The organism is Pseudorhodobacter sp. W20_MBD10_FR17, assembly GCF_052119765.1.
GTDB lineage: Bacteria > Pseudomonadota > Alphaproteobacteria > Rhodobacterales > Rhodobacteraceae > Pseudorhodobacter.
The window spans coordinates 113,542-162,413 of the sequence record NZ_JBGQOQ010000009.1; the positions used below are offsets into that span (position 1 = coordinate 113,542).

The 48,872-nt window shown below is 55.3% G+C and carries 53 protein-coding genes (1 of these 53 running past the window's edge); 36 read left to right on the plus strand and 17 right to left on the minus strand.

Annotated features, from left to right (window positions below; translation table 11 throughout):
• From ACEN2J_RS08350 to ACEN2J_RS08360, 3 genes are all read right to left on the minus strand, one after another.
• Positions 1 to 499, minus strand: partial view of an ABC transporter permease gene (locus tag ACEN2J_RS08350; protein WP_442104889.1) — the 5' portion only. The gene continues 263 nt to the left of window position 1, outside the view; 499 of the gene's 762 nt are visible here — the first part of the coding sequence; its start codon is at positions 497 to 499; its stop codon lies beyond the left edge, outside the window.
• A gap of 108 nt (positions 500 to 607) precedes the next feature.
• Positions 608 to 1,567 carry an ABC transporter substrate-binding protein gene (locus tag ACEN2J_RS08355; RefSeq protein ID WP_442104891.1) on the minus strand — a complete coding sequence of 320 codons (960 nt, stop codon included), beginning with the start codon at positions 1,565 to 1,567 and terminating at the stop codon, positions 608 to 610.
• A gap of 82 nt (positions 1,568 to 1,649) precedes the next feature.
• A complete protein-coding gene (locus tag ACEN2J_RS08360) occupies positions 1,650 to 2,336 on the minus strand; it encodes a FadR/GntR family transcriptional regulator (RefSeq protein WP_442104893.1) in 687 nt (228 codons plus the stop codon).
• A 192-nt stretch (positions 2,337 to 2,528) separates the two neighbouring features.
• Between ACEN2J_RS08360 and ACEN2J_RS08365 the strand changes: the two genes are divergently transcribed.
• From ACEN2J_RS08365 to ACEN2J_RS08385, 5 genes are all read left to right on the plus strand, one after another.
• Positions 2,529 to 3,212 (plus strand): fumarylacetoacetate hydrolase family protein, encoded by a 684-nt coding sequence (locus ACEN2J_RS08365; RefSeq protein ID WP_442104895.1) that lies wholly within the window; start codon positions 2,529 to 2,531, stop codon positions 3,210 to 3,212.
• 65 nt (positions 3,213 to 3,277) lie between these two features.
• Entirely contained in the window at positions 3,278 to 4,039 is a 762-nt protein-coding gene (locus tag ACEN2J_RS08370) for a fumarylacetoacetate hydrolase family protein (RefSeq protein WP_442104897.1), read from the plus strand.
• A 365-nt stretch (positions 4,040 to 4,404) separates the two neighbouring features.
• The gene (locus tag ACEN2J_RS08375; protein ID WP_442104899.1) at positions 4,405 to 5,322 is read left to right on the plus strand and encodes a 3-hydroxyacyl-CoA dehydrogenase family protein; all 918 of its coding nucleotides are present in this window, start codon (positions 4,405 to 4,407) and stop codon (positions 5,320 to 5,322) included.
• Complete coding sequence (locus ACEN2J_RS08380) at positions 5,319 to 6,122, plus strand: MBL fold metallo-hydrolase (RefSeq protein ID WP_442104901.1); 804 nt, start codon at positions 5,319 to 5,321, stop codon at positions 6,120 to 6,122. Before ACEN2J_RS08375 ends, ACEN2J_RS08380 begins: the two co-directional genes overlap by 4 nt.
• Before the next feature lie 51 nt (positions 6,123 to 6,173).
• A complete protein-coding gene (locus ACEN2J_RS08385) occupies positions 6,174 to 7,046 on the plus strand; it encodes an alpha/beta hydrolase (protein WP_442104903.1) in 873 nt (290 codons plus the stop codon).
• Between the two features lie 46 nt (positions 7,047 to 7,092).
• Here ACEN2J_RS08385 and ACEN2J_RS08390 read toward each other — a convergent pair whose 3' ends face one another.
• Positions 7,093 to 7,998 carry a LysR family transcriptional regulator gene (locus ACEN2J_RS08390; RefSeq protein ID WP_442104905.1) on the minus strand — a complete coding sequence of 302 codons (906 nt, stop codon included), beginning with the start codon at positions 7,996 to 7,998 and terminating at the stop codon, positions 7,093 to 7,095.
• A gap of 118 nt (positions 7,999 to 8,116) precedes the next feature.
• On the opposite strand from ACEN2J_RS08390, the gene ACEN2J_RS08395 reads away from it, so the two are divergent.
• The 19 genes from ACEN2J_RS08395 to ACEN2J_RS08485 all read left to right on the plus strand — a co-directional run bounded on the left by ACEN2J_RS08395 (position 8,117) and on the right by ACEN2J_RS08485 (position 23,646).
• Complete coding sequence (locus tag ACEN2J_RS08395) at positions 8,117 to 8,935, plus strand: cyclase family protein (RefSeq protein WP_442104907.1); 819 nt, start codon at positions 8,117 to 8,119, stop codon at positions 8,933 to 8,935.
• A 1-nt stretch (position 8,936) separates the two neighbouring features.
• Positions 8,937 to 9,719, plus strand: coding sequence for a cyclase family protein (locus tag ACEN2J_RS08400; protein ID WP_442104909.1), 783 nt, complete (start codon positions 8,937 to 8,939; stop codon positions 9,717 to 9,719).
• Complete coding sequence (locus tag ACEN2J_RS08405; RefSeq protein ID WP_442104911.1) at positions 9,719 to 10,531, plus strand: SDR family NAD(P)-dependent oxidoreductase; 813 nt, start codon at positions 9,719 to 9,721, stop codon at positions 10,529 to 10,531. Before ACEN2J_RS08400 ends, ACEN2J_RS08405 begins: the two co-directional genes overlap by 1 nt.
• Positions 10,532 to 10,537: 6 nt before the next feature.
• The gene (locus tag ACEN2J_RS08410; RefSeq protein WP_442104913.1) at positions 10,538 to 11,473 is read left to right on the plus strand and encodes a 3-hydroxyacyl-CoA dehydrogenase family protein; all 936 of its coding nucleotides are present in this window, start codon (positions 10,538 to 10,540) and stop codon (positions 11,471 to 11,473) included.
• Positions 11,470 to 11,805 (plus strand): cupin domain-containing protein, encoded by a 336-nt coding sequence (locus ACEN2J_RS08415; RefSeq protein WP_442104915.1) that lies wholly within the window; start codon positions 11,470 to 11,472, stop codon positions 11,803 to 11,805. The genes ACEN2J_RS08410 and ACEN2J_RS08415 overlap by 4 nt, the downstream gene beginning before the upstream one ends.
• Positions 11,806 to 11,830: 25 nt before the next feature.
• The gene (locus ACEN2J_RS08420; protein ID WP_442104917.1) at positions 11,831 to 12,838 is read left to right on the plus strand and encodes a TRAP transporter substrate-binding protein; all 1,008 of its coding nucleotides are present in this window, start codon (positions 11,831 to 11,833) and stop codon (positions 12,836 to 12,838) included.
• 20 nt (positions 12,839 to 12,858) lie between these two features.
• Positions 12,859 to 13,398 (plus strand): TRAP transporter small permease, encoded by a 540-nt coding sequence (locus tag ACEN2J_RS08425; protein WP_442104918.1) that lies wholly within the window; start codon positions 12,859 to 12,861, stop codon positions 13,396 to 13,398.
• Positions 13,391 to 14,704 (plus strand): TRAP transporter large permease, encoded by a 1,314-nt coding sequence (locus ACEN2J_RS08430; protein ID WP_442104920.1) that lies wholly within the window; start codon positions 13,391 to 13,393, stop codon positions 14,702 to 14,704. Before ACEN2J_RS08425 ends, ACEN2J_RS08430 begins: the two co-directional genes overlap by 8 nt.
• A 268-nt stretch (positions 14,705 to 14,972) precedes the next feature.
• Positions 14,973 to 15,143 (plus strand): hypothetical protein, encoded by a 171-nt coding sequence (locus ACEN2J_RS08435; RefSeq protein ID WP_442104922.1) that lies wholly within the window; start codon positions 14,973 to 14,975, stop codon positions 15,141 to 15,143.
• Positions 15,127 to 16,248 (plus strand): LVIVD repeat-containing protein, encoded by a 1,122-nt coding sequence (locus ACEN2J_RS08440; RefSeq protein ID WP_442104924.1) that lies wholly within the window; start codon positions 15,127 to 15,129, stop codon positions 16,246 to 16,248. The genes ACEN2J_RS08435 and ACEN2J_RS08440 overlap by 17 nt, the downstream gene beginning before the upstream one ends.
• 81 nt (positions 16,249 to 16,329) lie before the next feature.
• Entirely contained in the window at positions 16,330 to 17,307 is a 978-nt protein-coding gene (locus ACEN2J_RS08445; RefSeq protein WP_442104926.1) for an ABC transporter substrate-binding protein, read from the plus strand.
• 87 nt (positions 17,308 to 17,394) lie between these two features.
• Positions 17,395 to 18,225, plus strand: coding sequence for an ABC transporter ATP-binding protein (locus ACEN2J_RS08450; protein ID WP_442104928.1), 831 nt, complete (start codon positions 17,395 to 17,397; stop codon positions 18,223 to 18,225).
• A gap of 4 nt (positions 18,226 to 18,229) precedes the next feature.
• Positions 18,230 to 18,982 (plus strand): ABC transporter permease, encoded by a 753-nt coding sequence (locus ACEN2J_RS08455; RefSeq protein ID WP_442104930.1) that lies wholly within the window; start codon positions 18,230 to 18,232, stop codon positions 18,980 to 18,982.
• Positions 18,979 to 19,764, plus strand: a complete 786-nt coding sequence (locus ACEN2J_RS08460) for an ABC transporter permease (RefSeq protein ID WP_442104932.1) — start codon at positions 18,979 to 18,981, stop codon at positions 19,762 to 19,764. Before ACEN2J_RS08455 ends, ACEN2J_RS08460 begins: the two co-directional genes overlap by 4 nt.
• A 331-nt stretch (positions 19,765 to 20,095) precedes the next feature.
• Entirely contained in the window at positions 20,096 to 21,166 is a 1,071-nt protein-coding gene (locus tag ACEN2J_RS08465; RefSeq protein ID WP_442104933.1) for a DUF6152 family protein, read from the plus strand.
• Positions 21,167 to 21,334: 168 nt separating this feature from the next.
• The gene (locus ACEN2J_RS08470) at positions 21,335 to 21,796 is read left to right on the plus strand and encodes a hypothetical protein (RefSeq protein ID WP_442104935.1); all 462 of its coding nucleotides are present in this window, start codon (positions 21,335 to 21,337) and stop codon (positions 21,794 to 21,796) included.
• Between the two features lie 12 nt (positions 21,797 to 21,808).
• A complete protein-coding gene (locus ACEN2J_RS08475) occupies positions 21,809 to 22,300 on the plus strand; it encodes a hypothetical protein (RefSeq protein WP_442104937.1) in 492 nt (163 codons plus the stop codon).
• Positions 22,301 to 22,303: 3 nt separating this feature from the next.
• Positions 22,304 to 22,972, plus strand: a complete 669-nt coding sequence (locus tag ACEN2J_RS08480; protein ID WP_442104939.1) for a HupE/UreJ family protein — start codon at positions 22,304 to 22,306, stop codon at positions 22,970 to 22,972.
• A gap of 2 nt (positions 22,973 to 22,974) precedes the next feature.
• The gene (locus ACEN2J_RS08485) at positions 22,975 to 23,646 is read left to right on the plus strand and encodes a hypothetical protein (RefSeq protein ID WP_442104941.1); all 672 of its coding nucleotides are present in this window, start codon (positions 22,975 to 22,977) and stop codon (positions 23,644 to 23,646) included.
• A 28-nt stretch (positions 23,647 to 23,674) separates the two neighbouring features.
• Here the strand turns inward: ACEN2J_RS08485 and ACEN2J_RS08490 are convergent, their stop codons facing one another.
• The gene (locus tag ACEN2J_RS08490; protein WP_442104943.1) at positions 23,675 to 24,733 is read right to left on the minus strand and encodes a PepSY-associated TM helix domain-containing protein; all 1,059 of its coding nucleotides are present in this window, start codon (positions 24,731 to 24,733) and stop codon (positions 23,675 to 23,677) included.
• A gap of 95 nt (positions 24,734 to 24,828) precedes the next feature.
• Positions 24,829 to 25,596, minus strand: coding sequence for an IclR family transcriptional regulator (locus ACEN2J_RS08495; RefSeq protein ID WP_442104944.1), 768 nt, complete (start codon positions 25,594 to 25,596; stop codon positions 24,829 to 24,831).
• 212 nt (positions 25,597 to 25,808) lie between these two features.
• Here ACEN2J_RS08495 and ACEN2J_RS08500 point away from each other — a divergent pair, with 212 nt between their 5' ends.
• The 10 genes from ACEN2J_RS08500 (at position 25,809) to ACEN2J_RS08545 (ending at position 34,439) form a co-directional block, all read left to right on the plus strand.
• Positions 25,809 to 26,645, plus strand: coding sequence for a cyclase family protein (locus ACEN2J_RS08500; protein ID WP_442104945.1), 837 nt, complete (start codon positions 25,809 to 25,811; stop codon positions 26,643 to 26,645).
• Between the two features lie 73 nt (positions 26,646 to 26,718).
• On the plus strand, positions 26,719 to 27,069 hold the full coding sequence (locus ACEN2J_RS08505; protein WP_442104947.1) for a cupin domain-containing protein: 351 nt from the start codon (positions 26,719 to 26,721) through the stop codon (positions 27,067 to 27,069).
• A complete protein-coding gene (locus tag ACEN2J_RS08510) occupies positions 27,066 to 27,875 on the plus strand; it encodes an SDR family NAD(P)-dependent oxidoreductase (protein ID WP_442104949.1) in 810 nt (269 codons plus the stop codon). Before ACEN2J_RS08505 ends, ACEN2J_RS08510 begins: the two co-directional genes overlap by 4 nt.
• 5 nt (positions 27,876 to 27,880) lie before the next feature.
• A complete protein-coding gene (locus ACEN2J_RS08515; protein ID WP_442104951.1) occupies positions 27,881 to 28,810 on the plus strand; it encodes a 3-hydroxyacyl-CoA dehydrogenase family protein in 930 nt (309 codons plus the stop codon).
• Between the two features lie 40 nt (positions 28,811 to 28,850).
• Complete coding sequence (locus ACEN2J_RS08520; protein WP_442104953.1) at positions 28,851 to 30,128, plus strand: ABC transporter substrate-binding protein; 1,278 nt, start codon at positions 28,851 to 28,853, stop codon at positions 30,126 to 30,128.
• A gap of 58 nt (positions 30,129 to 30,186) precedes the next feature.
• Entirely contained in the window at positions 30,187 to 30,915 is a 729-nt protein-coding gene (locus ACEN2J_RS08525; protein ID WP_442104954.1) for an ABC transporter ATP-binding protein, read from the plus strand.
• The gene (locus ACEN2J_RS08530) at positions 30,908 to 31,615 is read left to right on the plus strand and encodes an ABC transporter ATP-binding protein (protein ID WP_442104956.1); all 708 of its coding nucleotides are present in this window, start codon (positions 30,908 to 30,910) and stop codon (positions 31,613 to 31,615) included. Before ACEN2J_RS08525 ends, ACEN2J_RS08530 begins: the two co-directional genes overlap by 8 nt.
• A 2-nt stretch (positions 31,616 to 31,617) precedes the next feature.
• Positions 31,618 to 32,481, plus strand: coding sequence for a branched-chain amino acid ABC transporter permease (locus ACEN2J_RS08535; protein ID WP_442104958.1), 864 nt, complete (start codon positions 31,618 to 31,620; stop codon positions 32,479 to 32,481).
• Positions 32,478 to 33,503: a branched-chain amino acid ABC transporter permease gene (locus tag ACEN2J_RS08540; protein WP_442104959.1), complete on the plus strand. Its 1,026-nt coding sequence runs from the start codon at positions 32,478 to 32,480 to the stop codon at positions 33,501 to 33,503. Before ACEN2J_RS08535 ends, ACEN2J_RS08540 begins: the two co-directional genes overlap by 4 nt.
• Before the next feature lie 3 nt (positions 33,504 to 33,506).
• Positions 33,507 to 34,439 (plus strand): 3-keto-5-aminohexanoate cleavage protein, encoded by a 933-nt coding sequence (locus ACEN2J_RS08545; protein WP_442104961.1) that lies wholly within the window; start codon positions 33,507 to 33,509, stop codon positions 34,437 to 34,439.
• A gap of 100 nt (positions 34,440 to 34,539) precedes the next feature.
• On the opposite strand, the gene ACEN2J_RS08550 is transcribed toward ACEN2J_RS08545, so the two are convergent.
• The 7 genes from ACEN2J_RS08550 to ACEN2J_RS08580 form a co-directional block, all read right to left on the minus strand.
• Positions 34,540 to 36,468: a TRAP transporter permease gene (locus ACEN2J_RS08550; protein ID WP_442104963.1), complete on the minus strand. Its 1,929-nt coding sequence runs from the start codon at positions 36,466 to 36,468 to the stop codon at positions 34,540 to 34,542.
• Positions 36,469 to 36,557: 89 nt separating this feature from the next.
• Complete coding sequence (locus ACEN2J_RS08555) at positions 36,558 to 37,520, minus strand: TAXI family TRAP transporter solute-binding subunit (RefSeq protein ID WP_442104964.1); 963 nt, start codon at positions 37,518 to 37,520, stop codon at positions 36,558 to 36,560.
• Positions 37,521 to 37,720: 200 nt separating this feature from the next.
• The gene (locus ACEN2J_RS08560) at positions 37,721 to 38,062 is read right to left on the minus strand and encodes a hypothetical protein (RefSeq protein ID WP_442104965.1); all 342 of its coding nucleotides are present in this window, start codon (positions 38,060 to 38,062) and stop codon (positions 37,721 to 37,723) included.
• 59 nt (positions 38,063 to 38,121) lie between these two features.
• Positions 38,122 to 38,925, minus strand: a complete 804-nt coding sequence (locus tag ACEN2J_RS08565; RefSeq protein ID WP_442104967.1) for a glutathione S-transferase family protein — start codon at positions 38,923 to 38,925, stop codon at positions 38,122 to 38,124.
• A 147-nt stretch (positions 38,926 to 39,072) separates the two neighbouring features.
• A complete protein-coding gene (locus ACEN2J_RS08570) occupies positions 39,073 to 39,648 on the minus strand; it encodes a YbhB/YbcL family Raf kinase inhibitor-like protein (protein WP_442104969.1) in 576 nt (191 codons plus the stop codon).
• Between the two features lie 46 nt (positions 39,649 to 39,694).
• Entirely contained in the window at positions 39,695 to 40,873 is a 1,179-nt protein-coding gene (locus tag ACEN2J_RS08575; protein ID WP_442104971.1) for a M24 family metallopeptidase, read from the minus strand.
• Between the two features lie 11 nt (positions 40,874 to 40,884).
• Complete coding sequence (locus ACEN2J_RS08580) at positions 40,885 to 41,844, minus strand: D-2-hydroxyacid dehydrogenase (protein ID WP_442104972.1); 960 nt, start codon at positions 41,842 to 41,844, stop codon at positions 40,885 to 40,887.
• A gap of 271 nt (positions 41,845 to 42,115) precedes the next feature.
• On the opposite strand from ACEN2J_RS08580, the gene ACEN2J_RS08585 reads away from it, so the two are divergent.
• A complete protein-coding gene (locus tag ACEN2J_RS08585; protein ID WP_442104974.1) occupies positions 42,116 to 43,048 on the plus strand; it encodes a LysR family transcriptional regulator in 933 nt (310 codons plus the stop codon).
• A gap of 59 nt (positions 43,049 to 43,107) precedes the next feature.
• Here ACEN2J_RS08585 and ACEN2J_RS08590 read toward each other — a convergent pair whose 3' ends face one another.
• The 4 genes from ACEN2J_RS08590 to ACEN2J_RS08605 are packed head-to-tail and all read right to left on the minus strand — an operon-like array spanning position 43,108 to position 47,560.
• Positions 43,108 to 44,712 carry an alkaline phosphatase family protein gene (locus ACEN2J_RS08590; RefSeq protein ID WP_442104976.1) on the minus strand — a complete coding sequence of 535 codons (1,605 nt, stop codon included), beginning with the start codon at positions 44,710 to 44,712 and terminating at the stop codon, positions 43,108 to 43,110.
• A gap of 3 nt (positions 44,713 to 44,715) precedes the next feature.
• Positions 44,716 to 46,011 (minus strand): TRAP transporter large permease, encoded by a 1,296-nt coding sequence (locus tag ACEN2J_RS08595; RefSeq protein WP_442104977.1) that lies wholly within the window; start codon positions 46,009 to 46,011, stop codon positions 44,716 to 44,718.
• Complete coding sequence (locus ACEN2J_RS08600; RefSeq protein ID WP_442104979.1) at positions 46,008 to 46,538, minus strand: TRAP transporter small permease; 531 nt, start codon at positions 46,536 to 46,538, stop codon at positions 46,008 to 46,010. The genes ACEN2J_RS08595 and ACEN2J_RS08600 overlap by 4 nt, the downstream gene beginning before the upstream one ends.
• A complete protein-coding gene (locus tag ACEN2J_RS08605; protein ID WP_442104981.1) occupies positions 46,535 to 47,560 on the minus strand; it encodes a hypothetical protein in 1,026 nt (341 codons plus the stop codon). Before ACEN2J_RS08605 ends, ACEN2J_RS08600 begins: the two co-directional genes overlap by 4 nt.
• 91 nt (positions 47,561 to 47,651) lie before the next feature.
• Between ACEN2J_RS08605 and ACEN2J_RS08610 the strand changes: the two genes are divergently transcribed.
• Positions 47,652 to 48,569, plus strand: a complete 918-nt coding sequence (locus ACEN2J_RS08610; RefSeq protein ID WP_442104982.1) for a LysR family transcriptional regulator — start codon at positions 47,652 to 47,654, stop codon at positions 48,567 to 48,569.
• Positions 48,570 to 48,872 lie beyond the last annotated feature (303 nt).

Consider the following 48,872-nt stretch of genomic DNA (forward strand, 5'->3'; position numbering starts at 1 on the left):
GGATGATCCGCCACAAAATCTCATGGTCTTTGGCAAGGAAAGAGCTCGCCATTTCCTTAAGCGAGGTTGGCGTGTTTCGCACCGCCGCTGCTGTGTTCAACACGATGACGGGCATCGCCATAATACACACAACAAAGACTTTTGACGACAGGCCGATGCCGTAAACCATCACAAGTATGGGGATAAGGGCCGCAAGCGGCGCTGCCTGCATCACCACAAATATCGGGGCAAACAGCCATTCAAAGCGGGTTGAAAGCCCGATCCACAGGCCCGTTCCGATGCCGATAAAGGTCGAAATGGCAATGCCAATGACCAGCGGGCTAAGCGTTTCGGCGTAGGCGACAAAGATCGAACCGTCGAACGTCATCCGTACCAAGGCGGACATAGAGTCGAGAAAGGTGGGAAACGCATAGGAGAGTGGTACGCGACCGGCGATTTCCCATGCGCCAAACACGATCGCGGCCGAAAGCAATTTAAGAAGAAGTGAGCGGTCAATCATTGGATAACCTCTGTAGCGATGAAGCTAGAAACGGCAGGGCAGACTTGCCCCCGAATGGGGGCAAGTGCGAAGGCGGCCAAGGGCGCAAGGCCGCCTTTGGTATCGGGTTTATTTCTTGGCCGCATCAAGCGGGGCGAAATACCAATAGTCCTCTAGGTTCATTGTTGCAGGGTCGCCTTCCATCTGGCCGGCACCTACATACCACTCAAGGTCGGCGCGTGCGGCATCGCGGCCACCGCCATGGGGGTCATAAAGACCACCTGCAACCGCAGCAGTGTAAAAGGCATCCAAATCGCCCAAAACGGCGGGCGGAAGGCTGCCAATCGGGCCAGCTGGGTCGGTTTCACGGGCAACCATCGTTGGGTCAGCCGTCATTTCGCCCCAAACGCCGTGCAGCGCGTTCACAAGGATACCGACGTCTTTTTCATGTGCCTGCATCCAGTCAAGATTGCCAAACAGGGCTTCGTCGCTGGCTTTCACCTCAAACATCGGCAGCGAGTTGAAGCGGTCGCCTTGTTCTTCGATGATCTTGTTGCGGTTTGAAAGGTCAAGGATTGTCGCCTTGGCTTGGTCTGCCAGCATCGCAACCACACGGTTGCTTGACCCCGGAACGTAAGAACGTTGGCCAAATTTGATGCCTTCACGCTCTTCGATCACATTGGCGATGGAATCCGTGCCGCCGCCGCGCGAATGCAGCATGATCGGCACTCCGTCCAGTTCTTTCAGCGTGGTGAATTCTTTGGTGGTCACAGGAAAGAACACCAGTTTGGACAGCTGAAAGATAATCCGGATCGGCGCCTTGGACCGTTGCATAACGGCATAAGGTGTACCAAAGGCAATATCCATATCACCGCTTAGCACAGCTTGAATCGCCAGCTCTTCTTCGGCAAAGGCGGTCCATTCATAATCAAGGCCATTTGCTTTGGCCCGATCAAGGGCAACAAAGAAGGCGGCAAGTTCATCCGACGGCGGCTCTGCCAAAGCGATACGGATGGTTTCTGCATTGGCCGTCGAGGCCAGTAGGCCGGCTGCAAGGGCAAACCCTGCAAGTGTCTTGGAAAAATTCATCGTGGTTCTCCTCCCTGAGAATTCCAGTCATTTCCGTCTGGGCCTTGCTGCAAAGGATCGGTTACGGTCCAATGCTGTATCGTTACTCCTCTGCGAAAAGACGCCGCGCTACCGACCCAAGGTGGCGCCGCATCGCGTCATGTGCTTCTGCCGGATCGCGCCGCGCAATAGCTGCGTGAATGGCATCGTGTTCGGCAAAACTGGAATGGTCTGCCGAAGGGCGGGGCGTTTCGCGCAGGACACTTCCCCAAGCGACGGCGCGGCGCACCTCGTTGAGCTGGTCAAACAGCGCGAGCAGCAAAAGGTTGTCGCTGGCCTCGGCAACAGCGTGATGAAACAGGTCATCCTGAATTTCGTATTCATGCCAAGTTGTTGCGGCCTTGGCGCGCTCAATCGTCCGCCGCATTCCGGCAAGCGCCTCGGCCGAGGCATTTACCGCAGCCTCGCGGGCAATTGCAGGTTCAATGGTCAGGCGGGCGCGCATCATCCGAAACGGGGTGATCTGACGGCCCAGCTCGAACGTCGCAATTGAGGGTGTCTTTGGCGCCTCGGAATCGGCGATAAAGGTGCCCTTGCCAACGTGGCGCCAAATCTGGCCTTCGCGCTCCAGCACGTCCAGCGCCTTGCGCAGCGTGGCCCGCGTTAGGCCCAACTGTTCTGTAAGCTGGCGTTCGGCGGGCAATTTGCAGCCAACGCCCAACTCATGATCCCGTATAAAGCAGCGAAGCCGCTCGGCCGGGTCTGTTGCTGGATCGTCGTATTCTAGCATCAACCATTTCCTGTAATTGGTTGACCAATTTGGCCATAGAATCAACCTTAAGCACATAATTTACAGCAATCAATCAAAATTGGTTTACGAAATGTGAATTTATTTGTGATTGGTTGGATTGATTTTAAAACTTGGCTCGGCTATCGGTTTAAGGATTACCAAGTCACTGCCACGCAAAATATGAGGGAAGAGATGTCCAAACTTGTGATTCCTGCACCCGAGGTGCATACGATCCCGACCGCAGACGGTGGGGCATTTCCTGTCCGCCGCGTGTATTGCATAGGCCGCAACTTTGCCGCCCATGCTGTTGAGATGGGCCACGACCCTGACCGCGAGCCGCCGTTCTTTTTCCAGAAAAACCCCAACAATTTGGATGCTTCGGGCGAATTCCCTTACCCGCCGCATAGCAAAGACGTGCATCACGAAATTGAACTGTTGGTCGCCCTGAAATCGGGTGGGTCGAACATTCCGCTGGAAAGCGCGCTGGACCATGTTTGGGGCTATGGCGTCACGCTGGACATGACGCGCCGTGATTTGCAGGGCGAGGCCAAGAAAACGGGCCGCCCGTGGGAAATCGGCAAAGCGTTTGAACGGTCTGGCCCGGTTGGCCCTGTGCTGCCCGTGTCCGAAGTTGGGCATCCCGATCATGGCCGTGTCGAGTTGAAGGTTAACGGCGAGGTCCGCCAAGAGGGCGACCTGAACCAGATGATCTGGAAAGTGCCGGAAATGATTTCGTACCTGTCCGAGTATTTCGAGCTTGCCGCAGGCGATGTGATTATGGCGGGCACACCTTCGGGCGTGAATGCCGTGGTCAAAGGCGACACGATGGACGCGACGATCGAAGGCGTTGGCACACTGACCGTTAAGGTCGTTTAAATCGGCTTTTCTTGGGCTGATGGGGTGACCTGTCGGCCCAAATTTTTGTTAAAAAGGGGCGCTCTATGATCTGGGGACGGATAAAAACGGCAAAGGGCATCGTTTTGTCCGGCGAGATTCGGGAGGGGATGTTGACGCCAAGCAACACGCTGGGCGGGCCCCCTTGCAGCGAACCTGTAGCGGTGGATGGCGCCACCCTTCTTGCGCCCTGCAGCCCCGGCAAGTTCATCGGATTGTGGAACAATTACCACGCCGCCGCCGCTAAGAATGGCACAACAATCCCCGACCATCCGCTTTGGTTTCTAAAGCCTGATTCCTCGGTGGTGGGGCAGGGTGCCGAGGTTGCGCTGACACCCGCTGCTGGCCGTGTGATTTTTGAGGGCGAGTTGGGGGTCGTGATCGGCAAGACTTGCCACAACGTGACCGAAGCCGAGGCTGAAGCGGCGATTTTCGGCTATACCTGCATCAATGATGTGACCTCGCTAGACGTGTTAAATGCCGATCCGGCCTTTGCGCAATGGAGTCGAGCCAAGGGGTTTGCTGGGTTTGGGGCCATTGGCCCAGTCATCGCGACCGGCCTTGATTGGCGCGACCTGACCATCCGCACCTTGGTCAATGACCGCGAGCGCCAGTGCTATCCAGCGTCGGATATGATCTTTTCGCCAGCCGAGATCGTGCGGCGTTTGTCCTTTGATATGACGCTAAATGCGGGTGATGTGATCGCGGTCGGCACCTCGCTTGGCGTGCGCCCTGTCAAAGCTGGTGATCATGTTGCCGTCTCAATCGGGGGTATCGGCGTGCTTGACGTTACCTTTATGCCCGGCTGACCGACGAAAACTCAAACCTCATTAAGTATCGATCCGAACCTCGGCAGCCTGGCTTCGGGCGGGTCAACCATGCTTTTTTGGTATGGAAGCAGGCCAGATTTACGGCCTGCCAGCCGTTTTTTCCCGATACATAGTTTTCTCAAGCTGACGTTTTCACCCCGTCATAACCAAAAACTATGGGTGTGGGTGCAGATTGCATTGGATTGGGTCGCATGGCTTGTCCAAATAGATGCACGCAATACGGTTGCGCCGTGTTGTGTCTTGGGAGGGGTTAGGATGCGAACAGGTTTGAAATCTGCAATTTTGGGTGGGGCCAAGGAACGTGCGTTTATCGTGGCACCCTTGGACGCACAGCTGTTCGCCCTATGATGCAAAAGATCACCATTATCGGGGCTGGCCTTATGGGGCACGGGATCGCGCATGTTTTGGCATGTGCGGGTCATAACGTGCGCATCTTTGACAAATCTACAGAGGCCTTGGCGCGCTTGCCCGAGCGCCTCGCCGCTATCGCAGAGCTGTTGGATGCAGGCGTGGAGCCAGCTTCAAGAATTACGGCCTTTGATGATTTGACCAAGGCCGCAATGGGTGCCGACTACATTATCGAAGCCGCAGTTGAGAATTTAGACATCAAGCGCCAGATTTTGGCCGAGCTTGAGACGATTGTTTCGCCAAGCGCGATCATTGCTACCAATACGTCGGCCTTGCCGATCACGCAGATCGCCGCGCAGGCTTGCCACCCTGAACGGGTTGTTGGTGCGCATTTTTGGAATCCGCCGCATCTGGTTCGCTTGGTCGAGGTTGTGCAGGGCGAGAAAACCAGTGCCGCAACGGTCGCAACCTCTATCGCGTTGTTTGAGGCCGCAGGGCATCGCGCGGTGCATGTGAAAAAAGACATTGCGGGGTTTATCGGCAACCGTCTGCAACACGCGCTAAAACGTGAGGCGATCGCGCTGGTGGCCGATGGCGTGTGCGATGCGCGCACGGTGGATGATGTGGTCAAATGTGGGTTCGGGCAGAGGCTTGCGGTTTTGGGGCCGTTGGAACAATCGGATATGGTGGGGTTGAACCTGACCAAGGCGATCCACGATGTGCTGATCCCCGATTTGGACTGCACCGCGACAACGCACCCATATCTTGATGCGCTGATTGCGGCGGGGCATACGGGTATGGCCACTGGCAAAGGGTTTTACGACTGGACGCCAGCCGAGGCGCAGGCTGTGCGTGACCGGCTAAGCCAATTTCTGGCGGCGCAAGCAAAGGCCGCGCGGGGCGCAGCCGAATGACCAACGTTGTGAAGATTTCGACTGGGGCAGGGATACTGACTGTCTTGCAGGACGGCACAGATTGCCTGCCTATGGCGATGTTTTTGAACGTGCGACAGCCTGCCGCCGAAAATGTGACCATTCCGATCAATGCCTTTTTGTACCAAACCGCTGGCCGCAATGTGCTCATTGATAGCGGCCTAGGCCCTAGTTCGGATGCGGGCCATTTGCAGCAGTTATTGGCTGCGGCCAACGTGTCGCCTGCGCAGATTGATACTGTGTTTTGCACGCATCTTCACCCCGATCATATCGGTGGCTTACTAGATGATGGCGCCTGCGTCTTTGCCAATGCGCAACTATATTTGCACCGTGAAGAGGTGGCATTTTGGGGGGCAGACGCGCTGTATGCTGCCGCCCCTGCGCCATTCAAAGCGGTGATTGATGGCGCGCGCGCGGTTCTGGCGGGTTATGCCAGCCGTATTGTGCTGTTTGAGGACGGTGCCGAAATCGCACCCGAGGCATTTGTGATGCATTTACCTGGGCATACGCCTGGGCATTCAGGCCTGCAACTTGGCCCTGTGGGACATGCGCAGGTAATGCTTTGGGCGGATATTGTTCACGCATCGACGCTGCAACTGGCGCAGGTGGATGTCGGGGTCGTTTTTGATGCCGACCCAGGGCAGGCGCAGGCAACCCGCCGCGCTATTTTGCAGCGGGTTGCAGACAGTGACATCTTGCTTGCCGGTGGGCATCTGCCGGGGATTGGGCGGATTGAGCGCACTGCCGAGGGCTATCGCTTTGCGCCCTTACCGCAAAACTAAGGCCCAACGTGGCCCCTGTTTCTCACATTCACACGACATAAGGAAAACCCAATGGAACAAAGAGTTACCATCCCTTCGGGGGATATTGAACTGATCGGCACCCTGCATTTGCCGGATGATCTGAAGCCCGGTGAAAAGCGCCCTGCGTTTATTACGACCCACGGTTTTGGCGGTTCGCGGATTGATGGGTCTATGGCGGCTGTTGCGCCGCAAATGTGCGAATGGGGTTATCCCACCGTCAGGTTTGACTCTCGCGGTTGTGGTGAAAGCGGTGGCGAGCGGGGCCGGATTATCCCGATGGAGCAGGTTTCCGACCTTGGCAACGTGATCAAGTGGTTGGCACAGCAAGATGGCGTTGATCCGGATAAGATTATCATTCTGGGCGATAGCCTTGGTGCGGCGGTGTCGCTGTATACCGGCGGCACGAACGACGATGTCGCCGCTGTGATTGCGGTTGGTGGTTGGGGCAATGGTGCGGCCAAGATCAAGCTGCAACACGCAGGCCCCGGCGAATACGATAAGTACCTTGATATGCTGGCGCGCAATAAGGCCCATAAGGAAAAAACCGGCGAGTCGATCAAGGTGTCGCGCTTTGACATCGTGCCCATCCCCGAGCATCTGCGCGCAGGCCTGCCCACGGATGCGATTATGGAATTTCCGGCTGATACTGCGCAGGCCATCCATGATTTCCGCCCGATTGACGTGATTGGTAACTTGTCGCCGCGCCCGCTGCTGCTGCTTCACGCGTCACGCGACCGTGTCACCCCAACCGAGGCGAGCATTGAGGTATTTGGCTATGCCAAATTGCCCAAGGATATGATGCTGCTGTCCGATCTGGACCACTTTCCATTGGCGGCAGGAAATGCGCGGATTTACCACATTATCCGTGGCTGGTTGAACCTGCATTTCCCGATCGCGCAGTAATAAAAAGGGCCCGGTGTGTAAAGTCATCGGGCCATATCTGGCAGCCCTAAGCGGGCTCTTGTGACAAGAAGCTGCGGATCGCCTTGATAAGCCCTGTCAATCTTGGTGAAAGTGTATCGGTTGAGCGGTAGCAAATGCCCGCATTCGCCGCCCAAAAGTTACCGCGCAGCGGAATCTGGACCAGATCAAATCGTGCGGCGGTGGGTAACAGCAGCGTTGGGATTTGCGCCAAGCTGGTCCCGCGCCGCAGCATCTCAAACATATGGGTGGGCGAGCTGGTCTCAATAGAAAACACAGGCAAAGCTAGGTCATGGGCCGCGAAATAGGACAAAATCCTGCTAGATCCAACCTGATCATCGGCCAGCACAATCCACGAAAACCCTGCCAGATCAGATGGTTCCAAAACGTCATCCGTGCCGCGCGCTAAAGGATGGTCTTTGTGGGCGACGACGACATGCTCGACCTTTAACAGCGGCTCGCGGATCAGCCCTGCCTGTGCCGGAAAATCCAGAGTCGAGCAAATGAGATCAACCTGACCGGCCACAAGCTGCGGCACCAACGTGCTGATAACACCCGATTGTACGCGGATACGCGCGCTGGGGTGGCGGCTCAGATAGTCTGAAAATACATCCGGTAAAATCTGCGAATACCAAATCGGCCCCGCTCCTATTTTCAACATGGCTTCGGTGCCGCCGTTCGCGATTTCAATTTCGGCCAATGCGTGCCGGTATTCCATATCCATGCGCTGCGCGTGCCGCGCCAAAATGTCGGCAAAGCGTGTCGCCTCTAATCCGCGCGGATGCCGCACAAAAAGCGGCACACCAAACTGATCTTCAAGCCGTTTCAATGACCGGCTGAGGGCAGGCTGCGACACATGAACCGCCTCGGCCGCCACCGTAAGGTTCAGATGCTCATAGACCGCCAAGAAATAGCGCATGTACTGCGATTGCATCGCGTGCCCTCCCAAGCAATTCGACATTACCACAAGTCATACCTGCTACACCCGAATGAATTGGGTTTCCACCGCTTAATCATCCAAAGTCGCGGTTGAAAATTAGGAGGACACATGTATGGCAGGGGTAACCGAGGCGGCTTCGGGTCTTTGTTTCTATGAGCTTAGCCATGAGTGGGGGCACGGCACACCGTCGATGCCCGGGGATGCAGATGTGGTTATGTACCGCAGCGTAAAGCATGCCCAGCATGGCGTTATGGCGCATAGAATGAAGATGGTTATGCATTCGGGGACGCATTTGAATGCGCCTATGCATATGATTCAAAATGGCGTTGGGGTTGGCGGAGTCGACCTTGGTCTGTTGTTTGGTAATGGTGTGATCTTATCCATTCCCAAAGGGCCATGGGGCGTGATCGAGGTTGCCGATCTTGAGGCTGCGAGCCCTGAGATTCAGCAAGGTGACCGTGTTGTTATCGTCACTGGTTGGCACGCCAAATACTCGGATTCGCTGGAATATTTCGGCGATGCGCCGGGCCTGTCCAAGGCGGCGGCAGAGTGGTTGGTTGCGCGCAAGGTTAAGCTGGTGGCGATTGACACGCCGCAGATTGACCACCCGCTGGCCACGTCGTTGATCAGCCATCGCGGTGGCCCGTTGATGAACCGGCTAGAGCGCAAATACAAAAGCGAAACGGGCCGTGATGCCAAGACCGATCATCCGGATTGGAATATCGCCCACCGTACCTTGCTGGCAGCAGGGATTCCGACCGTTGAAAATGTTGGCGGCGAGGTTGATGCGCTTTTGGGTCAGCGGGCCTGTTTGCACGCAGCCCCTTGGCGTTGGATGGAAGGGGATGCTTGCGTCATCCGTTTTGTAGCGATCACCGATCCAAGTGGTGCTGCGCGCATCGAATCCGGCAAAATGCAGAAGGAAGCTTAACATGGCGCTTGAAATTTATGACCTTACGCACCGTTGGGGCCATGGCATGCCGGAATGGCCTTCGACACCGGGCATCAATGTCTCGGTAAAGAAATTTCATGCCAAAGACGGCATTTATCAGGCCGAGTTTGAAGGTATCATGCACCGTGGCACCCATGTGGATGCCCCCCTGCATGTGACAGAAAACACGCCAACGCTGACGGGTTATCCGATCCCAACCTTCTTTGGCACCGGCGTTGCGATCTCTATCCCCAAAGGTAAATGGGAGGTGATCACCGCCGCCGACCTAGAGGCCGCAAGCCCCGCAATTCGGCCCGGTGACATCGTGATGATCAACACTGGTATGCACCATAAAATGGCCGATACCGATGAGTATTACGCCTATTCGCCCGGCATGTACCGCGACGGCGCGCAATGGTGCGTGGATCGTGGCGTGAAAATGGTGGGCGTTGATGTGCAGGCCAACGATCACCCGATGGCGACCAAGATGGTCGATCACGGGCTTGGCCCAACCCATCCGCATTTGATCGATGAATACAAAGCCTATACCGGCCGCGATGTGAAAGAGGATTTCCCCGATTGGGAGGCCGCGCATAAAACGCTGATGGTTCAAGGCGGCATTCCGGGTATCGAAAACGTGGGCGGCGATCTGGATATGGTGACGGGCAAGCGCTGCACCTTCATGGCCTTTCCTTGGCGCTGGAATGAGGGCGAGGGCTGCGGTGTACGCATCCTTGCTGTGATCGACCCCGATCAGACCTTCCGTTTCGGGGGGGATGCATAATGGCCGAGATTTCAAACCAGTTGCGCAACCCGCTGTCGGCTTTTGATGTGGTCGGTAAGGTTTACATCATCACTGGCGCGTCGGGCACGTTTGGGCGCGGCTGCGCACTGACGCTTGCGTCAATGGGGGCCAAAGTGTGCCTTGCGGCGGGTTCGGGCGCCGAGCTGGCCGAGGTTGCCACTGAGGTGGCCGAGTTGGGCGGCGAATGTGTGACCATTCAACGCCGCCCCGATACGCTGGAAGATGCAGAAGCGATCTTGGCAACGGCGCTTGATAAGTTTGGCACCGTCGACGGGCTTGTCATTGCGTCTGGTTTTAACAAGGCGGGTTATATCCATGAACAGCCGCTGGAAGAGTGGGAAGCCGTGATGAACGCCAATGTCCGTGGCAACTGGCTGATGGCCAAAGCCGTGGGCAAGTGGTGGATCGACAACAACCGGCGTGGCGGCAAGGTGCTGATGATGTCGTCGGTGCGTGGGCGTCATGGCAACGTGTCGGGCTATACCGGTTATTGCACGTCCAAAGGGGCGACCGATGCTTTGACCCGCGTTTTGGCCACCGAATGGGCGAAATACGGGATTACCGTCAACTCTATCGCGCCTACCGTTTTCCGGTCCAAACTTACGGCGTGGATGTGGTCGGATAGCGAGGTTGGCCAAGCCACGCGCGCCCGCTCTTTGGCGCGTATTCCTTTGGGGCGGCTTGGTGAGGTTGAAGATCTTATGGGTATGGCGCTGTACCTTCTGTCACCGGCATCTGATTTCTGCACTGGGCAGATCATGTATGTTGATGGCGGGCTGACAGCAGGCTGACGGATGGTGGCAAAGCCCAAGATTGCGGTGCTTGGCGCGGGCCTTATGGGGCACGGGATTGCGTGGCTTTTTGCTGCGGCGGGGCATTCTGTCTCGGTCTATGATCCCGACCCTGCAATGCTGTGCCGCGTGCCGCAAAGCCTTGCAGATATTTGCGAGCTTTTGGGCCGTCCTTTGGCAACAACCGGACCTGTGCAGCTTTGTGAAACTTTGGCAGAGGCCTGCGCCTCTGCCATGTTTGTATTTGAGGCAGCGCCCGAAAACCTTGCGTTGAAACGGGCGCTTTTTGACCAACTTGCAAAATTGGCCCCTGCGAATGCTATTTTCGCGTCTTGCACCTCGACAGTGCCACTTGCGCAGATCGCGCAGGGAAATCCGGCCAAAACGCGGATCGTTGGCGCGCATTTCTGGAATCCGCCGTATCTGGTGCCGCTGGTCGAGGTGATTGAGGTTGAAGGTGTCAATTCTGCTGCGATTGCGCCGGTTATGGCTGTGCTGGCGGCGGCGGGGCGACACCCTGTTCATGTGCGCAAAGACATCGCGGGTTTTATCGGGAACCGCCTGCAACACGCGTTAAAGCGCGAGGCGATTGCCTTGGTTGCCAGCGGCGTTTGCGACGCGACGGCGATTGATGACGCGGTCAAATACGGCTTTGGCAAACGCCTTGCTGTTTTAGGGCCGATGGAGGAATCGGACTTGATTGGCTTGGACCTTACACTTGCCGCCCACGAACACCTTATGCCTGTGCCTGTGCCTGACGCCGCCGCCGCGTCACACGCAGTGTTGCGATCAAAGGTTGCAGCGGGCGATTTGGGCATGAAAGCGGGTCGTGGTTTTCGCGATTGGACAGATGAAACGGCAGGAGACGTGCGGCGTCGGCTGGCTGATTTTCTGGGCGATGAAGCCAAAAATATTGCGCAATTAGAAAGGAATACAAAATGAAGGTGACACGCATTGCTGATGCAAAGCCTTATGACGCAAAAGGCCATTTCGGCATGGTCGGGCTGCGGCTTCAGGGCGCGGAAGCAGGGGTTTGCAACTTTGCGACCATGGGGCTTTCGCATTTCTTGCCGGGTGGTGGGGCACAGTCTTCGGCATCGCCGATTGAAAAGCTGTATTTTGTCGTTTCAGGTGAAGTTTGCATCATAACCCAAGACGGAGAGACCATTCTGGGCGCCGGTGACAGTTGTTATCTCGCGTCTGGAGAAGAGCGCTCGATAATCAACAAAACCAACGCGCCTGCGTCAATGCTGGTGCTGTTGCCTGCGACTTAACCAAACCTTGAGGGAGGAAAACGAAATGACAAAACTGATAACAACACTTGTATTGCTTGCGGGCAGTGTATGGGGCTCGACCGCCTATTCCGCCGAGATTACATTGAAAATGGCCCATTTTCTGCCCACCGCAAACGGAATGCATAAGGATTTCCTAGAGCCATGGGCGCGCGATTTAGAGGCCTGTTCGGGTGGCAAGGTCGAGGTGCAAATCTTTCCGGCTGGTACGCAGCTTGGCAATCCGGCAAAGCTGTATGACGAAGTGCGTTCGGGCGTGGTTGATATTGCGCATGGCCTAAGCGGTGTGCCAAGCGGGCGCTTTGAACGGCTGCGCATTGCCGAGCTGCCGTTTATTTTCAGCAGTGCGGCCCAAGCATCACAAATCCTTTGGTCGATGCATGAGGCCTATTTTGACGCCGAGTTTGACGGTGTTAAGCTGCTTGCCCTTCACGGCCATAATCCCGGCGAAATCAACACAGTCAGCACGTCCGTCAAAGTACCTGATGACATGATCGGCCTGCGCATTCGTTTTCCGACCGATGCGACACGCGAAATGATCGCGGCCCTTGGTGGCACGCCCGTCGGCCTGCCGCCCGGCGCGGTGTATGAGAACGCCGAGAAAAGCGTCATCGACGGTGCTGTGTTTTCATGGGATGCGATGGACTCCTTCAAGCTTGCCGAAGTGATGAAGCACCACCTTGATGTGCGGGCCTATATTACCACCTTTTGGTTTGCGATGAACGAGCGCACCTATGCCGGTCTGCCAGACGATGTGCGCGCCTGTGTCGACAAGCTGTCGGGTGACGCGTTGGCACCCAAGTTTGGCGATTGGTGGAATGCGTGGGAAGCCGCTGGATACGAATCTGTCCAAGGCCCAGACCATGAAATTGTCACCCTGACCGATGCCGAACGGCAGGTTTGGATCGACAAGCTAACCCCGACGATCGACACCCAGCTTGACGCATTGGTCGCAAATGGCGTTGAAAACGCCCATGAAATCTATGACGCGATGAAAACCGCGGCACAGAAATAAGACAGGGCGAGGAGGCGAAGATGCGGCATTTTTTCAAAGTTTGCGATGGCATCTTCGCCGGCGCTACTGTTGTGTCATTTGTTGCGGCATGTATTGCCGTGTTGTTAACGATCACCGATATTGGCCTGCGGCTGGCATCCGGTCTGATGCGGGCGGTCACTGGCCAAGGTACAAATTGGGCGGTGAACGGGCTTGTAGATTTGACGCAACTGGCTGTCATGACCTGCGCGTCCTTTGGTATTGCTGTTGCGTTCTCGCGTTCAAACCACGTCAATATAGATTTGGTTACAACGTTCTTGCCCGCGCCTTTTCGAAACTTGCTGACGATTTTGGCGGGTGTTTTGGGGTTGGGGCTGGTGGCCGCAATTCTGTGGGCGGGGATTGGGGAGATAGAGGCGCAATTCGCATATCCAAGCCGCTCTGCCACCTTGGGAATTTCATATATTTGGTATTGGCTTGCGCTTTTGTCTGGGTTTTCATGTTCGCTTTTGGGGGCACTGTATGCGTTGCTTAAATATGTCAGCAATACATCCCTGACCGAGGATAACGCGCATGTCTGATGCGATTATCGGCCTGCTGGGGTTTGGGGCCGCCCTAATGTTGATTGCGCTGGGGGTGCCCGTTGCTGTGTCTTTGGGTCTTATTGGCGTGTTTGGATTTTGGCTGCTAAACGGCGCGATGGGGGCGGTGTTTATTCTGGCCAGTGGTCCGTTTGAGTCGATCTTTTCCTACACGCTATCGGTCATCCCGCTGTTTTTGATGATGGGGGTTTTTGCCGCAAATTGTGGATTGTCGAGTGACCTTTACCGGTCGGCGAACGTCCTCGTCGGCAGGTTCCGCGGCGGGCTTGCGATTGCAACCATTCTGGCCTGTGCGGGGTTTGGCGCGATCTGTGGGTCGTCCTTGGCAACGGTCGCAACGATTGGGCGCGTCGCGATGCCCGAAATGCGAAAGGCAGGCTATGATGATCGCCTGTCTGCAGCGTCTATCGCGGCAGGCGGGACGCTGGGGGTTCTGATTCCGCCATCGATTTTGTTAATCGTATACGGGATCCTAACCGAACAAAGCATTGGCGCCTTGTTTGGGGCGGCGCTTATTCCTGGCCTGCTTGCTGTTTTGCTTTATGTGATCGCCGTTCTGGTGCAGGTCCGCCTGATCCCTGACCTTGTCCCGCAAGGGGCGCAAATTTTACCCCAATCAAGACAGCAAAACATGCGCGATCTGTTGGCCGCTTGGCCAGCAGTGATGATTTTCGGGGTCGTGATTGGCGGCATCCAATTCGGCATATTTTCCCCGACCGAGGCCGCCTCGGTCGGCGCGTTTGGTACCGCATTGGTGGCGCTTGGTCGCAAAACCCTGACCAAAACAGCCCTGTGGAGCGGTATGCAAGAGGTCGTTAGTCTGACGGGAATGATCTTTTTTATCACGATTGGCGCGGGGCTTTTTAACTACTTTATTGAGACATCGGGCCTGCCACAGGGCTTGGTCACTTGGATCACCAATTCCGGTTTGACGCCCGGCAAGGTTATTGTCGGGATTATCGTATTTTACCTGATCTTGGGGTGCTTTATGGACTCGATGGCGATGATCTTCCTAACCATTCCATTCGTGTTTCCTGTAATCCAAACACAGGGCTTTGACCCGATCTGGTTTGGCGTTTTGGTCGTCAGCGTGGCCGAGATTGGCCTTATCACGCCGCCTATCGGGATGAACCTGTTTGTCTTGCAAGGGGTGGTAAAGGACCTTTCGGCCCGAAGCGTTATTGTGGGCATCGTGCCATTTCTGATCAGCGATATTGCGCGTATCGTGCTTCTCGTTGTGTTTCCCGCCTTGGCACTTTGGCTTCCGGGGCTTGGTAATCCATAACATACCTGCTGTACTGCATAGACGACCAGAGACCGCTGATTGAGACGCTTTACGCCGAAAGCCAAGGCTGCCGATTCCGTCTGCGCGACGCTGAAAAGGGCAGAGTTTTCGCAACAGAACCCAATAATTTCGTTGAAACGCAGTCGGGTGGCCGCGGCGCGTTTTGATGCCTCTTACGGTACGATGCTTTGAAATTCTAATTGGAATTGATCTAGCCAGCATCGCGCAGAGGGATAACCAAGAGTTATGGCGCAAGGGGGTGATTGCATTGGACAGGTTGGCCCCAATCCTAAACATTCACACAGGCGTTGGAATAGAGGTTCTGCGCGTGTTGTGGTTGTCGCGTGGCCAAATGACCAAACGCGCCAAGGCCGACCGAGACGAAAACACAGAAGATAACAGCAAGCTAAAAGGAACGATTGATGCCCTCGGCACATAACATCAAAGAAGTCGGATATGTGGATTGCGTCGGTGGGGGGCAGATCGTCGTTGTTGATGGCATTGCCTATATTGGCCATGTGAATGCACCAGATGGCACAAGCATTTATGATGTTCGCGACCCTAAAAACCCGAAAAAGCTTGCCTCGCTTGGCATGCCGCCCGGAACGCATTCGCACAAGGTACGCGTTGCCAATGATCTTATGGTTATTAACCAAGAATTGAACGACGCCGATAGCTCACCCGTGCCCGAGGGCTGGAAAGGTGGCATTGTCGTTTATGACGTCAAAGACCCGTCAAACCCGCGCGAATTGGCGCGTTGGAAAACCGAAGGAACCGGCGTTCACCGTTATGACTTTGACGGTCGCTATATCTATATGTCCAGCTCGGCCGAGGGCTATGTCAGCCCGTTTGTCATGATCATGGATTTGATTGACCCCACCAACCCAACCGAAGTTGGCCGCTGGTGGATGCCCGGCCAATGGACTGCCGGGGGTGAGGTGCCGAACTTTGAGCGGACGCAGCACCGTTGCCACCACCCGCTGCGCCTTGGGAACCGGCTGTATGTCAGCTATTGGAAGGGCGGTTTTGTCATTCTTGATATTGAAGACATGACCAAGCCAACGCTGGTTTCTGGTCTGAATTGGGTTCCGCCATTCGCCTGCCCGATCCATACCGCGTTGCCGATTCCGTTTGATATTAACGGGCGTAAGTATCTTTTGGTCGGGGATGAAGATGTCGATCGGGCACCCGATGCCCCCGCGGCATTCATGTGGATGATCGATATCACCGATGAAAAGCACCCAATCCCTGTTTCTACATACCAGATTCCCGAACTGGCTGGCGCGGTTGTGCCGATGTGTAGCGGGCTGCATCAGCCGTCTGAAAAATTCCACGGCACCGAGATTCCGATGGCTTGGTTTTCAAACGGCCTGCGCGTCATCGACATCAAAGATCCACACCGGCCGGTCGAAGTTGCGCATTACATTCCCGATCTGCCCGAAGGCTCGAAGCGGGTTTCAAGCAATGATGTGACGGTCGACGATGACGGTTTGATCTACCTGCTGGATCGGCATCGGGGGCTGCACATTCTGCAACGGGTTTAAAATCACAACACCGTCACGGCTAAAACCAAAGTCAAAGGCCGTGATGGATTGAAAAAACTGTAATACTTCTGGGAGGAAAACATGACAGTCAGCAAGAGTAACTTTATGCGCAGGGCCGCCGTAGCTGTAGCCCTGATTGCAACCGCCAACATGGCAAACGCGACTGATTTGGTGCGCGTGATGAAAGTTGTGCCGCAGGCGTTTCAATTAACGGTTGTGGATGTGGGCGTCGAAAAAGGCATCTTTGCCAAATACGATCTGGAGCTGGATATCACCGGTTCCAGCGGTGGCGCCAAGTTGCAGCAATCTTTGGCGGCCGATGCGGCTGATATCGGGTTAGGGACAGGCCCCGAACTGGGCTTTATCGCCAAAGGCGCGCCGTCAATTGCGGTTGCCGCCACGCATGGTGCGCCGCTTAACCTTGGGATCGTGGTGTCAGCGGATTCCAAGTTCTTTCCATCCGACAAAACGATTGATGATATGAAGGGCGCCAAAGTCGGCGTTGCCACGCCGTCTTCGCAAACCTTTTATCTGGTGCGCCGGATTTCGATTGAAAAAGGTTGGGGCCCCGAAGGCATGATCCCGGTTCCGCTGGGCAGCGTTTCGGCGCAGATGGCTGCGATGAAGACCGGAAACATCGACGCTATGATGAACTCGACCGATATTGGCTATGGGATGGAAGCGCGGGGTGCAGGCCGTACCATTGTTAAGGCTGGCGATTATCTGGCTGATTACCACGCCCATATCATCTATGCGTCCAACAAATTCCGCGCCGCGCACCCAGACGTGCTGCGCCGCTTTCTGGCCGCCTATTTTGAAACGGTGGCCCTGATTAAGGCTGATAAAAGCATCATGGTCAAAACCGGTGCCCGCGTTTTGGAAATGCCGGAAGCTATCCTGAACCGTGCCTATGACGAACAAGTCGCGATGATTAAGGATGACGGCAAGTTTGACGATGCCGCGATGGCCGAGATCGCGCAGGGCCTTGTTGATACCCAGATCATGGACAGCATCCCCGATATGAAGACGCTCTACACCGAAGAATATCTACCGAAGTAACCGGTGTAGGCACTTTAGACACCTAAAGCAGGCGTTGGCGGCAGCTTGTCGGCATTGTGAAATATGAACGAAACGGTAAAGAAACCCATGACAACCGCCAATTCCACGCCTGCAATAGAGGCGATCAATCTAACCCAATATTACGGTGATGCGGCAAGCGAGAACCGCGTCACCGCGCTTGATAATGTGTCGATTACGGCCGAGCGCGGCGAATTGCTGTGCCTGATCGGCCCCAGCGGCTGCGGTAAAAGCACGCTTTTGAACATTATGGGCGGCTTGGCTATGCCCAAATCGGGGCAGCTCTTGGTTAATGGTAAACCGATTACAGGCCCAAAACCCGATGATATCGCCTTTGTGTTTCAGGAAAGCCCTTTGTTTCCGTGGAGCACGATTGTTGAAAATATCAAGGTCGGGCTAGAGTTTCGGGGCGTCCCAAAAGAAGAACGCGACGGCCGCGCGTGGTCTGCGCTAGAGGCCGTGGGGCTAAAGCCTTTTGGCAACCACTTCCCCGGCCAGATATCGGGCGGGATGAAGCAGCGCGCCCAATTGGCCCGCGCGCTAAGTTTGAACACCGACATTATCTTGATGGATGAACCCTTTGGTGCCCTGGATGAACAAACCCGCATGGTATTGGGCGAGGACCTATCGGTCATGCTGTCCAAAACCGAAAAGACCATCGTTTTCGTGACGCACAGCCTTGTTGAGGCGGTGTTCTTGGCTGATCGCGTGGCGATTATGACATCGCTTCCGGGCCAGATCAAAGAGATCATTGAGATTGATGAACCGCATCCACGCAACCCCGATTTCATCATGTCGGACAAGTTTAACAAGCTGCGCAATCATCTTTATGCCCTGCTGCATGACGAGATACGCAAAGCGGTTGAGAGAGAAAGCGCACTCAGCGCGAAGCGGACGTGATGGCATGACACAGGGCATCAAAGTACGGCTGTATCAGCTCACATTTTTCGGCGTCATCCTGTTGGCGTGGGCCATCGTTACCGAAACCGGCTATATCAGCCGCCTTTTCTTGCCAACCTTGCCCGATTTGGGGCGCAAATTCATCTCGCTCTTGTCCTCGGGCGATTGGGTCAAGCCATTAACGCTGACGCTGTATGAGGTGGGCTGTGCCTATGCGATTGGCGCAATCACCGGTATCCTTGTTGGTTTTCTGGTCAGCCGCACCCGTTTTGCCACCCGGGTGTTTGAGCCATTGTTTTCGTCGCTTTTCGCGGTGCCGCTGATCATTCTATACCCGCTGGCGATGCTGTTTTTCGGGTTAGAGGCAGGGTCAAAAATCGCGCTGGGCAGCATTATCAGCTTTTTCCCGATCGTGCTGAGTACGATCAACGGCTTTGGAAATGTAAATCCGATCTATCTGCGGGCGGCCAGCTCGATGGGGGCATCGGGGTTTACGCTGGTGCGGCGGGTTTTGGTGCCGGCGGCGTTTCCGGTGATTCTGACTGGCTTGCGCATCGGGTTTATCATTTGCTTTTTGTCGATCATCGGTGGTGAGACGCTGGGGTCGCTTGACGGGCTTGGCCACCAAATCGTCTTTAACGCCGAGTCGATGGATACAACCGGGATGTTTGCCTGGATCATCTTTATTGTCCTAATCGCGCTGGCCCTGAACTTTGTCGTGCAACGGCTTGAGAAACAGGGAGAGCATTACAAATGAGCGCCCAGACCATGCAAACAACAGGTGCCAAAGGCCTGTTTAAAACACCCGCCAAGGCGCGTTTGGCTGTCATTGCGACAGGCATCGCGGTCTGGGAAATCGGGGCGCATATGTACGGTGACGACGATTTCTTGCCCACCGCTTCGCGAACCGCGCTTGCGGTCGTTGAGCTTTTGCAACGTCCCACAATCTGGAGCGCGCTTGGCTATATGGCTGGGGCGTTGTTGGTCGGGTTCGCCATCGCGATGGTGTTTGGCACTGTGCTTGGCATGATTATTGGCCGTAACAGAACCGCCTATTTAACCTTCTTCCCTATCATCGTGCTGCTTTACACGATTCCGCAGGTGACGCTGTTGCCATTGTTCGTACTTGCGTTTGGGGTCGGGACCGAGGTTAAAATCGTTTATGGCCTAACGCACGGGTTCTTTCCCATCGTTGTTTGCGTGATCGCGGGGGCGCAAAACATCAATCCGGTGCTTCTTACGGCGGCGCATTCTATGGGCGCTTCGCGCAGGCAGATCTTTCAGCGAATCGTTTTTCCGTTCATCGTGCCCAGCCTGTTTACGGGAATGCGGCTTGGCATGTCTGCGGTCTTGATCGGTGTTATTTTGGCCGAGCTTTATGCAAGCCAGCGCGGGGTTGGCTATTACATCCGCCACTATTCCGAGACGTTTGAGAGCCATAACCTCTTTGCGCTGGTTCTGTTGGTTTCGGTGACGGGTATTGTGATGAACGAAATCCTAAGGCGCGCCGAGCGGCATTTTTCGCGGTGGAGATTATAGTCCGTAGCCGAGCCTAATTTAGCTGTTGGGGCGGGCCACAGCCGCTGTTTTATGCCTATGCAGGCCGTTTTACGGGGCGTCTCTGTGTCGGGGCGGTTCCTGTGCAGGGCGCCTTCAGCCTAGGCGTGTTGATTTTGTCAAAATTGATCGGTACTTTTGCAAAATTAGTAATAATATCGATTATATATTGCATTTTAAATTAATATGGCCATTGTTGGCTTTATCTGCAGAAAGACGATGCGCCCAAGTGCGGAGGAGACCAGCTTAGGTAAGCATGTCAGCAGAAAGCAACCGGAGGCTGTACAGCAGCCTTGAGCGCGGAGGAGAGAAAATGAAAAACATTATTTTTGGGACTATTCTTGCCATTGGCGGGGCGGCATTTATGCCCAGCGTCACATACGCCCACCACGGTGTGAACGGTCAATTCGACCTGTCAAAAACGCTAGAAAAAACGGGAACAGTGACGAGCGTGAAGTTCGTTAACCCACATTCCTACGTCTACTTTGACGTTAAGAATGAAGCCGGCGCAACAGAGGGATGGCGCTGCGAACTGCGCTCTGGCAGCCTTTTGCGGCGCAAAGGCTGGACTGTTGACATGTTTGCCGAGGGCACCGAGATTAAGATCTTCGGCAGCCCTGCGCGCGAAGAGCCAACGACCTGCTATACCGAAACAATTACGTTCGCCGACGGAAAAGTCCTGGCACGCTATGGCAGCGTTGAAGCGGATGGAAGCTTCAACAATGAAAAAGATGCTGCGGCCGCTGCCGAGGCACCTGCAAAGCCTGAGGCCGTTGTCGCTGGGGCCGATTTGTCCGGTGAATGGGGCGAACCTGTCGCAAGTGGCCCTCCTTTGGCTTACGCTGGCCCCGGCCCAGACTATGACCTGACGCTTGCGGCAGTAGAGGCAGGGGATGACTGGACGCCGGAAGATAACCCACGCTTCCAGTGCAAGCCGACGAACATCATCCTCGACTACCGTTTCGATCAGATGGTTAACAAGATTGAACAATCGGCCGATGAGATCAAACTCACCTACGGGTTTATGGATCTTGAGCGTACAATCCACCTTGGCGGGACCTTCCCCGATAAGATTGAGCCAAGCCTAGCAGGGTATTCGGTTGGCGCATGGAACGGCGACAAGCTTGAAGTAAAGACCAAGGGCTTTGAGAAAGGTTTCCTTGAAGTCATCGGCGGCCGTTCGACCCGTTCGGTTCCGCATAGTGACCAAATGGAGGTCACAGAAGTGTTTTACATCGACGGCGCTGGCGAGCTGGTGCGTGAATACACGATCACCGACCCGACTTATCTGGCAACGCCTTATGTGCATTTGGACAAATCGGTACGCCAAAATGGTCAGTACCTACCGTTCCAATGTGATGATCTGACGGTCGAGAAAAAGTAAATCTGTACAAAGTAAGACGTTTCGGGCGCGACACTTTGCGCGCCCGAAACGGGTTGAAATAGTTCAGACAGCTCCTGCCAAGTAAACCCTCTCTTGCACGCGACCTAACAGATTCAGGCCGGGCACTTGGGAATACGGCCGCCCGCGTCGCTAACTTTTGAGGTCATGATGCACGAATTTTTCCTTATGCTAGAAAACACAAGCCTCGGCCTACTGGTCTCGAGTACGATCTGGGGCTATCCAATCTTCCTCTCATTCCACGCAATTGGCATGGGCATCGTTGTGGGCATTTCCGTTATGTTTGCGCTGCGCGTGATGGGGGTTGCTTATGCGGTGCCCGTCTCGGCGATTGCGCCGTATTGGCGGCTCGCGATTGCGGGCTTTATTGTCAACCTGCTGTCGGGCACGGCGCTATTTTTTGGCAGCGCATCAACGCTGGCCGAGAACTGGGCCTTTTTGTCCAAGATCGGGATGCTGATTGTCTCACTCTTCCTGACATATCAAATGGTTCGGGTCTGCATCCACGGCACGGGTGAGGTGACCCGCGGGCATGTGATCCTCGCCTCAACCGCTTTGGCAAGTTGGGTTCTTACTGTCATCTTCGGCCGCCTTATCGGCTATATTTTTTAGGAGGAAAGTCCAATGCAACAAGCGCTTATTGACTTCCTAAGCTCTACGGCAATCCACGCCTATATCCAGAACCACGCTTGGGTTTGGCCGACCATGGAGATGCTGCATTTTGCCGGCCTGTGCATGCTGATTGGGTCATTGCTGATTATCGATCTGAGTGTGATCGGTTTTGCTCGCGATATCCCACTGAAAATCGTCGACAAATTTATCATCGTTACGTTGATGGGCTTTGCTGTGAACGCCATTACGGGAACGCTGTTTTTTATTGGTGATCCAGGCCGTTATGCGGTCAATATTGCCTTTCGGATGAAGATCGTGTTTATCGTGATCGCCGGTCTGAACGCGCTGTATTTCACCTTTAGGGTGCGACCCCAGATCGAGGCGGGCGCCAACAACTTTTCAGAACTTGGGCTAAATGCGCGGTTGTCGACAGCCTTATCGCTGACTCTTTGGATTAGCATCATCGTGTTGGGCCGCTTTATTCCCTACGTGGAAGATTTGTAAACGATGCTTCGCGGCCCTGTCTTCACGCTTATTGTGATCATGGCCGCAGGTGCGGCTTGGGGGCACGGTGTGACGGGGGGCGACCAAGCCTACATGATTGCAAGCCAAGGCATCCACCCGTTTCCTTTCATGTACTTGGGTGCCAAGCATATGGTCACCGGTTACGATCATTTGCTCTATCTGGCAGGCGTTATCTTTTTTCTGCGGCACATCGGTGATGTTGCCAAGTTTGTCAGCCTGTTTGCGGTCGGCCATTCGATAACCTTGCTGTATGGGGTTCTCTCGGGCACCCAAGTCAATGTGTATCTGGTCGACGCGATTATCGGGCTTTCGATTTGCTACAAGGCGTTGGAAAACCTGACTGTGATCCGTTGGCTGGATGCGCGGATTGCTGTTTTTGGTTTTGGGCTGATCCACGGCTTTGGCCTGTCGTCCAAATTGCAAGATTTGGCGCTGCCCTCTGACGGTTTGGTCGGCAATATGATCTTTTTCAATATCGGGGTTGAGATTGGGCAAGTGATTGCTTTGGTTGCTTTATTTTCCCTGTCTACGTCGATGCGTGGCCTTAGGTTCTATGATGGCATTGCGCAATATATCAATATTGGCCTGTTCGGTGCCGGGCTTGTTTTGTTCGGGTATCAGTTGACCGGCTTTTTCATTACTTGGAGGTAAATATGGAAGATTCAACAAAGAACCCACGCCGCCTTGGCCTCAAACTTGCAGGGGCGGCGGTTGGCGCCGGTGCGCTGCTTACGTTTTTTGTCCTTCCTGCCGAATATGGAATCGATCCGACAGGTGGTGGTCGGGCGATGGGCATTACCGCCCTTTCGGGACTTGTCTCTCCGGCGGCGGCGGCAGATTTTGGCCAAAATCTGTCCTTTAATATCGAGAAATATGACCTTGATGCCGCCGTGCTTAACCAGTCAATTCGGGGTCTGTTGAACCTGCAAGATGCGCCGTTCAAGTCAGAAACCATCACAATTGATATCGAGGATTTGGGCGAGGTCGAGCACAAATTCATTATGAAGCAGGATGAGACGCTGCTGTATTCGTGGCGTGTTCTGAACGCAACGGGGCAGGGGGTTTACTACGACTTTCACGGTCACCCATCCAGTGCTGACGCCCCCAGCTATCCCGCTGGGTTTGAACAGGCCTATAGCAAAGGTGAGGGCGTGGGCCAAAGCGGCGCGTTTACAGCGCCATTTCCGGGCTATCACGGCTTCTACTTTATGAACCTTGAAGAAGGCCCAATTCAGATTGAGCTGACGATCAGCGGTTTCTTTGAGGAGCATAAAGAAATGTACCGCGCCGTGGATGGGCAGGTCATAACCAAAGTCGCCTTTTAAGTTAGCTCGCGGCCTTTTGAACGAGGGGTTAGCCCCGTGGCTTGCGTATGAACGACACCAGACCAAGCAGCGCAAGCCACGCAGCACCAAGGCCTAGCACAGTTTGAATGATGTCATAAAGCCTGCCACCTAACTGCGATGTGTGCAGCGCTGCCAACAGATTGTAGGTGCGTTCGCCAGCCGGCAGTTGGGTGGCATCAATGCGTATATCCATATAACCGTCGGGCACCGTAATCTGCACGCTGCTGTTGCCTGCATCGGCCCATTCGCCCGTGGTGCGGATGTGGATAACGCGCTCATTGCCGCCGATCGGCCAAGTGAGTGCCGTGATTTGTGCATCGGGAAAGACGGCCAATGTACGGGCGATGGCACGGCCCCACGTCGATTCTGCATTGCCCTCTAAATCATCGACCCCGTCTCCGAATGTCTCGCCATAGTGCGCAGGGTTATGGAACCAAAGCAGCGCGTTGCGCGAGATGGTGGGAAAGGTCAGGAAAACCCCAGATAGAATAAGGATGAACAGCGGCGCGGCCAGCACAATCCCGCTGTTGCGATGCGATGTCAGCATATGCATACGTCCGGTGCCCCGCAGGCGAAACCCTTGTCGCCACGCGCGCCGTGCGGGCCAAAAGGCTAGCACACCAAAAAGGATGCTAACCAAGGCTGCAATGCCAATGAAACCCGACAGATAAAGACCGCGCGTGCCACTTAAAAACCGGTGGTGAAGATCCAGAAGCCAGTCTTCGATCCGTACGTTCGGCAACCAGACCTCCAAAACAGCGCCATCGGCATTTAGATAAGCTGCGCGACCGTCGCGCAACGACAATCGCATCAGATTTGTGCGCTCGTTTATACGACCCAGAATGATATTCTCGTCACCAAATGCCGCTTCGGCAGCCAGCGCAAGCTGGGTCACGGAATTAGCATCAAAGTGATGTTCGGGTTGCGGAAAGACCAACCGCAGATAGCTGTCTTTCCAGATGAGAGCTGTGCCTGACAAAGCTATTATTAGTAGAAATGACGCCAAAACCGCACCGATCCAGCGGTGAATGTGGCGCGCGGTTCGCAGGTTCAGCGCTGGCTTCATTTTGCCCCCAAGTGGATTGCGGTTGCGGTCATATTCGCCGCTCGTGTGAACCTCGGCCGGTCAGCACACGCCTTTTGCGGCCAAACCGGCCTGCGCTATGGCACCCGCACCGTGATAATTTTTTTGATGTTATTTGCTGTTCTCAGCAAGGCAGCTTCGACCAGACTTTTGCTCTGCGCATAACGGGTGGACGGCACAGGAACAGAAATCGCATGCAGGTCACCCGACCAGTCCCGAAAGGCAAGGCCGATGGCCGAAATGCCCGGCGTATGATTGTTCAGGTCATAGGCAAGGCCTGTTTGGCGAATGGTGGCAAGCTCTTCCAGCAAAGCGTCTAAGTCGCCGTCAATGCTGTTACGTTCCCATTCGTTTAGAATAAGTTTGGTAGCCTCTTCGATCGGCAATTGCGCAAGACAGGCGCGGCCATTCGCGCTTGAGGTGAGGGGAAAAACCTCACCCACGGATGAAACCGTGCGCAAACGATGCGTGCCGGGAACCTGATCCAGAAAGATCATCCCGGCACCGCGCAAGACGGAAAGGTCGGATGTTTCGCCGGTTTTTTGCGTAAGCTCGGTCAGAAGCAGCCTGCAATGTTCAACGATGTTGTATTGCGCAGCTTCGGCGAGCGCGTGCAGCTCTGGCCCCAAGCGCAGGCCGCCGCCGTTTGAATCGCTGATAACCAACTGTTCTTCTTGCAAGGCCGCGACGATTCGTTGCACGGTAGACCGAGCCAAGCCAACACGCTCGGCAATCTGGCCAAGGCTCATTCCGGTTTGCGTTTCGCGCAGCGCCCGCAAAATCGATGCGGCCCGCGCGATAACCTGAATGCCACCACGCTCTGATTTATCTTTAATGTCAGCCATTTTCATCTTTTGTTTAATTGGACGTGTAGGACATAGCCAGAAGCATAGAGTATTCATAAAAAACCGCAATGCGGTACAGTTGTATCATAATTAAAAAAATTATTGACCACCATGTGGTGCATGTGTACCTTCATGCGGAACAGGTGGAGGACCCCTGACAGTTTTAAATCAGCAAACATCGGTGCGCCGGTGAACGGAGGAGGTTTGTCAAAATGGTAGTTGTTCGTGGGATTGAGTTTCAAGGAAACCTTGATAACGATATGGGGTTGGAGTTTTACAACCTGAGCCACCGCTTCGGGTTTCAAAACCCGAACTGGCCCTATTTTCAGGATACAAAGATCGAGCGTATCCACTACATGGCCAAATCTGGCGTTCTAAGCCAGCGCATCACCACCACGATGCACGCCACCACCCACATCGACGCGCCAGCGCACGTTGTTCAGGGCACGCCGTTCATTGACGAAGTGCCGCTGCCGCATTTCTTTGGCACAGGGATCGTTGTGTCCTTGCCGAAAAAGAAGTGGGAGCCGATCACAGGTGAAGACCTTGAAAAGGCCTGCGGTCATGTGATCCGCAAGGGCGACGTGCTGATCATCAACACCGGCTGGCACCATGACTATGAAGACGGTGATTACTTTGCCTATTGCCCCGGCTTTGTGGCCTCGGCTGGCGAATGGATGGTCAAAAAGGGCGTCAAGGTTGTGGGCCACGATACCCAAGCCAACGACCACCCGTTGGCCACCGCGATCGGCCCACAGCGCAACGGCCCGCTGCTGCCGCATTTGGAAAAAGAGTATAAGGAATGGTCCGGTGGCAATGACTGGAAAGACGACTTCCCAGATTGGGAGCCGGTTCACCAGATCTTGTTCAAGGCCGGTATTCTGGGCATCGAAAACGTGGGCGGCGATCTGGATGCTGTCACTGGAAAACGTTGCACATTCGCGTTCTTCCCTTGGAACTGGGACCGCGGCGACGGCTGTATCATCCGCCTTGTTGCGATGATCGACAAAAGCCAGAACTTCCGCATCGACGACGGCGCCGAGTTTTAAGGCAACCACCTCCTAAAACAGAGGCGCGCGGCAAGATCGCGCGCCAACACCGCATATTCCTGGGGAGGAGTCTATGCACATCAAGCGTTTCCAAGACGCGCAGCCCTATGTTGCGCCCAATCATTTCGGTTGCCACGGCCTGCGCCTGCAAGGGTTTGAGGAGAACGGCCCGAAAAATCAGTGGATTGGTTTCAGCCAATTCCTGCCAGATGGTGGCGCAGGGCCAGACGCAACCCCGTTTGAAAAAGTCTATGTCGTGCTGGAAGGCGAAATGACCGTCATTATCGACGGGGTCGAGACCGTTTTGCACCGCTATGACAGCTGCACCATCCCAGCGCATGAGGTGCGCAAGCTGGAAAACCGCAGCAACGACACCTGCAAAATGCTCGTCGTGATCCCATACCCACCGGAGCCAAAGCCATGACCCTTTCCAACCCGCTGTCTATGTTTGAAGTCTCGGGCCAAACGGCCCTGATCACAGGGGCCTCTGGTGCCTTTGGCATGGTTGCCGCGCGGATTTTGGCGGGGGCTGGCTGCAAGCTGGTCTTGGCTGCGGGTAACCAAGAAGCACTCGACGGCATTGTAGATGAGTGCCGCGCGCTGGGGGCCGAGGTCACGGCCGTAAATGCGCGTCCCTCGGATGAAGCCGCCTGTGATGCGATGGTCGCCGCTGCCGTGCAGGCCTATGGCGGGCTGGATATTCTGGTGGTTGCCTCGGGCATGAACAAGGTCGCCCTTATCAACGATATGGCGCCCAAAACCTTTACCGATGTGATGGATGCCAATGTCACGCAAAGCTGGCTTTTGGCTCGTGCGGCGGCAGGGCAAATGAAGGCCCAAGTGGCCGCAGGCACGCATACTGGCGGCAAAATCGTGCTGGTTTCTTCGGCGCGGGGGCTGCTGGGGCATCCGGCGGGGTACACCGCCTATTGCGCGTCCAAAGCGGCGACCGATGGCATGGTTAAAGCGCTGGGATGTGAGCTGGGGCCAACCGGCATTACCGTCAACGCGATTGCGCCGACGGTATTCCGCTCGCCACTAACAGCGTGGATGTTTGAGGATAACGAAAAGGCCAATGCGGTGCGTGCGGGTTTCCTTGCCCGCGTGCCAAAGGGCCGTTTGGGCGAGCCAGAGGACCTTGCAGGGCCGCTGTTGTTCCTCGCGTCCAAGGCGTCTGATTTTTACACCGGGCATATTCTGTATGCCGACGGCGGCTATACGGCGGGATAAAGCAAATGACTGCGAAAAACAGACAGATCGCCGTAATCGGCGCAGGGCTTATGGGCCACGGCATCGCGCTTACATTGGCGCGGGCGGGGCAATATGTGGCCATCACCGACCCCTTTGCCGATGCACGGGCCACCGTTTCGGGGCGCATCCGTGATAGCATGGTTGCCATGGGCATCGGCGAGGCCGAAATCGCCCGCGCCCTGAAAAAGATTGAGATTTTCGACACTACCGCAGGCGCTGTTGCCAAGGCCGAAGTGGTGTTTGAAGCCGCGCCCGAAAAGCTGGACCTCAAGCGCAAGATATTCGCCGAGATTGAAGCCCACGCGCCCGACACCTGCATCTTGGCGTCGAACACCTCGGTCATGCCGATCACCCAGATCATGGGCGATTTGCGCCTGAAATCCCGTGCGCTTGGCACCCATTGGTGGAACCCGCCGCATCTTATCCCGCTGGTCGAGGTGGTGAAAACGGAATGGACTGACGCCGCCGTGGCCGATGATATGATGGACCTGCTGGATGACGCGGGCAAAACGCCGGTTTTGGTGGCCAAGGACGTGCCCGGCTTTATCGGCAACCGCTTGCAGCATGCGCTGTGGCGCGAGGCGATCAGCCTTGTAGAAAACGGAATTTGCGACGCTGAATCGGTGGATACGGTGATCAAAGCCAGCTTTGGCCGCAGGCTTTCGGTGCTGGGGCCATTGGAAAATGCCGATTTGGTCGGCACTGATCTGACGCTCGATATCCACGAAAACGTGCTGTTTGACTTGGAAAGCCGCAAGGGCCCTTCGCCCTATTTGCAAAAGCTGGTCGCCGAAGGGCGGCTTGGTATGAAATCGGGCGAAGGCTTTCGCAAATGGACCAAGCCCGAGGCCGATGCTGTGCGCGCCCGCGTGGCGCGGCATCTGAAACGGCTCGACGGCATTTTGATTGATTGAAACTCGCCTGGCAGGGAGGCTGGGCTTTAGGGAGGATACCATGACTTTTTCGAAAAATTCGACATCTCGGCGTGGGTTTATGATGGCAGGGGCAGCAACCCTTGCCGCACCCGCCATTTTGCGGTCCACCCGCGCGTATGGTGCGACGCCAACGATCAAAATTGGTCTTGTCGGCCCGCGCACCGGCCCGCTTGCCAGCTTTACCGAGGCGGATGACTATGTGCTGGACGCGATCACCAAATCCTTTGCCGGCGGGATTGAAAACAACGGCAAGACTTGGAACATCGAGATCATTTCCAAAGACAGCCAGTCCAACCCCAACCGTGCCGCCGAAGTCGCTGCCGACCTGATCCTAAGCGATGAGGTCGATATTATCCTTGCGGCCTCGACCCCAGACACGGTCAATCCCGTTGCCGATCAGGCCGAGATTAACGAGATCCCTTGCATCACCACCGACTGCCCATGGCAGCCTTATTTCTTTGGCCGCAATGGCGTGCCGGGCCAAGGTTTCCAATCGACCTACCATTTCTTTTGGGGGCTAGAGGATGTCATCGGTGCCTTCCTTGATATGTGGAGCAATACCGGCGTTGCGAAAAACGTGGGCGGTTTGTTCCCCAATGATGCCGATGGCAATGCGTGGGGCGATGCCGAAAACGGCCTGCCAAAACCGTTTGCCGCGGCTGGATATGGGCTAACCGATCCGGGCCGTTATCAGCCGCTTTCGGATGACTTTTCCAACCAGATCGCGGCGTTCAAAGCGGCCGGGTGTGAGATTGTCACCGGCAACATGATCCCACCAGATTTCGCAACCTTCTGGGCACAATGCGCACAGCAGGGCTTCTCGCCGAAAATCGTGACCATCGGCAAGGCGTTGCTGTTTCCTTCGGTGATTGAGTCGCTCGGCGCGCGTGGCGATGGGCTTAGCTCGGAAGTGTGGTGGTCGCCGCACCACCCGTTCGCTTCGTCACTGACAGGCGCCAGCGCGCATGATCTGGCGATGGGCTATACTGCTGCCACAGGTCGCCCTTGGACGCAACCTATTGGCTTTAAACATGCTTTGTTCGAAGTGGTCGCAGATGTGATCAAACGGTCTGAGGACCTTGAGGATGCGTCTTCTATCACTAAGGCCATCGCCAGCACCAAGCTGGACACGATTGTGGGCGCTATTGATTGGTCAAACGGCCCGATCAACAACGTCACCAAAACGCCGCTGGTTGCTGGGCAATGGCAGCGCGAAGGCGATGCGTTCGACCTTAAAATCGTCGCAAACGCCGCCGCGCCGAACATTCCGAAAACCGGCGAAATGAAACTGCTCTAATCCGGCGCGGGCGGCGTATACCTGCGCTGCCCCCCACCACTTATCTAAAGGGGCCGATGTGACCGCGTTTTTGCAGCTTGAAAGTTTGACCAAATCCTTTGGCGCCGTCACGGTCGCCGATGCGCTCAGCTATGAGCTGCAAAAGGGGGAGGCGTTGGGAATAATCGGGCCAAACGGCGCGGGTAAAACCTCAATGTTCAACCTGATCACGGGCACTTTGCAGCCCAATTCGGGCAGCGTGATCTTTGACGGTCGTGATGTGACGCGGATGAACGCGGCCGGCCGCTGCCGTGCGGGCATGGCGCGCAGCTTTCAGGTGCCGCAGCCGTTTTCCGGCATGACGGTGTTTGAAAATGCAATGATCGCGGCCACCCAAGCCGCCGGTTTGCATGGTCGCGCCGCCGAGACTTTGTGCCTTGAGGTGCTGGAACAAACGCAGATGATCGGCAAGGCCAACACGCTGGCGGGTGGGCTGACGTTGCTAGAACGCAAACGGCTGGAACTGACCCGCGCGCTGTGCGCCAAGCCCAAGCTGTTGATGTTAGACGAAATTGCAGGTGGACTGACCGAAGGCGAATGCCGGTCACTTGTGCAAACCATCAAGGATATTCACGCATCTGGCGTGTCGATCATTTGGATCGAACATGTGGTGCATGCGTTGTTGGCCGTGGTTGACCGTTTGATCGTGATCGACTTTGGCAAAAAGATTGCCGAGGGCGAACCGCAGGCGATTATGGCCAGCCCCGAAGTGCAAGAAATCTATCTGGGGATTGAAGCAGATGCCTGAGCCTATGTTGCAGATCACGGGGCTAAACGCCCATTACCGCGATTTCCAGGCGCTCTATGGCGTTGGAATGCAGGTCCATGCGGGCGAGGTTTTGGCGATTATCGGCGCCAATGGCGCAGGCAAAACCACGTTGATGCGGTCTATTTCGGGCTTGCTACCCAATGGTGCGGGCCAAATCAGCTATAAGGGCCAAGATATTAGCACCTTGCGCGCCGATCAGATCGCGGCTTTGGGCATCGCATTGGTGCCCGAGGGGCGGCAGCTGTTCCGCTCTCTTTCCGTTGAGGAAAACCTGATTATCGGCGGGCAAATCGGGCGCAAAGGCCCGTGGAACTTGGCCAGCGTTTTTAAGTTGTTCCCGATACTTGAGGAACGCCGCGCCGTGCCTGCAACTTCGCTTTCGGGTGGGCAACAGCAGATGGTCGCGATTGGCCGCGCGTTGATGGCCAACCCCGAAATGATCTTGTTTGACGAAATCAGCCTCGGCCTTGCGCCCATCATCATCAAAGACATTTACGCAGCCCTGCCGGGCATTATCGGCGAAGGCATGAGCGCGCTGATCGTCGAGCAAGACATCAGCAAAGCATTGGCCGTTTCCAGCCGCGTTTACTGTTTGCAAGAGGGCCGCGTGTCTTTGGAAGGTGCCTCGCGCACTGTGTCGCGCAGCGATATTTCGCGCGCCTATTTCGGGGTAGAATAAGCATGGAATGGACCAATGCAGTGGTGCAAGGCACTTTGCTGGGCGGGCTTTATGCGTTGTTTGCTGCCGGATTATCGTTGATTTTCGGGGTGATGCGGTTGGTCAACATCGCGCATGGCGATTTGATCGTGATGGCGGCCTATCTGGGGCTGACGGTGGTCACAATGCTGGGCCTGCACCCGTTGCTGGCGCTGGTGATCGTGGTGCCAGTGATGGCCGTGTTTGGCTATGTGCTGCAGCGTGCCGTGCTGAACCGAACGCTGGGCGATGATCTGTTGCCGCCGTTGTTGGTCAGCTTTGGCCTGTCGGTGATTTTGCAAAACGGGCTGTTGGAAATCTATACCGCCGACCCGCAAAAGATTAATGCAGGCGTGCTGGAAACGGCAAGCGTGCAGGTTGGTGGTTTGTCGCTGGGCGTGTTGCCGCTGTTAACCTTTGGTATCGCTGTCGCGGTGATTTGGGGCCTGCAATGGGTGTTTTACCACACCGCCCTTGGCCGCGCGTTTCGGGCAGTTTCCGATAACCCCGATATCGCGCAGCTTATGGGCCTGAACCGCCGCCACATCTTTGGCTTGGCGATGGCGCTGGCGCTGGCTGTAACGGCAGTGGCAGGGGTTTTGTTGGGCATCCGCACCAGCTTTGACCCATCCATCGGCGGTGGTCGCCTGATTTTCGGGTTTGAAGCGGTTATTATTGGCGGGCTGGGCAACCTGTGGGGCACCTTGGCGGGCGGCGTGATTTTGGGCGTGGCCCAAACATTGGGTGCCAAGATCGACCCGGGCTGGCAACTGCTTGCCGGTCACATCGCCTTTCTGGTCATTCTGGCCGTTCGCCCTAATGGTCTGTTCCCAAGGATATCAGCATGAACGCGCTTTATCACGTCACACGGTCCTCAAAAGCTGCGCAAATGGCTGCTATTTTCGGCGCGATTGGCCTTATTTTCCTGATTGCAGCGCCTTGGTGGGCAGGCAGCGCGATGATGCGGCTGTTGGGAGAAATCTTTCTTTACCTCGCGCTGGCAAGCCTTTGGAATTTGATGGCTGGTTATGCAGGGTTGGTCTCGGTCGGGCAGCAGGCCTTTGTTGGGTTTGGCGGGTATATGCTGTTTGCGATGACCATTGCGGGCGGGCTGTCGCCATTCGCAGCCATTGGTGTGGCGGGTGTTTTGGGTGGGCTGATCGCGGTGCCGGTCGCGCTGCTTATTTTCCGCCTGCGCGGTGCATATTTCGCAATTGGTACTTGGGTCATTGCCGAGGTGTTCCGCCTGTCTTTTGCCCAAGTATCCTCGCTTGGGGGTGGGTCTGGGTCATCCTTGCCGGTCGCCGTGGTCAGATCCCTTGCCGCAAATAAGGATGGGCGTGAGGCGGTCAGTTATTGGCTGGCCCTTGGTGCGGTGGTGGTGGTGATTGCTGCGGTCTACCTGTTCCTACGGTCGCGCAATGGACTGGCGCTGATGGCCATTCGTGACAATGAACTGGCGGCGGGGTCGCTGGGTATTGATATTTGGCGCACGAAATTTGTGGTTTATATCGTCACCGCCGCCCTGACATCGATGGTTGGCGCGCTGATTTTTCTGCAAAAATTGCGCATCTCGCCCGATGCCGCCTTTAGCGTGAATGACTGGACAGCTTTCGTGATTTTCATCGTCGTGATTGGCGGGATTGGCACTATCGAAGGCCCGATCATCGGCACCTTGGTCTTTTTCGCACTGCGCGAAACGTTGGCCGATTTGGGCACGGCTTACCTTATCATCCTCGGCTTTGTCGCGATTGTTGTGATGTTGAAAGCGCCCAAAGGCGTGTGGGGCCTGATCCGCGCGCGGTTTGATCTACAACTCTTCCCTCTCGGATATCGCGTTTCAAAGCGCATTCAAAAGAAAGGTGCCTGACCCATGGCCAAGCAAACGAAAACCATCATCACCTGCGCCATTACAGGGGCGATTCATACGCCGACAATGTCAGACGCCTTGCCGTATACGCCCGATGACATCGCGCAGCAGGCTGTAGAGGCTGCCGAGGCTGGCGCGTCGATTTTGCACCTGCATGCGCGGCGTGCCCATGATGGTGGTGTGTCGGTGAATATCGATGATTTTGCGGCCTTCCTGCCGCGCATCAAGCAAGCCACCGATGCTGTGGTGAACATTTCCACGGGCGGTAGTCTGACGCTGTCAATCGCCGACCGCGTGAAACCCGCCACCACGTTTTCGCCCGAGATGTGCAGCCTGAACATGGGTTCGATGAACTTTTCCTTTCATCCGCTTGCCAAACGCTATGACGAGTGGAAGTTTGATTGGGAAAAAGACTATGTCGAAAGCTCGGAAGGCAATATTTTCCGCAACACGTTCCGTGATATCCGCGAGGCGGCGGAAACATTGGCCCCGCATGACATTAAGTTCGAGCATGAATGCTATGACGTGGGCCACCTGTATAACCTGAAGTTCTGCATGGACACGGGCCTGTTCAAAGCGCCGATCTTTATTCAGTTCATCTTTGGCATCCTTGGCGGCATCGGCCCCGAAATTGACAACCTGATCTTTATGAAGCGCACAGCGGACCGGCTGTTTGGCGACAATTACCGCTGGTCCGTGTTGGGCGCTGGCGGTGCGCAAATGGGGCTTGCGACTGCGGCCAGCCAGATGGGCGGCAATATTCGCGTGGGGCTAGAGGATAGCTTGCTGATCAGCCGCGGCAAACTGGCGGAAAGTAACGCGCAGCAAGTCGCCAAAATTCGCCGCATCGTTGAAGATCTGGGCTGCACCGTGGCCACCCCGGATGAGGCCCGCGAAATTCTGGATCTGAAGGGCGGCGATAAGGTTAATTTCTAACACTGCGTTTTCTGAGACGGCGCTTGTCGATAGGTGTTATTTAAATAAAATTTGGCGGCGTCCTGTGAAAGGGCGCCGCTAAATTTCTTTATCTCTTGTGTTAACTGCGGCTGGATTGAACTTGCTTCTTTGGGCCAAAGACCTCCCACGCGACGATTGAGACCGCGAGGATTGCCCCGAAAATATTCACCATTCTGCCCCAGTCGATACCTTGGAGTGGTGTCATCAAAGATAGGGCTGCAAGGATGTGAATGCCGCGTGCAACCGGCCCAAGGCGGCGCAGACCGTAGCCAATGACGCCCGCCGCACCCAAAGACACGCCCGCAACGGCCATCGAGATATCAACCGCGATGAGCCAGGCCGGGCCTTCCAACAACAGGCTTGGCGATAAGACGAACAAAAACGGTATGACGAACACGGCCCAGCCGAAGCGAACCGCCTCAAACCCTGTGGCAAGGGGGTCTGCCCGCGCGATGCTGGCGGCGGCAAAGGCCCCGATTGCAACGGGGGGCGTGATCATCGACAGACAGCCAAAATAGAGGATGAACATATGGGCTGCCATCGGTGCTACGCCCATCTGAATGAGGGCTGGTGCAATAAGCGTTGCAAGAAGAATGTAGACGCCTGTTGTTGGCATTCCCATTCCCAAAACGATGCAGGCAGCCGCAGAAATAACAAGCAAGGCCATAAGGTTGCCGCCAGACAGCTTGACCATAGCAAGCGTTAGGCCAAACCCCAGACCCGTGTAGTTGAGAGTGGCAATAACAACCCCCGCAGCCGCCGCGACCATAAAGATATCAAGCACCTTTAGGCCCGTCTCACGAAAGATAGAGAACCAGTCCGCGAGGCCTGGGCGCTTGCCCCGAAAGCCGAAAATCGTAGCCGTCAGGAAAACGGAACAGGCTGCCAGCAGGGCGGCGGTTTCTGGGCGATACTTTAGGACAAACAGCACAATGATCAGCACGATGAAGGGGACAGGGAAATACCACCCCGCTTTAAGCAGCTTTCGTCCGTTTGGAATTTCACTGGGGTCAAGCCCTTTCATGTTGGCGCGTGCGGCCTCTAGGTCGGCCTGAATGAACAACGCGATGTAGAATAAAAGGGCCGGAACCAAGGCCGCCAGAGCAACGGCCGAATACTCGACCTGCAAGAACTCGGCCATCAAAAACGCCGTGACGCCCATCACGGGTGGCAACAACTGACCACCGGTCGAGGCAACAGCCTCAATCGCCCCTGCGAGCTGTGGCCTAAACCCCGCTTTTTTCATCATCGGGATGGTCACGACACCCGTGGTCACAACGTTGGCGACAACCGACCCCGATATAGAGCCAAAGAGCGAAGACCCCAAAATGGCGATTTTTGCCTGACCGCCGCGGTACTTACCCATCAAACAGGCTGATGCATCGGTAAAGAAATCTGCGCCGCCTGTTTTGAAAAGAACGGTTCCAAAGAAGACAAACGCCACAACAATGCTCGTCACGATTGTCAGAACGGGGCCAAGGATAGCCGTGGAATCCCATAGCAGAAAATAGATAAAGTGATCCGGAAGGATACGCCGTCCCGAAACCTCGGCTGGAAGCAGGTGGCCAACAAATGCCAGCACCAAAGAGCCGACGACGACCAAGGTAATGATCATCCCCGATGTGCGCCTTACGCCCTCTAACAACATTGCAAGCATGATGACTGCTGGGATTAACCCGTCAAGCGGGCGCTTTGCTGTCAATTGCGAGAGATCGGGAAAACGAACCATAACATATAAAGACAGCACACAGCCTATCACTGCTGCCAAGATGTCATACCACGGAACATGGCGCTGCCCTTGATTGAACTCATTCTCATCGCTGATTTCAGCACCTTTCGGCTTTGTCGCTGGAAGCAGCAGAAAGATTAGCGGAAAAGCAAACGCCAAGAGCAGCGCTATATACTGCTCTGTGTAGACGGCAATTCCCACCAATCGCAGTGCATCAGACGCCCAGATCAAAGCGATCAATGTCATCAGTGCGGCCATGGCATTCGTCAGTTTTGTCACCGAATTCTCCAGCAAATAGAGGCGTCGGAACCGAAATTCCGACGCTTGCTTAGGTTAAGGAATACCCTTTGCAGGGTCTAAGCTAGATCTTAAGGCCAGATCTTTTGTTCACGGTAAAACGCTTCGGCGCCGGGGTGATATGTGACGCCGCCATAAGGCTTGGCCATTTGGGCAGGGTCGAACAGGTCCAAACCGGGGAACACTTCAATAAGCGCGGCACGGTTTGCATAAATCGTTGCCGTCATTTCCTTTACAACAGCGTCTGGTACATTTGCATTCGCAAACAGAACCAAATCATTGGTCAGAACATATGTCGACTCTGCAAACCCGTCCAAGGCTGGATTGGCCTCAACCAGCATTGCATAGATTTCGGGGACGATGCTTTGCGCCTTGGCTAGGGATGCCTCATCCTTTGGAAATGGCAAAGCGCGGACGCCGCCAATGCTGGCCGCCACTTCTTTTACTTTGCCAGACCCAACAGCAAAATACATCGCGTCGATTTTACCTTCGCCCAGCAATGTCGCCGAGCCGGGAATGTTCTGGGTCGGCACGCATTCAAGGTCGCTCACCTCAATATCGGCGATAGCACGGACCACTTCAAGCATCGGGTTGCCTGAAACCTGTGCGGCGTATTCGCAAGGCATACGTTTGCCCTTCAGATCTGCCAAAGCTTTGATGTCCGAGTCTGCACGCACAAAGACCCCGCCGCGAAGCGCTGTCATACGCGCCACAATCCGCAGGTTGGATTGGGGGCCATTTGCGGCATAGTCATTGGTGCCCGCGACCGCAAAGATAACATCCGGAATGGTCGTAATGCCAAAGTCAGCAATACCTTCGTTAATATCTGTAAGCCCCGATGATTGCTGTGGTGTAATCACCGCGCGGACCCCGCCCGCATCGCCAAGGACCTTGCCAATGGCGGCCCCAGTCGAGTTGGTAAACCCGCCGGCTGCGGTGGTCACGATCGTAACGGTTTGCGCGCTGGCAGCTGATACAGCCGCCGTTGCAAGGGTTGCTGCAAGCATCCCGGCAAGTATTTTCTTCATTTTCATAGTCTCCTCCCTAAGGTTTCGCGAATCTGTGCGAACAGCATGTTGGCCCGCTGATCGCCCGCCCCATGCGTGATGAGGATCCGACACAAGAAACTTGACATGAAGTTTGCCATTTGCGCCAATCGGAATGCAGCGCATATCCATAGGTAAAGCTAATGGAATTTGCGCTGCCTTTGGTCATTAAAATCCTTGCAGTTGCGTTAACCGGCGCTGTTGTCAGCCGAGGCTGGTGGGCCGTATTCTGTGACCGTCTGGATTTGTGGTTCGCATGACATCATCAGGTCGAAATATCTGATCTCTGGCGGGTTGCCACCTGTCCGCGCCAAGACACCTTCGCGCCATTTGTCATCATGCGCGCGCTGTGCGGCTTCTTTCGAGGGCCAAAAGTAAACGGCGCCGCCATACTCGCCGTCGCGAATAAAATGCTTTGCAATCAGATCAGAATTGGCAAGCCAAGCCTGCGCGCCTTTCTGGGCGTCTGAATACTCTTGTTCAAAGGTAATCCCTTCGCGGTTTTTGATGATCACCAACTCGACTATCATCCAATGTCCTCCTGATTATCTTGTGTCAAACGCGCGCCACGAAACGCTTGGGGATACACCTATTTGCCAAGGCGTGCGGTCCATAGGCGCTCTACCTCGGGCCAATGCTTTTCGCCGGCCTGACGGGTTTTATCGGCGACTGCCTGCGGGATATGCTGGGCAATGGCGATGTCATAGCTTGGGCGCGCCTTCATACGGGCAAGCCAACCCACAATCTTTGAACTCTCATCACCCAAAAGGCCGGAAAACCCAAGCCGATCAAGGCGGTCGATGTAGGAGAGCAGCGCGATGTCAGAAATGCCGAACTCTGCAGCCGTTACCCACTTCCGGTCCGCCAAGGCAGTTTCCATATCTTTGAAAGCCCGTTGCAGCTGACCAAAGGCTTGGTTCACATAGGCAGAGTTTAACCCGTTAGCCAGCAATTCCTTGCGCTTCAATTGCGCGACGGGATCAGGCATTTTCGAAATGGACGCGGCAATTTCTTCGGACGTTTTGCTCGCCAAAATCTGGTCTCGCGCGCCAGTGCTAAAGGTTATCGTGTTGATCGCCGAGTGTATGGCCAATGTCCGCAGCAGCCAATGGCGCGCGGTCGTGGCTAGTTTGCGATCTTTGGGGATCAGCTTGCCGTCGTTGTAATAGGCATCCAGATATTCAAGGATGAGGCTGGATTCGACCACCACAAAACCATCATCAATAAGCGTTGGCACCACGCCATCGGGGTTAATCTGAAGGTAGCTTTCGCCATGTTGCTCGGATTTTGAGAAGTCGAGAATCTCGCTCTCATAATCGAGGCCAATTTCGGCCATTCCAAGGCGGACCTTGATGGAACAAACGCTTGTCGGTGTGTGGTATAGTTTCAGCATAAGGCCATCCAATGCGGTGTGAAGTCGTGGGTTCTATGGGAAAGGGCAATCTTGTCGCACGGCACATCACAAGTTTACTGCTTGCGAAATGCCGTGTTGGTTTCGTCTAAGTGTTAGCGCGTTTTCGCTAAAACTAACATGGCTTTATCAGTTGCGGGCATATCGCCCAACCAGACTGGTCGCGCCAAGGGTATGCCCAGCCAGTGCCGCAAACAAGGCGTCGCGGGTCAGGCCCGGTGCCAAAGCGTCCGGTGCCAGATCGGTCGCAATCAGAATGAATTCATAATGATGCGGCACATCGCCAACATCGGGGCAGGGGCCAAGATAGGTTGGGTTTTTGATGACATTTGTGCCGCCAATATAGGCGTTATCAACGGCTGGGTTGCTTGCCACCCCTTCGGCCAATGAGGATGTTTGCGGAGAAATGCCATAAGCGACCCAATGCGTAATGCTCAAGCCATGCCCCCCAACGGCATCATGCACAACCATGGCAAAGGATTGCGTGGCTTCGGGGGCGTTCGACCATTCCAGCGCAGGCGAGATATTTTCGCCATCGCAATTGCGCGGCCCGCCCTTTCCGGCATGTTTGCTGCTCAGAATGTCATTATCGGCAAAGGCCGGCGATGTCAGGGCAAAGCCTTCGGCCGAGAGCGCCGCCACAGGCATCAGCCCGCAAGCTGCTACCGCCGATACGGCAAGCATCTTCTTTACAGTCGCGTTCATCATAGTTTCCTCCGGTTGGATAAAGTGTATTGCGCCGCTTTTCTGGCTACAGCTCAAAAATCTTTTTCTCGGTTTTGTGCAGGCAGGCACTCGGCCCGCCAGCTTCGATCATGTAATTGTCACAGATCACAGCAAACACACGACCATCATCATACCCAGGATGCACCGCCAGCAGCATACCTTCGGCCAATGGCAGGGTTTCATCTTGGCGGATCAGTGGTCGTTCCACCATTTCACAGCCTTGCCCATGCGCGTAAAGGCGGGTTTCCTCGGGCAAGCCATGATCGGCCATCCATGTGTTGTGCTTGGCAAAAATCTCAGCAGGGTTCGCGCCGGGTTTCATCAGTGAGAGGGAATAGTCTTGGGCATCCAGCACGTTTTGAAAGGCCTGCAACAGATGATCATCCGCCGCTCCGAGAACCATCGTGCGGGCAATCTCTAGATAGATGCCGCCCGGACCGTTGATTTCGATTAGCATGGAGAGGTGGTCGCCCTGTGCCAGTTCCCGATCTTGGAAATGCCGCCCCATAAAACGCGAAGGTGTGCCCATCTTTGCCGAACACCCAAGGAAAATGCCCTGATCACTGCCAAGACGGCGACCTACAGCCTCGGCATGGGCCATTACATCGCGGTCATTCAGGCCGGGGTGGATAAAATCGCAGACCTCGGCAAAAACCTGATCTTGCAGCGCAGCCGTTGCTTTGATCAGCTCAACCTCTTCGGTGCTTTTGATCGCTTTGACATGGTCCATCTCATCCGTGATGTCTTTCACAGTGGCTTGGGGCAGGCGGTCGCCCAGCATTTTTACCAGCGAATGCGGCATCGCGGCGCTTGCAAGCAAACCAATGGTTTTGACGCCGTGCTTTGTTAGGTCTTCGACAGTCAATTCCGCGTCATAATCAAGCGATTGTAGAATAGACACAAAGGACGGTGTGCCCAAAACCTTGCCAACACCGCGCAAATCCGCATGCGTGGCAGCCAGATCGCGCACCGCCCCAAAGGCCCCCATTTCCACAACAGTCATTGGGGCATCGGCATAAAAGATCACGGTCTTTGGATAGCCGTTCAGGGCAGGAACATCCGTGAACCAGCGCACATAACCGCCCATCCAATCCTCACGTGCGTGCATGATTATGGCATCTACGCCCGTTTTTTGCATGACTTGGCGGGCTACGTCCCAGCGGCGGGCCATTTCAGCATTCGAGACAGGGGAAATCGTGGTCATATCATTCTCTTTCAATTGCGTTTTACCAAGCCGTTCAGGCCCGAGGGCCCGCTGGTGGCAAAGGCGTTCAGGTTGCGGGCCACCAACGGCAGTGCTTGCTGTTTATAGATGTCGGCCATGCCACCGATATGCGGTGTGACAAGAATGTTTGGCGCCGCCCAAAGCGGATCACTTTCAGGAAGCGGTTCTTTGGCGAACACGTCCAGACCTGCGCCTGCGATGTCGCCGTTCTGCAATGCGGCCAGCAGCGCGGCCTCATCCACACATCCGCCACGGGACAGGTTGATCAAATAGGAATGCGCAGGCATGGCATCAAACACTTGGGCGTCAATGATATGATGTGTCTTGGCGTCATACGGCGTCAGCGCGATTAGAAAGTCACACTCTGCCGCGGCTGATAAAAGCGCGTCGCGTTTGACCATTTTGTCGAAATTCGGTGCCGTAGCGCGGCCATCCGAAACGCCAATGATTGTCATATCAAACGCCTTGCAGCGTTTTGCCAGTCCTTCGGCGATAGCCCCCACACCAACAACCGTTACGGTCTTGTTAAACAACAACCGTTGCGGCCAGCGCTCCCATTTCTTTTGGTCTTGGTTGCGCTGCATACGTGGTGCATCGCGGTTCAGGCTTAACATCATCAGGAACGCGAGTTCGGACATTTGTGGCCCGTGAAATCCGTTGCAATTGGACAACGTCACGTCCGCGCGTAGGGCTGGCATGGCAAGCAGATTGTCGACACCCGCAGTCAGGGCCTGCACCCATTCCAGGCGCGATGCGGCGGCGATCAAATTTTGATCGAGATAAGGCGCAAGCCCGATGATGATATCAGCTTTTGCGGCATGGTTAAGGGCGGCCTCGCTATCGGTTGCAGGGATATAGGTGTATTGTGGGCAAAGTTCGCGAAGCTGCCCCGCATACCAATCTGCATCCACGTCGCGGATAAGAACGGTTTTGTTGAAAGCGTTGCTCATGTGCGTACAACCGATCTGCCAGCCAATCTGGGGGCGCTTGCTGCACAATCAATCGCGTTATGGCTTTGGCGAGTGCCACATATTCTAAAATCCACGCTATCCTCCCGAAATGTGGTACTTCTGTCTGGCAAAGAAGCAGACTTAACCAGAGCCTTGTTGGTGACCTGCCAAAGCTGTGAAATCGTCTGATCCTGGTCCAACGCATGAAACTTGACATGAAGCGAAGTATTTGCGCCAATAGAAATATTGCTCATTTCCATAAGTAGAACCAATGAACCTTGAGTCGCGTCAACTTCGTCATCTCGCCGCAATCGGGCGTCATGGAACCTTTGTCAGTGCGGCAAAGGCTTTGGGCATGTCGCAACCGGCGTTGTCCCTGAGCATTCAGCGGCTTGAAGATATTCTAAAGGTGCCTCTTGTCGAACGCGGTAGAAATGGCGCGATATTGACCGAGGCGGGCCGTTTGCTGGCCTGTCGGTCCGAGGAAATGGATGAAACGATTGCAGCCGTTGTTCGGGAAATCGAGCTGACGTCGCAGGGCATCAAAGGCAAACTGCGCATCGGTGGTACGCCTCTGGCCACGCACAACATCATTCCGGCAACAATTTCCCTTATTCTAGAGCAGACCAAAGACGTCGCTTTTGAGATTGTCGAAGCTACGGATGAGGACCTTCTGGACTTGCTGGACCGAGGGTTGCTTGATCTTGTCATCTGTGCCGGTGCGCAATTCGAAAATGATGCGGCCCATTCTTTCACGCCGCTGTTTGAGGCAAAAACCGTCGTTGCCATGCGCAGCGACAACCCGCTTGCCAAACACAGCAGCCTGTCGCTTGACGCGTTGCAAGATGAAATGTGGGCATTGCCACCCAGTGGTGGCACGTTTCGCAAGCAAATAGAGGCGCTTTATGTGACGAACGGGTGGACGTTTCCAAAGCGGGTCATCCAAACCGCATCTATTGCAACCTTGCTAAAGATAGTAAGGTTGACCGATGCGATCTCGCTTTTGTCTGAGCAACTTATCCTTGATGAATTAGAGCTGGGGTTGATGAAGTGCATCAAGCTCAATCACCCACTCGCCCCAAGGGTCTTTGGTGTTTTGACGCGCAACGACCGGATGCAAAGCAATTTGGCGAACCTGTTTTGTAAAACAGTCATCGAGCAGGTTGGCATTCAGCAGGGCCCGCCTAAACGGCAGACACCCTAAAGCGGCTTGCCATCATTGGACGGCAAGCCAAGATATGCACGGGACGTGATCTTGTTGCGCTAGGCGGTGGCCTGCGGGTCATCCCAGACGCCGATGATAATACCCACCGCATTCTCTTTGGTGCGCATGTTGATCACCTGCTCGTCCGTCATCGCCGTGCGGTTCTTACGGTTGATAAGCCTGTCCGTCAGGCGGCGGTGCATGGTTTGACGGATGCTCTCATGGGCCGGATCGCGCCCGAGGTCGTTAAACTCATCCGGGTCTTCGATAAGATTGAATAGCTGCGGTGGGAAGCCTTTGAAGTGAACGTATTTCCATTCATCGGTTCGCAACATATAGGCGCGCGCATCCGAGGCCCCCAGATCCAATGCCTGACGCGCAGTATAAAAGGCGTAGTCGATTTCAGAGAATGCGTCATCGCGCCAATCATCCGGCGTCGCACCCTGTAGCAAAGGCATCAGGGAGTGGCCTTCCAGCCTGTGGTATTGGGGCGGCGCACCGGCAGCTTCCATAAAGGTTGGCACCAGATCTATGGCTTCGACAAACGCATCCGAGGCGGTGCCGCGCGTTGCATCCGCCTCTGGACGTGGATCAAAGATAATCATGGGGACGCGCACCGATTGCTCATGGAACAGCTCTTTTTCGCCCATCCAGTGATCGCCAAGGTAGTCACCATGATCGGATGTGACCACGATCATGGTCTGATCCATCTTGTTCGTTTTTTCTAGCCAGTCAAAAAGCTGACCCAGATGGTCATCGATTTGTTTGATCAGCCCCATATAGGCAGGTAGCACGACCTCACGCACACCATCGCGTGAAAAGGTTTCGCTGACCTCCATATCCATGAAAGCACCGTAAACGGGGTTCGGATCTTGCTTTTCGTGGGCGGCGCGCTTGATGGGCAAAAAGGTCTCGGGGCCGTACATGTTGTGGTAGGGCGCGGGGGCCATATAGGGCCAGTGCGGCTTGATAAAGCTAAGGTGGCACAGCCACGGCATATCGCCCATTTCGGTGATGAACTCTTTGGCCCGCATGGTCATATAGGCAGTCTCAGAGTGCTCTTCTTTCACGCGCGCGGGCAGGTTGGAGTTTTTCAGATACCAGCCCGACAGTATTTCGCCTTTCGGGCCATCGGCGGCATTGGCGTAATCGTTCCAAGGGTTTTCGCCCTCATACCCCAAAGACCGGAGCCAATCATTATAGCGCAGCTTGCCGCCACGTTTGGCAAGGCCTTTGTTTGGGTGCAGCCCGTCATCACGTTCATACGGGTCAAACCCCGGCTGGCTAACCATACAGCCGATATCTGTTGTCTTATTCAACCCCAGCCGTGCCATGCCTTCGATATCAGCGGTCATGTGGGTTTTGCCGACGACAGCGGTGGTCATGCCAAGGGGGCGCAAATAGTCGCCAATTGTCAGCTCGCCAATTGGCAGCGGCACTTGGTTCCATGTCGCCCCGTGGCTGAACACTGTCCGGCCCGTATAATAGGATGCCCGCGACGGCCCGCAAACCGGCGATTGCACATAGGCCCGATCAAACCGAACGCCTTTTGCCGCAAGGCGGTCGATATTCGGCGTTTTCAGGTGCGGATGGCCATAGCAAGATAGGTAGTCCCAACGCAGTTGGTCAGCCATGATAAACAGGATGTTCTTGATATTTGCCATAATCTATCTCGTAATTGACGGTAGAAGTGTTGCGATCTGGGGCACAAAATAGACAGCCAGCAGACCAATAAAGAGCGCGGCAATATACGGCAGCACCCCATGAAAGATTTCAGCCAGACGCACCTGCGGCAGCACTGACTTGACGACAAACACATTCATCCCGATCGGTGGTGTGATTAGGCCAATCTCGGTAACCAAAACGACGATGATGCCGAACCAGATCATATCAACATTTGACGCATAGAGCGCGGGCAGGAACACCGGTACCAGCAGAACGATGATGCCGATCGTTTCAAACACCATACCCATCAGCAAGGCGATGACGCAGATGAACGCGACCAAACCAGCCGGGCTAAGGTTCCATTCATCGACAAAGTCGAGCAAGTCATACGGCAGCCCCGAAAGGTTGACGAATTGGGTGAAAACAACAGCGCCCAGCAAGACGATGAATATCTTGGCTGTCGTCATTGCCGCATCGACAAGGCAGTCCCGCCAGTCGGTCAGGCTGCGCAAATGGCCGCGCAGGAATGAGATGGCCGCCGCACCACACGCGCCGATGCCAGAGGCCTCGGTCGCGGTGAAGACGCCGCCGTAAATACCGCCCAGCACGATCACGAACAGCACCAACACGGGCGTTGTGCCACGCAATGCCGCACGTTTGCGATCTGTCGGGAGCTCGGCCGCTGCTGGCGCAGAGTCCGGGTTCAGGCGAACCGTTATCACAACTGTCAACAAGAACAGGATCACCAGAAGGATGCCGGGCAATATGCCTGCAATGAACAACTGGCCAATATCTTGCTCGGAAATGATGCCATAAATGACAAGTGGCACAGAGGGCGGGATCATGATCCCGAGCGTGCCACCCGCAGCGATTGTTCCGGCAGCAAGCCTGTCAGAATAGTTATAGGCCTTCATCTGTGGCATGGCCACCTTCGACATGGTTGCCGCTGTTGCCAGTGTTGAGCCGCATACAGCCGAAAAGCCACCGCAAGCCACAACCGTTGCTAGCGCCAGCCCGCCTTTGTACTTGCCCAGCCCCATTGACGCCGCATCATAAAGATCGGTGCTAACGCCCGACCGATAGATAAAGACGCCCATAAGGATGAACAGCGGGATCACAGACAGGTTGTAGTTCTGCGAATCCTCCATAACTTGCTGCGCGACCATTGTCAGGGATGCCGTCCAACCCCGTTCAAGGCCAAAGCCGACAAACCCGACCATCAGCGTGGCAAACCCCACGCGAAAGCCCCAAAAGCACAAGGTCAAAAGTACGGCAAAGCCGAGCAAAGCCGTCATCATAGTGCATCTGCCTTTTTCTGTTTTCCAAGGTCCAAGATCTTGAGCGCCACGCCCGTGACCTGCGAAATGACGCTGATGACCGCCAAGACAGCCACAGTCCCCGTCACATAATAAACCGGCATTTCAAGCACGACGGTCAGCTTGTTGTATTCATAGGATTCCAGCGCCTGCGTGAACAGGACCACGGCGATCAATGACATACATGCGACCGAGAAAATCTGGATGCTCACCTCATAGGCAAGAGGGCCAACAAGGTTTCGCGCTGGGCTCTCGAAAAGCTCGACCACGATATGATCATCGCGGGCGTTGATAACGCCGAGACCGGAAAAGATCGACAACGCCAGCAGCGCCGCGACAATTTCGGTCCCGCCGAAAATCGGTTTGTGGAAAACATAGCGCCCGATCACATCGGCAAATGTCACGACCATCATGATCAGGATTACGGCGCTTGAAATCGTCTCAAGTATCCAAATCGCTTTGTTAAGAACGGTCCTAATGCCGGGCGATGTTTCGGGCGCGCTGCTCATTTTGAAAGCTCAGCTGCGCGTTGCAGATAGAAGGCCAGCGCCGCATCGGCATCAATGCCAGCCGCTTTGCTTTTTGCCTTCCAAGCATCGGTTACGATTGTGGCACGTTCGACCAGTGCAGCCTCAAGCGCAGGATCGGCATCAACAACTTTGATTCCTTTTGCCTCAAATGTGTCGTACACATCGTCGGCCTTTTCCCACAGGTCAGCTGCAGCAGCCCCAACTTTGTCTTGGCTGATCGCCCGAATGGCGGCTTGGTCTTCTGGTGAAATCTCGGCCCATTTGTCTTTGTTGACGAAGAACGAGAACGTGGTCCGGTATATAGAAGACGAGAAGCGGGTCATCGACTTGGTGTAAGGCAGGACCTGGAAAGAGGTCAAACCTTCGCCGTTCAGGCCGATATGGCTGTCTACCACGCCGTTGGAGATAACTTCGTTAGATTGCACCGCAGGGGTGGAAACCACGCCAGCGCCCAGTTCTTTGGCCATGTTAGCCAGTGGCCCTGGCAGCGCCCAAATTTTGCGGGACTTAAAGTCGTCCAAGGTAACGATCGGGGTATCGGTGTCTGAGAAAAGACTGCCCGATGTAATGACCCACTGCGCCAAAAGCTCTACGCTGTCGAACTCATCAGGATAGAACTTTTGGTTGGTTTCCCATGCCGCCTGCGTAAGGGCGACAGCACTGCCATTACCGGCAAAGGGCTGCATCGCCGTCAAGGCGCCGTTTACACGGTTGCCAATAAGGCCGTTGAACTGCACCGCAGCGTCAACCACGCCTTTTTCGACGGAATTCAACTGTTCTGGTGGTGGGGCCACGGATTTTGGCGGAATGTTCCCAACAACGCGGCCCTCGGTGACTTTTTCAACCTCTGCAAGCCAGCCTGGCAACACGTCAGCACAGACAAAGTGTTGTGGCGCCCAAAAGCAGTTTACGACAAGGCGGGTCTTGGCCATGGCCGCGGCCGGTATGATGGATGTCATTGCTGCCGCTGCAAAGCCGGCAACCCATAGATTAGCTTTCATGATGTCCTCCCAAACATAGTGATCAGGGATCATTGACGAATTAAATATATCAGTCCAATAGTATATTGGTAATATAATATGTGATCCTGATATGTTCATCGACCCCCGACACCTAGAGCAGCTTTCGGTCATCGTGGTCTCGGGCACCTTGCGCGAAGCCGCCAGGCAGTTGGGCACATCGCAACCTGCCTTAAGTCGGATGATCAGCAATCTTGAAACGCGTGCGGGGATGCTGCTGTTTGAGCGGTCCAGCCGCCCCCTTAGGCCGACCGCGCTAGGGGCCGAGCTGGCCAATCAAGGGCGTGCCATCAGAACAGCGCGCCTAAGGGCCGCTGAAATGGTCGACTTCGGCACGCGGGGGATTTTTGGCGTTCTTAAAATTGGCGCGCCGCCATTCTTATGTGAGCGTCTAGTGTCCGAGGCCATTGCAAGTTTCATCCTTGAACGCCCCGAGATCCGGATTGACCTTGTGCCCGATTATCTGGCCGGGTTGCACGAGCGTATTTTTCAAAACCAGATCGACATCATCATTGGCCCTGCAAAGTTTGTTGAGGCCGGAAATCCCGAATTTTATCTGGAACCGCTGTTCTCGGATGCACATGTTATCGTGGGCAGCGCCAAGCATCGCCTGATCGGGACCCCAAAGGTATCGGTGGCTGACCTCGCCGATGCCAAATGGATAGGTCACTCAGACCGGAGCCTGTTGCGATACGACATGGAAGAGGTGCTAAAGGTAATGGGCATCCGAAATCTGCGGTTGGCCTTTCAAAGCGAGTCGGCGGGCGCCGTGATCGAATTGCTGCGAAGTACTGACTGCCTAACGATGTTGCCCCGCTATGCTGTTCGGGCGAACGCACATGATGGGCTGGCGATCCTCCAAATCACCCTGCCAGCCCGGGAACAGGTTGTAAGCATGATCACGCTTGCCGACCGTGAGCAAAGCAAACTGACGTCTGACTTCAAATCCCATTTGCGCAACTATGTGAAAACGCGATTCCAGCACGCGTGACCAGATTTCGTACAGGATTGGGGCATTGCCTGTGCCCAGAGGCCTCCTGTTTTTGCGAATCTTTTGGGGATTCGGTTTAGATTCGGGCGGTTTGTGTGTTTGCGGGTTTTTTTGGGTGTTGATTTTTGGGTTTTGTTTGTCGGCGGTGCGGAATTTTTCTCAATAAACATTGGGTGAAACAGAAAAATGACGGTTGAAGTGATTTTTGTGCTTGCGGCCAGTGAAGTGTTTACCTAAAAGCTGCCTTACCGGAACGAAGACGGTTGGAAACGATCTGAAGCGTGACGGCGAGGAACTGGAAAG

Bases quoted from the DNA above. Each gene is read 5' to 3' on its own strand.
- ACEN2J_RS08440 (WP_442104924.1), top strand. From the start codon at position 15,127: ATGCCCTCGGCACATAACATCAAAGAAGTCGGATATGTGGATTGCGTC.
- ACEN2J_RS08470 (WP_442104935.1), top strand. From the start codon at position 21,335: ATGCACGAATTTTTCCTTATGCTAGAAAACACAAGCCTCGGCCTACTG.
- ACEN2J_RS08395 (WP_442104907.1), top strand. From the start codon at position 8,117: ATGGCAGGGGTAACCGAGGCGGCTTCGGGTCTTTGTTTCTATGAGCTT.
- ACEN2J_RS08515 (WP_442104951.1), top strand. From the start codon at position 27,881: ATGACTGCGAAAAACAGACAGATCGCCGTAATCGGCGCAGGGCTTATG.
- ACEN2J_RS08485 (WP_442104941.1), top strand. From the start codon at position 22,975: ATGGAAGATTCAACAAAGAACCCACGCCGCCTTGGCCTCAAACTTGCA.
- ACEN2J_RS08365 (WP_442104895.1), top strand. From the start codon at position 2,529: ATGTCCAAACTTGTGATTCCTGCACCCGAGGTGCATACGATCCCGACC.
- ACEN2J_RS08585 (WP_442104974.1), top strand. From the start codon at position 42,116: ATGAACCTTGAGTCGCGTCAACTTCGTCATCTCGCCGCAATCGGGCGT.
- ACEN2J_RS08450 (WP_442104928.1), top strand. From the start codon at position 17,395: ATGACAACCGCCAATTCCACGCCTGCAATAGAGGCGATCAATCTAACC.
- ACEN2J_RS08490 (WP_442104943.1), bottom strand. From the start codon at position 24,733: ATGAAGCCAGCGCTGAACCTGCGAACCGCGCGCCACATTCACCGCTGG.
- ACEN2J_RS08545 (WP_442104961.1), top strand. From the start codon at position 33,507: ATGGCCAAGCAAACGAAAACCATCATCACCTGCGCCATTACAGGGGCG.
- ACEN2J_RS08375 (WP_442104899.1), top strand. From the start codon at position 4,405: ATGATGCAAAAGATCACCATTATCGGGGCTGGCCTTATGGGGCACGGG.
- ACEN2J_RS08355 (WP_442104891.1), bottom strand. From the start codon at position 1,567: ATGAATTTTTCCAAGACACTTGCAGGGTTTGCCCTTGCAGCCGGCCTA.
- ACEN2J_RS08590 (WP_442104976.1), bottom strand. From the start codon at position 44,712: ATGGCAAATATCAAGAACATCCTGTTTATCATGGCTGACCAACTGCGT.
- ACEN2J_RS08475 (WP_442104937.1), top strand. From the start codon at position 21,809: ATGCAACAAGCGCTTATTGACTTCCTAAGCTCTACGGCAATCCACGCC.
- ACEN2J_RS08580 (WP_442104972.1), bottom strand. From the start codon at position 41,844: ATGAGCAACGCTTTCAACAAAACCGTTCTTATCCGCGACGTGGATGCA.
- ACEN2J_RS08595 (WP_442104977.1), bottom strand. From the start codon at position 46,011: ATGATGACGGCTTTGCTCGGCTTTGCCGTACTTTTGACCTTGTGCTTT.
- ACEN2J_RS08430 (WP_442104920.1), top strand. From the start codon at position 13,391: ATGTCTGATGCGATTATCGGCCTGCTGGGGTTTGGGGCCGCCCTAATG.
- ACEN2J_RS08425 (WP_442104918.1), top strand. From the start codon at position 12,859: ATGCGGCATTTTTTCAAAGTTTGCGATGGCATCTTCGCCGGCGCTACT.
- ACEN2J_RS08520 (WP_442104953.1), top strand. From the start codon at position 28,851: ATGACTTTTTCGAAAAATTCGACATCTCGGCGTGGGTTTATGATGGCA.
- ACEN2J_RS08400 (WP_442104909.1), top strand. From the start codon at position 8,937: ATGGCGCTTGAAATTTATGACCTTACGCACCGTTGGGGCCATGGCATG.
- ACEN2J_RS08605 (WP_442104981.1), bottom strand. From the start codon at position 47,560: ATGAAAGCTAATCTATGGGTTGCCGGCTTTGCAGCGGCAGCAATGACA.
- ACEN2J_RS08555 (WP_442104964.1), bottom strand. From the start codon at position 37,520: ATGAAAATGAAGAAAATACTTGCCGGGATGCTTGCAGCAACCCTTGCA.
- ACEN2J_RS08510 (WP_442104949.1), top strand. From the start codon at position 27,066: ATGACCCTTTCCAACCCGCTGTCTATGTTTGAAGTCTCGGGCCAAACG.
- ACEN2J_RS08405 (WP_442104911.1), top strand. From the start codon at position 9,719: ATGGCCGAGATTTCAAACCAGTTGCGCAACCCGCTGTCGGCTTTTGAT.
- ACEN2J_RS08570 (WP_442104969.1), bottom strand. From the start codon at position 39,648: ATGAACGCGACTGTAAAGAAGATGCTTGCCGTATCGGCGGTAGCAGCT.
- ACEN2J_RS08480 (WP_442104939.1), top strand. From the start codon at position 22,304: ATGCTTCGCGGCCCTGTCTTCACGCTTATTGTGATCATGGCCGCAGGT.
- ACEN2J_RS08535 (WP_442104958.1), top strand. From the start codon at position 31,618: ATGGAATGGACCAATGCAGTGGTGCAAGGCACTTTGCTGGGCGGGCTT.
- ACEN2J_RS08445 (WP_442104926.1), top strand. From the start codon at position 16,330: ATGACAGTCAGCAAGAGTAACTTTATGCGCAGGGCCGCCGTAGCTGTA.
- ACEN2J_RS08560 (WP_442104965.1), bottom strand. From the start codon at position 38,062: ATGATAGTCGAGTTGGTGATCATCAAAAACCGCGAAGGGATTACCTTT.
- ACEN2J_RS08390 (WP_442104905.1), bottom strand. From the start codon at position 7,998: ATGCAATCGCAGTACATGCGCTATTTCTTGGCGGTCTATGAGCATCTG.
- ACEN2J_RS08380 (WP_442104901.1), top strand. From the start codon at position 5,319: ATGACCAACGTTGTGAAGATTTCGACTGGGGCAGGGATACTGACTGTC.
- ACEN2J_RS08565 (WP_442104967.1), bottom strand. From the start codon at position 38,925: ATGCTGAAACTATACCACACACCGACAAGCGTTTGTTCCATCAAGGTC.
- ACEN2J_RS08465 (WP_442104933.1), top strand. From the start codon at position 20,096: ATGAAAAACATTATTTTTGGGACTATTCTTGCCATTGGCGGGGCGGCA.
- ACEN2J_RS08530 (WP_442104956.1), top strand. From the start codon at position 30,908: ATGCCTGAGCCTATGTTGCAGATCACGGGGCTAAACGCCCATTACCGC.
- ACEN2J_RS08420 (WP_442104917.1), top strand. From the start codon at position 11,831: ATGACAAAACTGATAACAACACTTGTATTGCTTGCGGGCAGTGTATGG.
- ACEN2J_RS08495 (WP_442104944.1), bottom strand. From the start codon at position 25,596: ATGGCTGACATTAAAGATAAATCAGAGCGTGGTGGCATTCAGGTTATC.
- ACEN2J_RS08610 (WP_442104982.1), top strand. From the start codon at position 47,652: ATGTTCATCGACCCCCGACACCTAGAGCAGCTTTCGGTCATCGTGGTC.
- ACEN2J_RS08370 (WP_442104897.1), top strand. From the start codon at position 3,278: ATGATCTGGGGACGGATAAAAACGGCAAAGGGCATCGTTTTGTCCGGC.
- ACEN2J_RS08460 (WP_442104932.1), top strand. From the start codon at position 18,979: ATGAGCGCCCAGACCATGCAAACAACAGGTGCCAAAGGCCTGTTTAAA.
- ACEN2J_RS08600 (WP_442104979.1), bottom strand. From the start codon at position 46,538: ATGAGCAGCGCGCCCGAAACATCGCCCGGCATTAGGACCGTTCTTAAC.
- ACEN2J_RS08385 (WP_442104903.1), top strand. From the start codon at position 6,174: ATGGAACAAAGAGTTACCATCCCTTCGGGGGATATTGAACTGATCGGC.
- ACEN2J_RS08500 (WP_442104945.1), top strand. From the start codon at position 25,809: ATGGTAGTTGTTCGTGGGATTGAGTTTCAAGGAAACCTTGATAACGAT.
- ACEN2J_RS08360 (WP_442104893.1), bottom strand. From the start codon at position 2,336: ATGCTAGAATACGACGATCCAGCAACAGACCCGGCCGAGCGGCTTCGC.
- ACEN2J_RS08540 (WP_442104959.1), top strand. From the start codon at position 32,478: ATGAACGCGCTTTATCACGTCACACGGTCCTCAAAAGCTGCGCAAATG.
- ACEN2J_RS08505 (WP_442104947.1), top strand. From the start codon at position 26,719: ATGCACATCAAGCGTTTCCAAGACGCGCAGCCCTATGTTGCGCCCAAT.
- ACEN2J_RS08455 (WP_442104930.1), top strand. From the start codon at position 18,230: ATGACACAGGGCATCAAAGTACGGCTGTATCAGCTCACATTTTTCGGC.
- ACEN2J_RS08415 (WP_442104915.1), top strand. From the start codon at position 11,470: ATGAAGGTGACACGCATTGCTGATGCAAAGCCTTATGACGCAAAAGGC.
- ACEN2J_RS08575 (WP_442104971.1), bottom strand. From the start codon at position 40,873: ATGACCACGATTTCCCCTGTCTCGAATGCTGAAATGGCCCGCCGCTGG.